Annotated in this window: 44 protein-coding genes, 3 tRNA genes and 4 pseudogenes (2 of these 51 running past the window's edge); 25 read left to right on the top strand and 26 right to left on the bottom strand. The window is 73.6% G+C overall.

Translation table 11 applies throughout. From position 1 onward, the window contains the following. The 4 genes from QQY24_RS21320 to QQY24_RS21335 all read left to right on the top strand — a co-directional run. Positions 1-143, top strand: the 3' portion of a protein-coding gene (locus tag QQY24_RS21320) for a site-specific integrase (RefSeq protein ID WP_301974305.1). The gene continues 541 nt to the left of window position 1, outside the view; only the last 143 of its 684 coding nucleotides appear in the window; its start codon lies off the left edge, out of view; the stop codon is at positions 141-143. Positions 144-336: 193 nt separating this feature from the next. Further along, positions 337-1578, top strand: a complete 1242-nt coding sequence (locus QQY24_RS21325) for an ABC transporter substrate-binding protein (protein WP_301974306.1) — start codon at positions 337-339, stop codon at positions 1576-1578. Then, positions 1575-2495 carry a carbohydrate ABC transporter permease gene (locus QQY24_RS21330; RefSeq protein WP_301974307.1) on the top strand — a complete coding sequence of 307 codons (921 nt, stop codon included), beginning with the start codon at positions 1575-1577 and terminating at the stop codon, positions 2493-2495. The genes QQY24_RS21325 and QQY24_RS21330 overlap by 4 nt, the downstream gene beginning before the upstream one ends. Continuing rightward, a complete protein-coding gene (locus tag QQY24_RS21335) occupies positions 2488-3321 on the top strand; it encodes a carbohydrate ABC transporter permease (protein WP_301974308.1) in 834 nt (277 codons plus the stop codon). Before QQY24_RS21330 ends, QQY24_RS21335 begins: the two co-directional genes overlap by 8 nt. 96 nt (positions 3322-3417) lie before the next feature. On the opposite strand, the gene nirD is transcribed toward QQY24_RS21335, so the two are convergent. The 3 genes from nirD to QQY24_RS21350 are packed head-to-tail and all read right to left on the bottom strand — an operon-like array spanning position 3418 to position 7600. Next, positions 3418-3768: a nitrite reductase small subunit NirD gene (gene nirD, locus QQY24_RS21340; RefSeq protein ID WP_301974309.1), complete on the bottom strand. Its 351-nt coding sequence runs from the start codon at positions 3766-3768 to the stop codon at positions 3418-3420. Continuing rightward, positions 3768-6386: a nitrite reductase large subunit NirB gene (gene nirB, locus QQY24_RS21345; protein ID WP_301974310.1), complete on the bottom strand. Its 2619-nt coding sequence runs from the start codon at positions 6384-6386 to the stop codon at positions 3768-3770. Before nirB ends, nirD begins: the two co-directional genes overlap by 1 nt. After that, complete coding sequence (locus QQY24_RS21350) at positions 6386-7600, bottom strand: NAD(P)/FAD-dependent oxidoreductase (protein WP_301974311.1); 1215 nt, start codon at positions 7598-7600, stop codon at positions 6386-6388. Before QQY24_RS21350 ends, nirB begins: the two co-directional genes overlap by 1 nt. 152 nt (positions 7601-7752) lie before the next feature. Between QQY24_RS21350 and QQY24_RS21355 the strand changes: the two genes are divergently transcribed. Further along, entirely contained in the window at positions 7753-8535 is a 783-nt protein-coding gene (locus tag QQY24_RS21355; RefSeq protein ID WP_301974312.1) for a TSUP family transporter, read from the top strand. 113 nt (positions 8536-8648) lie between these two features. Here the strand turns inward: QQY24_RS21355 and QQY24_RS21360 are convergent, their stop codons facing one another. The 4 genes from QQY24_RS21360 to QQY24_RS21375 all read right to left on the bottom strand — a co-directional run bounded on the left by QQY24_RS21360 (position 8649) and on the right by QQY24_RS21375 (position 13638). Continuing rightward, complete coding sequence (locus QQY24_RS21360) at positions 8649-9269, bottom strand: class F sortase (protein WP_301974313.1); 621 nt, start codon at positions 9267-9269, stop codon at positions 8649-8651. Between the two features lie 192 nt (positions 9270-9461). Next, on the bottom strand, positions 9462-9983 hold the full coding sequence (locus QQY24_RS21365) for a hypothetical protein (protein WP_301974314.1): 522 nt from the start codon (positions 9981-9983) through the stop codon (positions 9462-9464). Between the two features lie 690 nt (positions 9984-10673). Beyond that, complete coding sequence (locus QQY24_RS21370) at positions 10674-12857, bottom strand: molybdopterin oxidoreductase family protein (RefSeq protein ID WP_301974315.1); 2184 nt, start codon at positions 12855-12857, stop codon at positions 10674-10676. A 103-nt stretch (positions 12858-12960) separates the two neighbouring features. Then, positions 12961-13638 carry a vancomycin high temperature exclusion protein gene (locus QQY24_RS21375; RefSeq protein ID WP_301974316.1) on the bottom strand — a complete coding sequence of 226 codons (678 nt, stop codon included), beginning with the start codon at positions 13636-13638 and terminating at the stop codon, positions 12961-12963. A 153-nt stretch (positions 13639-13791) separates the two neighbouring features. Here QQY24_RS21375 and QQY24_RS21380 point away from each other — a divergent pair, with 153 nt between their 5' ends. The 5 genes from QQY24_RS21380 to QQY24_RS21400 all read left to right on the top strand — a co-directional run bounded on the left by QQY24_RS21380 (position 13792) and on the right by QQY24_RS21400 (position 20836). Next, the gene (locus tag QQY24_RS21380; RefSeq protein WP_301974317.1) at positions 13792-14610 is read left to right on the top strand and encodes a sirohydrochlorin chelatase; all 819 of its coding nucleotides are present in this window, start codon (positions 13792-13794) and stop codon (positions 14608-14610) included. A gap of 171 nt (positions 14611-14781) precedes the next feature. Further along, positions 14782-16056, top strand: a complete 1275-nt coding sequence (locus tag QQY24_RS21385; protein WP_301974318.1) for a deoxyguanosinetriphosphate triphosphohydrolase — start codon at positions 14782-14784, stop codon at positions 16054-16056. Between the two features lie 103 nt (positions 16057-16159). Then, positions 16160-17425 (top strand): NAD(P)/FAD-dependent oxidoreductase, encoded by a 1266-nt coding sequence (locus QQY24_RS21390; protein WP_301974319.1) that lies wholly within the window; start codon positions 16160-16162, stop codon positions 17423-17425. A gap of 46 nt (positions 17426-17471) precedes the next feature. Then, complete coding sequence (gene dnaG, locus QQY24_RS21395) at positions 17472-19391, top strand: DNA primase (protein WP_301974320.1); 1920 nt, start codon at positions 17472-17474, stop codon at positions 19389-19391. Between the two features lie 263 nt (positions 19392-19654). After that, positions 19655-20836: an RNA polymerase sigma factor gene (locus tag QQY24_RS21400; RefSeq protein WP_301974321.1), complete on the top strand. Its 1182-nt coding sequence runs from the start codon at positions 19655-19657 to the stop codon at positions 20834-20836. Between the two features lie 35 nt (positions 20837-20871). Here the strand turns inward: QQY24_RS21400 and QQY24_RS21405 are convergent, their stop codons facing one another. From QQY24_RS21405 to QQY24_RS21420, 4 genes are all read right to left on the bottom strand, one after another. After that, positions 20872-22800, bottom strand: coding sequence for an ABC transporter ATP-binding protein (locus QQY24_RS21405; protein ID WP_301974322.1), 1929 nt, complete (start codon positions 22798-22800; stop codon positions 20872-20874). Further along, positions 22800-24533, bottom strand: a complete 1734-nt coding sequence (locus tag QQY24_RS21410; protein ID WP_301974323.1) for an ABC transporter ATP-binding protein — start codon at positions 24531-24533, stop codon at positions 22800-22802. Before QQY24_RS21410 ends, QQY24_RS21405 begins: the two co-directional genes overlap by 1 nt. Positions 24534-24740: 207 nt before the next feature. Next, a complete protein-coding gene (locus tag QQY24_RS21415; RefSeq protein WP_301974324.1) occupies positions 24741-26195 on the bottom strand; it encodes an FGGY-family carbohydrate kinase in 1455 nt (484 codons plus the stop codon). Positions 26196-26292: 97 nt separating this feature from the next. Further along, a complete protein-coding gene (locus QQY24_RS21420; RefSeq protein WP_301974325.1) occupies positions 26293-26598 on the bottom strand; it encodes a YtxH domain-containing protein in 306 nt (101 codons plus the stop codon). Between the two features lie 159 nt (positions 26599-26757). On the opposite strand from QQY24_RS21420, the gene QQY24_RS21425 reads away from it, so the two are divergent. From QQY24_RS21425 to QQY24_RS21450, 6 genes and pseudogenes are all read left to right on the top strand, one after another. Next, positions 26758-26830: transfer RNA gene (locus tag QQY24_RS21425), tRNA-Asn, on the top strand. A 6-nt stretch (positions 26831-26836) separates the two neighbouring features. Beyond that, positions 26837-26909, top strand: a tRNA-Asn gene (locus tag QQY24_RS21430). Between the two features lie 176 nt (positions 26910-27085). After that, positions 27086-27162 (top strand) — tRNA-Ile (locus tag QQY24_RS21435). Between the two features lie 283 nt (positions 27163-27445). Then, a pseudogene (locus tag QQY24_RS21440) lies at positions 27446-27718 on the top strand (type II toxin-antitoxin system VapB family antitoxin); the annotation flags it as partial. Then, positions 27718-28125: a PIN domain-containing protein gene (locus QQY24_RS21445; RefSeq protein WP_301974326.1), complete on the top strand. Its 408-nt coding sequence runs from the start codon at positions 27718-27720 to the stop codon at positions 28123-28125. The pseudogene QQY24_RS21440 and the gene QQY24_RS21445, both read left to right, overlap by 1 nt. 247 nt (positions 28126-28372) lie before the next feature. Continuing rightward, positions 28373-30052, top strand: a complete 1680-nt coding sequence (locus tag QQY24_RS21450; protein WP_301974328.1) for an SWIM zinc finger domain-containing protein — start codon at positions 28373-28375, stop codon at positions 30050-30052. A gap of 916 nt (positions 30053-30968) precedes the next feature. Here QQY24_RS21450 and QQY24_RS21455 read toward each other — a convergent pair. From QQY24_RS21455 to QQY24_RS21470, 4 genes are all read right to left on the bottom strand, one after another. Next, positions 30969-32006, bottom strand: a complete 1038-nt coding sequence (locus QQY24_RS21455; RefSeq protein ID WP_301974329.1) for a rod shape-determining protein — start codon at positions 32004-32006, stop codon at positions 30969-30971. A gap of 234 nt (positions 32007-32240) precedes the next feature. Beyond that, positions 32241-32663, bottom strand: a complete 423-nt coding sequence (locus QQY24_RS21460) for a CU044_2847 family protein (protein WP_301976317.1) — start codon at positions 32661-32663, stop codon at positions 32241-32243. 121 nt (positions 32664-32784) lie between these two features. Further along, the gene (locus QQY24_RS21465; RefSeq protein WP_301974330.1) at positions 32785-34137 is read right to left on the bottom strand and encodes a carboxyl transferase domain-containing protein; all 1353 of its coding nucleotides are present in this window, start codon (positions 34135-34137) and stop codon (positions 32785-32787) included. Continuing rightward, positions 34130-35590 (bottom strand): acyl-CoA synthetase, encoded by a 1461-nt coding sequence (locus QQY24_RS21470; protein WP_301974331.1) that lies wholly within the window; start codon positions 35588-35590, stop codon positions 34130-34132. Before QQY24_RS21470 ends, QQY24_RS21465 begins: the two co-directional genes overlap by 8 nt. Before the next feature lie 229 nt (positions 35591-35819). Here QQY24_RS21470 and QQY24_RS21475 point away from each other — a divergent pair, with 229 nt between their 5' ends. The 3 genes and pseudogenes from QQY24_RS21475 (at position 35820) to QQY24_RS21485 (ending at position 38933) form a co-directional block, all read left to right on the top strand. Next, complete coding sequence (locus tag QQY24_RS21475; protein ID WP_301974332.1) at positions 35820-36698, top strand: RimK family alpha-L-glutamate ligase; 879 nt, start codon at positions 35820-35822, stop codon at positions 36696-36698. Positions 36699-36765: 67 nt separating this feature from the next. After that, positions 36766-37112 (top strand): annotated as a pseudogene (locus tag QQY24_RS21480) (IS5/IS1182 family transposase); the annotation flags it as partial. Between the two features lie 393 nt (positions 37113-37505). Then, on the top strand, positions 37506-38933 hold the full coding sequence (locus tag QQY24_RS21485; protein ID WP_301974333.1) for an NAD(P)/FAD-dependent oxidoreductase: 1428 nt from the start codon (positions 37506-37508) through the stop codon (positions 38931-38933). A gap of 101 nt (positions 38934-39034) precedes the next feature. Here QQY24_RS21485 and QQY24_RS21490 read toward each other — a convergent pair whose 3' ends face one another. Beyond that, entirely contained in the window at positions 39035-39157 is a 123-nt protein-coding gene (locus QQY24_RS21490; RefSeq protein ID WP_301976426.1) for a hypothetical protein, read from the bottom strand. On the opposite strand from QQY24_RS21490, the pseudogene QQY24_RS21495 reads away from it, so the two are divergent. Further along, positions 39104-39644: pseudogene (locus tag QQY24_RS21495) on the top strand (transposase family protein); the annotation flags it as partial. The gene QQY24_RS21490 and the pseudogene QQY24_RS21495 sit on opposite strands and share 54 nt — an antisense overlap. Here QQY24_RS21495 and QQY24_RS21500 read toward each other — a convergent pair. Further along, positions 39620-39988: a hypothetical protein gene (locus QQY24_RS21500; protein WP_301976427.1), complete on the bottom strand. Its 369-nt coding sequence runs from the start codon at positions 39986-39988 to the stop codon at positions 39620-39622. The pseudogene QQY24_RS21495 and the gene QQY24_RS21500 sit on opposite strands and share 25 nt — an antisense overlap. On the opposite strand from QQY24_RS21500, the gene QQY24_RS34805 reads away from it, so the two are divergent. Then, a complete protein-coding gene (locus QQY24_RS34805) occupies positions 39926-40363 on the top strand; it encodes a hypothetical protein (RefSeq protein WP_367658009.1) in 438 nt (145 codons plus the stop codon). The genes QQY24_RS21500 and QQY24_RS34805 overlap by 63 nt on opposite strands. Positions 40364-40831: 468 nt before the next feature. Here the strand turns inward: QQY24_RS34805 and QQY24_RS21505 are convergent, their stop codons facing one another. Next, complete coding sequence (locus tag QQY24_RS21505; RefSeq protein WP_301974334.1) at positions 40832-42175, bottom strand: endonuclease domain-containing protein; 1344 nt, start codon at positions 42173-42175, stop codon at positions 40832-40834. A gap of 231 nt (positions 42176-42406) precedes the next feature. Here QQY24_RS21505 and QQY24_RS21510 point away from each other — a divergent pair. The 3 genes and pseudogenes from QQY24_RS21510 to QQY24_RS21520 form a co-directional block, all read left to right on the top strand. Then, positions 42407-42817: pseudogene (locus QQY24_RS21510) on the top strand (transposase); the annotation flags it as partial. Between the two features lie 322 nt (positions 42818-43139). After that, positions 43140-43913, top strand: a complete 774-nt coding sequence (locus QQY24_RS21515) for an IclR family transcriptional regulator (RefSeq protein WP_301974335.1) — start codon at positions 43140-43142, stop codon at positions 43911-43913. Next, positions 43910-44755, top strand: a complete 846-nt coding sequence (locus QQY24_RS21520; RefSeq protein WP_301976318.1) for an SMP-30/gluconolactonase/LRE family protein — start codon at positions 43910-43912, stop codon at positions 44753-44755. The genes QQY24_RS21515 and QQY24_RS21520 overlap by 4 nt, the downstream gene beginning before the upstream one ends. 77 nt (positions 44756-44832) lie before the next feature. On the opposite strand, the gene QQY24_RS21525 is transcribed toward QQY24_RS21520, so the two are convergent. The 3 genes from QQY24_RS21525 to QQY24_RS21535 all read right to left on the bottom strand — a co-directional run bounded on the left by QQY24_RS21525 (position 44833) and on the right by QQY24_RS21535 (position 49992). Beyond that, complete coding sequence (locus QQY24_RS21525; protein ID WP_301974336.1) at positions 44833-46062, bottom strand: MAB_1171c family putative transporter; 1230 nt, start codon at positions 46060-46062, stop codon at positions 44833-44835. Further along, positions 46059-46664: a toxin-antitoxin system, toxin component family protein gene (locus QQY24_RS21530; protein ID WP_301974337.1), complete on the bottom strand. Its 606-nt coding sequence runs from the start codon at positions 46662-46664 to the stop codon at positions 46059-46061. The genes QQY24_RS21525 and QQY24_RS21530 overlap by 4 nt, the downstream gene beginning before the upstream one ends. 358 nt (positions 46665-47022) lie before the next feature. Continuing rightward, positions 47023-49992, bottom strand: coding sequence for a beta-galactosidase (locus tag QQY24_RS21535; protein ID WP_301974338.1), 2970 nt, complete (start codon positions 49990-49992; stop codon positions 47023-47025). A 73-nt stretch (positions 49993-50065) separates the two neighbouring features. Between QQY24_RS21535 and QQY24_RS21540 the strand changes: the two genes are divergently transcribed. Continuing rightward, positions 50066-50524, top strand: coding sequence for an Rrf2 family transcriptional regulator (locus QQY24_RS21540; protein WP_301974339.1), 459 nt, complete (start codon positions 50066-50068; stop codon positions 50522-50524). Between the two features lie 158 nt (positions 50525-50682). Here QQY24_RS21540 and QQY24_RS21545 read toward each other — a convergent pair whose 3' ends face one another. The 5 genes from QQY24_RS21545 to QQY24_RS21565 all read right to left on the bottom strand — a co-directional run. Further along, entirely contained in the window at positions 50683-52410 is a 1728-nt protein-coding gene (locus QQY24_RS21545; RefSeq protein ID WP_301974340.1) for a histidinol-phosphate transaminase, read from the bottom strand. Between the two features lie 354 nt (positions 52411-52764). Further along, positions 52765-54009: a multiple monosaccharide ABC transporter permease gene (mmsB, locus tag QQY24_RS21550; RefSeq protein ID WP_301974341.1), complete on the bottom strand. Its 1245-nt coding sequence runs from the start codon at positions 54007-54009 to the stop codon at positions 52765-52767. After that, positions 54006-55556 (bottom strand): multiple monosaccharide ABC transporter ATP-binding protein, encoded by a 1551-nt coding sequence (gene mmsA, locus QQY24_RS21555; protein ID WP_301974342.1) that lies wholly within the window; start codon positions 55554-55556, stop codon positions 54006-54008. Before mmsA ends, mmsB begins: the two co-directional genes overlap by 4 nt. Positions 55557-55588: 32 nt before the next feature. Beyond that, on the bottom strand, positions 55589-56698 hold the full coding sequence (gene chvE, locus QQY24_RS21560; RefSeq protein WP_301974343.1) for a multiple monosaccharide ABC transporter substrate-binding protein: 1110 nt from the start codon (positions 56696-56698) through the stop codon (positions 55589-55591). A gap of 142 nt (positions 56699-56840) precedes the next feature. After that, positions 56841-57671, bottom strand: partial view of a hypothetical protein gene (locus QQY24_RS21565; protein ID WP_301974344.1) — the 3' portion only. Its footprint extends 138 nt past the window's final position; only the last 831 of its 969 coding nucleotides appear in the window; the start codon falls outside the window, past its right edge; the stop codon is at positions 56841-56843.

The raw sequence follows: 57671 nt of genomic DNA on the forward strand, positions 1-57671 counted from the left end.
ACGGGGCGACGCCGAAGCAGGTTCAGATGCGTCTCGGCCACGCCAAGCCATCGATCACGCTGAACGTCTACACGCATCTGTGGGAGGCGGAGGCGGACCGGACCGCCGACATGATGGAAGCTGCCCTGAACGATGTGCCCTGAGAGTGCCCTGAAGGCATGAGGAACGGCTGACTTCCCAGGTAGGGGGGTCAGCCGTACACCCTGTGCGGGGGTGCCGCCCCTTCGCGCGCCCGCCGGCGGTGCGGGCCACACACGGCCGCAACACCCCTTTCGTAATCACGGTGCATGGTTGATCGTTGGGCCGTGCATCGATGACGAACGCCAGGGGGTACAGATGACGATCAGCCGCAGGGCGCTGCTGGCGGCCGGCGCGGGCGCCGGGCTGCTCACGGCATGCGGGTCTAACACCGGGCGCGGCGACGGCTCCGGACCCGGGCTGTCGCAGTGGTACCACCAGTACGGCGAGGCCGGCACCGAGCAGGCCGTCGAGCGGTACGCCGCCGCCTACCGCGAGGCGGACGTCGAGGTGCAGTGGCGGCCCGGCAACTACGACCAGCAAACCGCCGCCGCCCTGCTCACCGGCTCCGGGCCGGACGTGTTCGAGGGCAGCCCGACCCTCGACCAGATCCAGGGCGGCCAGGTCGCCGACCTCACCGGCCTGCTGGACGGGGTCAGGGACGACTTCAATCCCGCCGTGCTCACCCCGAAGACGTACGACGGGAGGGTCTGGGGCATCCCGCAGGTCATCGACACGCAGCTGCTGTACTACCGCAAGAGCATGCTGCGGGAGGCGGGGGTCGAACCGCCCACCACCCTGGACGCCCTGGTCGACGCCGCCCGCAGGCTCACCGGCGGCAGGGTCAAGGGGCTCTTCCTCGGCAACGACGGCGGAGCCGGGGCGCTGGGCGGGACCCCCCTCCAGGCGGCCGGACTCCGGCTCGTCACCGACGACAGCAAGGTCGGCTTCGACGACCCCGCCGCCGCCCGCACGCTCGGCAAGCTGCGCCGGCTGTACACCGACGGCTCGCTCCTCCTCGGCGCCCCCGCCGACTGGTCCGACCCGTCCGCCCTCCTGCAGGGCCTGACGGCGATGCAGTGGTCGGGCCTGTGGGCGCTGCCGCGGGTGCGCGAGGAACTCGGGGACGACTTCGGGGTGCTGCCCTTCCCGAAGGACGGGCCCGGCGGCCGGCCCTCGGTCCCCGTGGGCGCCTACGGCGCCGCCGTCAGCGCCCGCAGCAGGCACAAACGGGCCGCCATGGAGTACGTGAAGTGGCTGTGGGTCGAACGCACCGACTACCAGGAGGACTTCGCCCTCTCCTACGGCTTCCACATCCCCGCCCGGATCTCGCTGGCGAAGAAGGCGGCCAAGCTGAAGTCGGGCCCGGCCGCCGACGCCGTCCGCTTCACCACCGATCACGGTTACGCCCAGCCGCTGCTGTGGACCCCGGCGAGCCAGACCGCCTACCAGGACGCGCTCAGCCGGATCATCAGGAGCGGCGCGCACCCGGACGGCGAACTCCGGTCGGTCGTACGGAAGGTGTCGGCCGAACTCGACCGCGTGAAGAAGAAGCCGTGAGCCGCGCGACGGCCAGGACCCGGCGCGACGCCCTGTGGTTCTGGGTCTTCGTCGGGCCCTTCGCCCTCGGACTCGCCGTGTTCACCTACGTTCCGCTGCTGTGGAGCGTGGCGCTCAGCTTCTTCGACGCGCACAACACGGTCACGCCCACGCGCTTCACCGGCCTGGACAACTACGCGGCGATGCTGGGGGACGACGCGTTCGTCGACAGTCTGCGGACCTTCCTCGTCTTCACCGCGTTCATCGTGCCCCTCACCCACCTGTCCTCCCTCGCCCTCGCCCTGATGGTCAACCGCGTCGGGCGCGCCCGGGCCTTCTTCCGGTCGGTGTTCTTCCTGCCCGCCGCGTGCAGTTACGTCGTCGCCGCCCTGATCTGGAAGATGTCCCTCTTCAGCGGCGTGCGGTTCGGGTTGGTGAACACCGTGCTGGGGTGGTTCGGCGGCGATCCCGTCGCCTGGCTGTCCACCACCGACCCGCCCTGGTACTGGCTGGTCGTCGTCACCGTACGGCTGTGGCTCCAGGCGGGCTTCTACATGATCCTGTTCCTCGCCGGGCTCCAGCGGATCGACCCGGTGCTGTACGAGGCGGCCGCCGTGGACGGGGCCCGGCCCGGCTGGAGCGTGCTGCGGCACATCACGCTGCCGCAGCTGCGCGCCACCTCGGTCGCGGTGCTGCTGCTGCTCGTCGTCAACGCCTTCCAGGCCTTCGACGAGTTCTACAACCTGCTGTCGGACGCGCGGGGCTACCCGCCCTACGCCCGGCCACCGCTGGTCTACCTCTACTACACGGCCCTCGGGCAGGGGCAGGACCTCGGCCTCGGCAGTGCGGGCGCGGTGATCCTCGCCCTGGTCATCGCCGCCGTCACGGTGGGCCAGGCCCGCTGGCTGCGCCTGGGAAGGACGGACACCGATGGATGACGCCCTGGTGCGGGCCGGGCGGGCACTGCGGCTGGTGCTGCTGATCGCGCTCGCCCTGCTCTTCCTCGTCCCCTTCTACCTGCTGGTCCGCAACGGCCTGGCCGGCGAGCAGGACATCACCTCGCCCGAGTGGACCTTCTTCCCCCGCCAGGTGCGGTGGGGGAACGTCCGGGAGCTGTTCGACGACCCGTCCGTCCCCTTCGCCCGCTCCCTGCTCAACTCGGCGCTGATCGCCGTCGCGACCACCCTGGGCACCCTGCTGCTGTCCTCCCTGGCCGGCTACGGCCTCGCCCGCATCCCCTACCGGCACGCGGCCAAGGTCTTCTACGGCGTCCTGGGCACCCTGCTGGTCCCGGCCGCCGTCACCTTCGTGCCCAGCTTCGTGCTGGTGTCGTCGCTGGGCTGGATCTCCACGCTGCGCGGGCTGATCGTGCCGACCCTCTTCCCGGCCTTCGCCTGCTTCGTGTTCCGGCAGTACTTCCTCGGTTTCCCCCGGGAGCTGGAGGACGCGGCACAGGTAGACGGGCTCGGCCCCTGGCGGACGTACTGGCGGGTCGTCGTGCCCAACGCGCGGCCGGTGTTCGCGGCCGTCGGCACGATCGTCTTCCTCGGCGCCTGGAACTCCTTCCTGTGGCCGCTGGTCATCGGGCAGGACCGCAGCGCCTGGACCGTGCAGGTGGCGCTGTCCTCCTTCACCACCTCCCAGGTGGTCCGGCTGCACGAACTGTTCGTGGCGGCGGCCGTGTCGATCCTGCCGCTGCTGGTGGTGTTCCTGTGCTTCCAGCGGTGGATCGTGGCGGGGGTGGAGCGCTCGGGGATCGACTAGGGTCCTTCGTCCGGATCCTGCCGGCCCGCGGGCCGGCAGGATCCGGACGAAGGACCCCGGGTCCGGCGCCGGCCGGGCCCGGGGGGCGCGTGCCCGCTACCGCGCGCGCACCCGGTAGGCCGCCACCCGCACCGACGGGTCGTCCAGGCACTGCCCGGTCTCCAGGTCGAAGCGCTGCTTCAGCAGCGGGGACGCCACGAACGGGCGGCCCCGGTGGGTGCCGATCAGACCGCGGGACAGGACCGCCGCACCGCTGAACGGATCGCGGTTGTCGATGCCGTACAGACGGCCCGTCCGGTCGCGGAAGAGCGCCACCTGACGGCCGTCCGGCAGCAGGGCGGCCACCCCGCGGCCCGGCAGCAGCGCGCCGGCCCCGCACACCGGCAGCCAGTCGTCCGCCAGCCGGAGTTCCACCTTCAGGTTGGTCGTCTCAAGGGTCTGGGTCATCACGGGGCGCTTCCTTCCAAAACGTCGTCGGCGGGCCGCGAGCCGAGGGACAGCAGCGGCAGGTCGGGCTTGATCTGGTCGCGCTCGGGGACGAAGGCGACGACCGGGTCGGGGGTGTCCGGGGCGTTGACGAAGGACATGAACCGGGCCAGCCGCTCGGGGTCCTCGACGGTCTGCGCCCACTCGTCCCGGTAGTGGGAGACGTGCGCCCGCATGAGCCGCTCCAGTTCGTCGCAGATGCCGAGCGAGTCGTGCACCACCACGTCCCGCACGTGGTCCAGGCCGCCCGGGATCCGCTCCAGCCACGCCGAGGTGCGCTCCAGGCGGTCGGCGGTGCGGATGTAGAACATCAGGAACCGGTCGATCAGCCGGACCAGTTCCGCGTCGGACAGGTCCTGCGCCAGCAGGTCGGCGTGGCGCGGGGTGGCGCCGCCGTTGCCGCCGACGTACAGGTTCCAGCCCTGGGAGGTGGCGATCACGCCGAAGTCCTTCGACCGGGCCTCCGCGCACTCGCGGGCGCAGCCGGAGACCCCCGACTTGAGCTTGTGCGGGGACCTGAGCCCCCGGTAGCGCAGCTCCAGGTCGATCGCCATGCGCACGGAGTCCTGGACGCCGTAGCGGCACCAGGTCCGCCCCACGCACGACTTCACCGTGCGCAGCGCCTTGCCGTAGGCGTGCCCGGACTCGAAGCCGGCGTCCACCAGCCGCGCCCAGATCAGCGGCAGCTGCTCCACCCGGGCGCCGAACATGTCGATCCGCTGACCGCCGGTGATCTTCGTGTAGAGCCCGAAGTCCCGGGCGATCTCCCCGATGACGATCAGCTTCTCCGGCGCGATCTCCCCGCCGGGGATGCGCGGCACGACCGAGTACGAGCCGTTCCTCTGCAGGTTGGCGAGGAAGTGGTCGTTGGTGTCCTGCAGGGCCGCCTGCTCGCCGTCCAGCACGTAGCCGCTCGCGCCGATCGCCGGGGCGAGGGAGGCGATGATCGAGGCGACGGCCGGCTTGCAGGTCTCGCAGCCGTCGCCGCCCCGGGCGCCCTCGCGGCCGTGGTGGTCCAGCAGTTCCCGGTACGAGGTGACGCGCAGGGCGAGGACGATCTCGTACAGCTCCTCGCGGGTCTGGGAGAAGCAGCCGCACAGGCCCCTGTCGACCTCGACGCCGCCGGCCTCCAGCTCGGCGGTGACGAGCTGTTCCAGCACCTTGACGCAGCTCCCGCAGCCGGTGCCGGCCTTGGTGCACTTCTTCACCTCGGGCACGGTGGTGCACCGGTGCTCCGTCACCGCGCCGCGGACCGTGCCCTTGCTGACGTTGTGGCAGGAGCAGACGACGGCGTCGTCCGGCAGCGCGGCCGGGCCCAGCCGTTCGCCCGGGCCGGCCCCGGCCGGCAGCACCAGCGACTCCGGTGCGACGGGCGGCACCGAGCCGGTGAGCGCGCGCAGGGTGCCGTACTGCTCCGCGTCACCGACCAGGACGCCGCCGAGCAGCGTGCCGTCCCGGGCGATGACCAGCTTCTTGTACAGGCCCGCGCGGGAGTCGGAGTAGACGACGTCCAGGCAGCCCTCGGCGGTGCCGTGCGCGTCGCCGAAGGAGGCCACGTCGACGCCGAGCAGCTTCAGCTTGGTGGAGAGGTCGGCGCCGGTGAAGGACGCCTCGTCGGCGGCGATGGTGGCCGCCGCGGTCTCCGCCTGCTCGTAGCCGGGGGCGACCAGGCCGTACACCCGGCCGTCCGCCGCCAGCGCGCACTCGCCGATCGCGAACACGTGCGGGTCGCCGACGGTGCGGCACTGCTCGTCGACGGTGATGCCGCCGCGCTCGCCGACCGTGAGACCGCAGTCGCGGGCCAACTGGTCGCGCGGGCGGACGCCGGCGCTGAACACCACCATGTCCACCGCGAGTTCGGACCCGTCGGACAGCCTCATGCCGGTGACGGCCCCGTCGGCGCCGGTGACGATCTCCTGCGTTCCCGTACCGGTGTGGACGCGCAGGCCCATGCCCTCCACGGTCCGCAGCAGCGCCGCGCCACCGCCCCCGTCCACCTGCGCCGGCATCAGGCGCGGCGCGAACTCCACGATGTGGGTGGCCAGTCCGAGGCCCTTGAGGGCACCGGCGGCCTCCAGGCCCAGCAGGCCGCCGCCGACGACCGCGCCCACCCGGGCCCGTGACGTCGCGTACTCCTCGATGGCGAGCAGGTCCTCGATGGTCCGGTAGACGAAGCAGCCCTCGGCGTCCCGGCCCGGCACCGGCGGCACGAACGGGTAGGAGCCGGTCGCCAGCACGAGGACGTCGTAGCCGACGGTGAGCCCCGAGCGCGCGGTGACCCGGCGGGCCGCCCGGTCGACGCCCACCGCCGGGTCGCCGAGGTGCAGCTCGATGCCGTGCTCCGCGAGGAACGCGGGGTCCGTCAGGGACAGGTCCCCCGGGGTCCGGCCGGAGAAGTACGAGGTGAGCTGGACGCGGTCGTAGGCCGGACGCGGCTCCTCGCACAGCACGACCACGCGGTGCGTGGCGGTCAGGCCGCGCCGGGCGAGCGCTTCGAGGAAGCGCTGGCCGACCATGCCGTGGCCGACGAGCACGATCGTGGGGCGGGGCCGGTCCCCGGCGGGTGCGGTCGTGGACATCAGGAGCCTCCGTGGTGGGTGAGCAGGTGCAGCGGGGGGCCGTCGCCGGGCAGCGGCTCCGCCCCCTCCCAGGCGCGGGCCAGGGCGCCGACGGTGCCGAGTTCGCCGACGAGGACCCCGCCGACCAGGCGGTCGTCGCGGACGACGACCTTGCGGTAGGTGCCCCGGGTGGCGTCGGCGAGCCGCACGACGTCGTCGCCGGGCCGGGCCTCGGTCTCCCCGAACGCGGCGAGGTCGAAGGGGGAGTCCGGGCCGGCCAGGGTCAGCCGGGTCAGGGAACGGGTGCCGGTGTAGCGGGCGGCGGTGCCGCCGGTGAGCAGCGCGGCGAGGACGTCCGCCTGGTCGAGCGCGGGGGCGGCGAGGCCGTAGACCGTGCCGTTGTGCTCGGCGCAGTCGCCGATGGCGCGGACGTGCGGGTCGCTGGTGCGCAGTGCGTCGTCGACCAGGACGCCCCGGCCGACGGCGAGGCCGGCCCGCTCGGCGAGGCCGGTGCGCGGACGCACCCCGCAGGAGAGGACCACGAGGTCGGCGTCCAGGGCGTAGCCGTCGGCCAGCTCCACCGAGCGGACCGCCCCGCCGGGGCAGCGCACGTCCCGCACCCGGCACTCGGTGTGCACCTCCACGCCGAGCGACGTCAGGTGCCGCAGCACCAGCCGGGAGGCGTCCGGGTCGAGCTGGCGCTCCATGAGCCGCTCGGACTGCTGGGCGAGGACCACCTGCGCGCCGCGCGCGGCCAGCGCGCGGGCCGCGGACACCCCGAGCAGGCCACCGCCGACGACGACCGCCCGCACGCCCGGGCGCACCGCCTTGGACAGGCCCAGGCAGTCGTCCATCGTGCGGAACGCGTGCACGCCCTCGGGGAGCCGGTGCCCGGAGGCGAACAGGCCGCGCAGCGGCGGCAGCACGGGATTGGAGCCGGTGGCCAGGACCAGCGTTCCGTAGCCGATCGGCGGGCCGTCGGCCAGCGTGACGGTCCGCGCGGCCCGGTCGATGCCGGTGACCCGGCCCCGGACCAGCCCGGCGGGCGCCGGCAGGGCGATCACCTCCGGGGCGTACCGCCCGGCCAGCACCTCGGCGAGCAGGACCCGGTTGTACGGCCGGTGCTCCTCCTCGCCGACGAGCAGGGCGGGCGTGCCCAGCTCCGCGAGCCGCCGGGCGAGCCGTATGCCCGCGAGGCCGGCGCCGATCACCACCACACGCGTGTCCAAGGTCATGCGACCGAGCGTGCTGCGTGGACATTACCCGGCCGCATCACCGCTGTTTCCCGCGGGGAACGCTGCCCTCAGCAGGGGAGGGCCGGGGGTGTGAGGGCGCCGCGCGAAGAGGAAGTGGACGGCGCGGGCCTCCCCTCCCTAGGGTCGCGATCATGCCCGACATACCGCTGACCGTCGTAGCCCTGCTGTGCCTGGCCGCCCTCGCGGCCGGGTGGATCGACGCGGTGGTCGGCGGGGGCGGACTGCTGCTCCTGCCGACGCTGCTGCTCGGCCTGCCGTCGGCGACACCGGCCGCGTACGCGCTGGGCACCAACAAGGCGGTCGCCATCGTCGGCACGGCGGGTGCGGCGGTGACGTACACCCGCAGGGCGCCGGTGGACGTCCGCACCGCCGTGCGGATCGGCCTCGCCGCCGTGGCCGGCTCCTCGACGGGCGCCTTCTTCGCGGCCGGCATGAGCACGGACGTCCTCAAGCCGGTGATCATGGTGGTGCTGCTCGCGGTCGCCGCCTTCGTGATCCTGCGCCCCGCCTTCGGCACGGCCCCCGCGACCGGTCCCGCCGGCCGCCGCCGGATCCTCGCCGCGATCGGCCTCGCGGGCCTCGGCATCGGCTTCTACGACGGCCTGGTCGGCCCCGGCACCGGCACCTTCCTCGTCCTGGCCCTCACCGCCGTCCTCCACCTCGACCTGGTCACCGCCTCCGCCACCGCCAAGATCGTCAACTGCTGCACCAACGCGGGCGCCCTCGCGACGTTCGCCTGGCAGGGCACGGTGCTGTGGCGGCTGGCGGCCGTGATGGCCCTCTTCAACCTCGCGGGCGGCACCCTGGGCGCGCGCACCGCGCTGAAGAAGGGCAGCGGCTTCGTCCGGATCGTGCTGCTGACGGTGGTGTTCGCCCTGGTGGCGAACCTGGCGTACGAGCAGTGGGTGGCCTAGGACCCGTCGTCCGGGCGGGAACGGGTGCCGCAACGCCGGGGGCGGCCCGCCGGCCGCCGGGCGGGGAGACGGTCGCGCCGGGCCGCCTCCTTTCCCAGCGGGTGCCGCCCCCTTCAGCGGCTGCCCGTCAGGTGGGCGAACACCACCACGTTGCCCTGGTAGCCGGTCGTCCGGGAGTAGCCGCCTCCGCAGGTGATGACCCGCAGCTCGGGGCGGCGTGCGGCGCCGTACACCTTGTCGTCGGGGAAGTCGCGGGCCGCGTACACCTCCACCGCGTCCACGGTGAACACGGCCACGGTGCCGTCCCGGCGGTCCACCTCGACGCCCGCGCCGCGCTTGAGGGCGCCGAGGCCGTAGAAGACGGCCGGGCCCTCCTCGTTGTCGACGTGGCCCGCGACGATCGCGGTGCCCGTCTCGCCGGGCATGGTGCCGGACTCGTACCAGCCGGCCAGGTTCTTCTGCTCCACGGGCGGCACGTCCAGGCTGCCGGCGGCGGTGAGCGCGAGGCCCATCAGGGGGGCGTCCACCCGGATCGCGGGGATGCGGATGCGGGTGGGCGGTGACGGCGGCAGCGCGGGCAGGGTGCCCCCCCCTCCGCCCGGCTCGGGCCGGCCCTCGGCGGCCGGCGGCTGCGGCGGCGCGTGCGTCCCGGTGCCACCGCCGAGCAGCCACACCCCGGATCCGAGGGCGACGACGGTGACGGCGGCTATCGCGGTGTCCCCGATCCTGCGCATGCGAACCCCTCTCCCGGAGCCGGGCCGCCGGCGCGGCGGGCGTCCTGTGCGGCGGGTCTCCACGACGGCGGCGGCCCCCGTGGGCGGTCCTCCGCAGGGGACGGCCCCTTCCCCCTCCGGGCCACGAGGGGCATCGGACCCGGAGGGGGCGGGACGTGCGGTACCGGCGGGACGGACAGCGGAGGATGCCCGTCAGATCCCGTCGCCTCTCGCCCGGCGATGCAGGAGCCAGGTACCGCCCGCGGCGGCGACGGCCAGTGCCGCCACACCCGCCGCGGTCTGCACGGGGTCGGGGCCGAGTGCGCCGCCGACCCCCGTCTTCAGGCTGCCCCGCGGCTGCACCTGTCCGTGCGCCGCGTTCAGCGCGACCATCAGGTCGCCCTTCAACTGCCGGTCCCCCTCGGCACAGCGGGCGACGATCTCGTACGTCCCCGGCTGCGCGCTCGGCGGCACCCGGAACTGGCCGACCGCCTCGCCCTTGTGCGTGCTGGGCGCCAGCGCGAAGGTCCCGGCGCCGACCGCGCCCGCGTCCCCGAGCGCCGTGCCCCGCTGCCCGCACCCCGCCGTGTTCACGGTGACCTGGCTGCCCGGCACCGCGGTGAACGGGTACACCGACAGGCTCCCGGGGTCGCCGCCGTACGCGGGCGCGGCGGCCAGGGCGGCCGTGACCGCGGTGAACGCGGTTCCGGTCAGCAGGCGGGCGGTGCGGCGCATGATGCTCCCCGGAGCTTGTCCGACTCGTGCATTCGACTCGTCCAGGGGGCGCGCCCCTGCTCTACCGAGATAAGTGGCACTTCGGCCCGGCCGCCTCCTGAGGTGGCGTCAGGAACGCGCCGAACGGGTGGTGTCCACGGCCCCCACACGGCCCAGCGGCCCCGGATTCCGGCAGGTCACGGGCGGGCACCGGGACATGGGAGAGGAAAGTATGAAAAACGCACGAATGGAGCGGCCGATGTCGGTGAACGGGTGACCGCAGAGCGCCCTCCGCCCCGCCGGGCGGAGGGCGCCCCCGTGCCGGAGGGGAACCCGCGTCGCCGCCCGCAGCGCCGCGTGCGTGCGCGGACGTGCCCGGGCACCGGGAAGCCGAGCGCCTCCGGGGTCCGCCGCACCGGCGTGTTGTGCTCGTGGCCGCCGTGGCCGCCGTGCCCGTCGCGCACCGGTTCGGCCGTCGGGCCGGCCGGAGCGGGGAGGGGGCGTGCGGCGCAGGGGGCCGGGGTTCCCGAAGGGGACGCGCTGGGTGTGCGCCAGGCGCACGCCCCGCAGGTCGCGGGGCCGGCCCGCCTGCCGTCCCCGGCCGGTGCGCCGCGGGCGGGCGCCGGGGCCGAACCGTCCGGTGCCGTCGGGCGGGCCGCGAACCCGCGCGGGCCCCGGCGGCACCCGCCGCGTCCCGGGGACGGCGCCGGGCTACTCCCGGGGTCCCAGCGCCTCCACCCGCACCGCGCACACCTTGAACTCGGGCATCCCCGACACCGGGTCGAGCGCCGGGTTGGTGAGGGTGTTGGCGCGGCCCTCGCCCGGCCAGTGGAACGGCATGAAGACCGTGTCCGGGCGGATGGTGCCGGTGATCCGGGCGGGCGCCACCGCCCGGCCCCGCCGGGAGACCACCGCGACCCGGTCGCCCTCGGCCGCCCCGAGCCGGGCCGCGAGCCGCGGGTGCAGCTCCACGAACGGGCCGGGCGCGGCGGCGTTCAGCTCCGCCACCCGCCGGGTCTGCGCACCCGACTGGTACTGCGCCACCACCCGGCCGGTGGTCAGCAGCAGCGGATACTCCGCGTCCGGCTCCTCCGCGCCGGCCCGGTGCGTCACGGCGGCGAACCGGGCCCGCCCGTCCTCGGTGGCGAACCGGTCCAGGAAGAGGCGGGGCGTGCCGGGGTGGACGGTGCCGGCGCCCGCGGGCGGGCCACCGCCCTCGTCCGCCCCGTCCGCCCCGTCCGCCCCGTCCGCCCGGGCCGGTCCGTCCGGCCGGGCGCCGGCGGGGGCGGGCGCGGGGCACGGCCAGAAGACGCCGTTCCCCTCGCGCAGCCGCCGGTAGCTGATCCCGGAGTAGTCCGCCGGGCCGCCCGCGCTCGCCCGGCGCAGCTCCTCGAAGACCTCCTCGGGATCGGTCGGGAAACCCTTGTCCACACCGAGGCGCGCCGCCAGCCCGTGCAGCACCTCCAGGTCGCTGCGGACCCCGGGGGGCGGGTCGACCGCCCGCCGGCGCAGCAGCACCCTGCCCTCCAGGCTGGTCGTCGTGCCCGTCTCCTCCGCCCACTGGGTGACCGGCAGCACCACGTCCGCCAGTTCCGCCGTCTCCGACAGGACGACGTCGGCCACCGCCAGGAAGTCCAGCGAGCGCAGCCGCTGCTCGACGTGCGCGGCGCGCGGCGCGGAGACGACCGGGTTGGAGCCCATCAGCAGCAGCGCCCGGACGTCCCCGCCGAGGGCGTCCAGCAGCTCGTAGGCGCTGCGCCCGGGACCGGGCAGGCTGTCCGGGTCCACCCCCCACACCTCGGCCACGTGCCGTCGCGCCGCCGGGTCGTCCAGCTTGCGGTAGCCGGGCAACTGGTCGGCCTTCTGGCCGTGTTCGCGCCCGCCCTGCCCGTTGCCCTGCCCGGTCAGGCAGCCGTACCCGGACAGCGGGCGGCCCGCGCGGCCCGTCGCCAGGCACAGGTTGATCCACGCGCCCACCGTGTCGGTGCCCTTGGCCTGCTGCTCCGGTCCGCGCGCGGTGAGCACCATCGCGGCCTCGGGCTCGCAGAACATCCGTACCGCTTCCCGCAGCAGGGGGACGGGCACGCCGGTGATCCGCTCCACGTACTCCGGCCAGTGCGCCATCGCGGCGGCCCGCGCCTCCTCCCAGCCGGTGGTCCGCTCGCGGATGTACTCCTCGTCGGTGCGGCCCTCGGCCACCACCAGGTGCAGCAGCCCCAGGGCGAGGGCGAGATCGGTGCCGGGCCGGGGTGCCAGGTGCAGGTCGGCCTGCTCGGCGGTCCTCGTGCGGCGCGGGTCGACCACGACCAGCGTGCCGCCGTTGTCCCGCAGTTCGCCGAAGAACCGCAGCGAGGGGGGCATGGTCTCGGCGAGGTTGGAGCCGACGAGGATCACGCACCCCGTCCTCGGGACGTCCTCCAGCGGGAACGGCAGCCCCCGGTCCAGGCCGAACGCCCTCGTGCCGCCGGCCGCCGCCGACGACATGCAGAAGCGGCCGTTGTAGTCGATCTGCGAGGTGCCGAGCACCACCCGCGCGAACTTGCCGAGCGCGTACGCCTTCTCGTTCGTCAGCCCGCCCCCGCCGAACACCCCCAGCGCGTCGGCGCCGCGCTCGGCGCGGACCGACGACAGCGCCCCGGCGATCCGGTCCAGCGCCTCGTCCCAGCTCGCGGGTTCCAGCGTGCCGCCGGGGGAGCGGACCAGCGGTGAGGTGAGCCGCACCGCCGGGGACAGCACCTCGGCGGCCGTGCGGCCCTTGCCGCACAGCGCGCCCCGGTTCACCGGGAAGCCGGTCCGTCCGCTCACCTCGACGCCTCCCCGCGGCAGGGGCGTGACGTCCATCCCGCACTGCAGGGCGCAGTACGGGCAGTGCGTGGGTGTCGGGGCGGTTTCCATGCGGCCCAGCGTGCGCCGGCCGTGTTACGGCCCGTGCCCGCTCCCGGTTACGCGGTCGGGAAGCCCGCCTCCCCGCGCCGCCCCCGCCACCGTGAGGTCGCGTTCACCGCCCCGCGGCGAGCGCCCGCGCCACCCCCGGCTCCTTCGGGCCGAGGAAGCGCGGATCCGGCCGCAGCACCGCGTCCAGCACCGCCTTGCCCGCCGCGAACACCTCCCGGGCGCCGCCGTAGTACCAGGTCAGGTCGTGTGCGGCGGGAACCCCCACGCCGTACGGGTCCACCCCCGCCGCCTCGCACAGCGCCACCGCCCGCCGGATGTGGAAGCCCTGGCTGATCAGCACCGCCCGGTCCACCCCGAAGATCCGCCTGGCCCGCGCGCAGGAGTCCCAGGTGTCGAAGCCGGCGTAGTCGACGACGATCCGCGCGTCCGGCACGCCCTGCTTCCTCAGGTACGCGCGCATGGCGTCCGGCTCGTCGTAGTCCTCGCGGCTGTTGTCCCCGGTGACCAGCACGACCCTGATCCGGCCCGCCCGGTACAGCCGCGCCGCCGCGTCCAGCCGGTGCGCGAGGTACGGCGACGGCTCCCCGTCCCACAGGCCGGCCCCGAAGACGACGGCCACCTCGGTGCGCGGCACGTCGGCCGGCGTCCGCAGCCGGTCCGCCGTCGACACGAACAGCCAGGTGGCCGGCAGCAGCGCCAGCACGCAGCCGGCCATCACCCCCTGCACCAGCCGCCGCCACCCCCGGCGGGTCCGCGGCAGCCCCGGTCGACGGATCCCCATACGCCCCCCTCGCTCGCTTCCGGCCGGGTGAAGGACGCGCGGGACGGCGCCCCGGTTCACCTCACACCGGACACCGGCACGGGGTGAAGGCGCCGTAAAGACCCGTGACGGCCCGGCAACGGCGGCGCAACGCGGCGCCGTCAGGATCCTGCCATGACGGCGCCGAACCCCTTGCCCGACGAGCCCCGCGTCCACCCCGGCGGCACGGCACCCCTCGCGGACGGCGGCAGCGGCCGGCCCGGGGCCGGACCGCCCGCCCTCGTCCTGGTCGCCCACGGCAGCCGCGACCCGCGCGCGCTGGACACCGTACGGGCGCTGCGGGACCGCGTCCGCGCACTGCGCCCGGCACTCCCCGTCCGCCTGGGCCACATCGAACTGAACGAGCCGCTGCTCCCCGACACCCTCGCCTCCCTCGGCGACCACCCGGCCGTCCTGGTGCCGCTGCTGTTCGGGCGCGGCCACCATGTCAAGCGGGACATCCCCGAGATGGCCGCCGCCGCGTCCGCCCGCACCCGCGTGGCCGCCCCGCTCGGCCCGCACCCGCTGCTCGCGGAGGCCCTGTGCGCCCGCCTCACCGAGTCCGGCTGGCGCACCGCCATGGACGACACGACCCGCCGCGCCAGCGCGGTCGTCCTCGCCGCGGCCGGCTCCCGGGACCCCGACTCGGCCGCGGACACCCGCCGCACGGCCCGTCTCCTGGCCGGCCGCCTGGGCGTCCCGGTCGTCCCCGCCTACGCCTCGGCGGCCGCCCCGACGGTCCGGGCGGCACTGCGGGAACTGGCCGCCCGCGGCCGGCACAGGGTGGCGGTGGCCTCCTGCTTCACGGCACCGGGACGCTTCGCGGCCCAGTGCGCGCAGCAGGCGCCCTGGATCGCCTCGGCTCCCCTGGGCGCCCATCCGGCGATGGTCCGCCTGGTCCTGCACCGCTACGACCGGACGCGGGCGGCGGCACCGCGACCGGCGCCGGCCTAGGACCTCCCGTCCGGATCCCGCCGGGCCCGCGGGGTCCGGCCCGGTCCGAACGGAAGACCCGAACGGAAGACCCGGGCGGCGGGGCAGGGCGGCGGGACCGGGCGGCGGCCGCACGGCCGGGGCCGCCCCCGGCGCCACCCCGCTGTCACAGCCGCCCCGTACTGTCGACCCATGGAAGGCACCGCACCCCACGCGCCCTACGACCCGGCGTCGGTCGACCGCTGGGCACCCGAACCCGACAAGCGCCCGGGCCGCACCGCCTTCCAGCGCGACCGCGCCCGCGTCCTGCACTCCGCGGCCCTGCGGCGCCTGGCCGGCAAGACCCAGGTGGTGACCCCGGGGACGCGCAGCCTGGCCTGGGACGCCAGCCCCCGCACCCGCCTCACCCACTCCCTGGAGTGCGCCCAGGTCGGCCGGGAGCTGGGCGCGGCCCTCGGCTGCGACCCCGACCTGGTCGAAGCGGCCTGCCTCTCCCACGACCTCGGCCACCCGCCCTTCGGGCACAACGGCGAACAGGCCCTGAACGAGTTCGCCGACGACTGCGGCGGCTTCGAGGGCAACGCCCAGTCCCTGCGCCTCCTCACCCGCCTCGAACCCAAGCGCTTCACGCCCGGGGGCTCCGTGGGCCTCAACCTCACCCGCGCCGCCCTCGACGCCGCCACGAAGTACCCCTGGCCGCGCGGCGCCCACCCCGCCGACCCGGCGTCCTCGAAGTTCGGCGTGTACGACGACGACCGCCCGGTGTTCGACTGGGTCCGCGAGGGCGCCCCCGGCACCCGCACCTGCTTCGAGGCCCAGGTCATGGACTGGGCGGACGACGTCGCCTACTCGGTGCACGACGTCGAGGACGCCCTGCACGCCGGCCACGTCGACCCCGGCTGCCTGCACGCCGAGCCCGAGCGGCGGGCGGTGTTCGAGGCGGCCGCCGGCCGGTACGTCCCGGCGGGGACCGACCCGGCCGAACTCGCCGCCGCCCTCGACCGGCTCCAGGCCCAGGAGTGGTGGCCGCACCGCTACGACGGCACCGCGGCCGCCCAGGCCCGTCTGAAGGACGCCACCAGCCAGCTCATCGGCCGCTTCTGCCTGGCCGCCGAGGCCGCCACCCGGGCCGCCCACGGCGGTGGCCGGCTCACCCGCTACGCCGCCGAACTCGTCGTACCCCGCGAGGTCCGCATGGAGTGCGCGGTGCTCAAGGCGGTCGCCCACCGGTACGTGATGCAGCGGGCCGAGCAGGAACTGCTGCGCGCCGAGCAGCGGGTGGTCGTGGCCGGACTGGCGCGGGCGCTCACCGACCGCGCCCCGGACGGCCTCGACCCGCAGTTCCGGGCACTGTTCGACGAGGCGCCCGACGACCACACGCGCAAGCGGGTGATCGTCGACCAGATCGCCTGCCTCACCGACGCCTCCGCGCGCTCGCTGCACGCGAGACTGACGGGACACATGTGAACGGAATGTGACCCAAGTGGCCTGATCGGGTCACTCCCCCTTCCCGCGGCACGCCGCGTGCGGGACGCTCGCATGTGGCGGCAACCTGACGAGGAGGCATCAAGTGGTCGACGCGGATCAGACATTCGTCATCGTCGGAGGCGGTCTCGCCGGTGCGAAGGCGGCCGAGGCGCTCCGGGCGGAGGGCTTCACCGGCCGGGTGATACTGATCTGCGACGAACGGGACCACCCCTACGAGCGCCCGCCGCTGTCCAAGGGCTACCTGCTCGGCAAGGAGGGACGCGACAGCGTCTTCGTGCACGAGCCGGCCTGGTACGCCCGCAACGACGTCGAACTGCACCTCGGCCAGACCGTCGACGCGATCGACCGGACCGCGAGGACCGTCCGCTTCGGCGACGACGGCACCCTCGTCCACTACGACAAGCTCCTGCTCGCCACCGGTGCCGAGCCGCGCCGCCTCGATGTCCCCGGCACCGGCCTGGCGGGCGTCCACCACCTGCGCCGCCTCGCCCACGCCGAGCGCCTCAAGGGCGTCCTCGCCGCCCTCGGCCGCGACAACGGGCACATCGTGATCGCCGGCGCGGGCTGGATCGGCCTGGAGGTCGCGGCGGCGGCCCGCGAGTACGGCGCCGAGGTCACCGTGATCGAGCCCGAGCCGGCCCCGCTGCACGGCGCCCTCGGCCCCGAGCTGGGCAACGTCTTCGCCGAACTGCACCGCGCGCACGGGGTCCGCTTCCACTTCGGGGTCCGGCTCACCGAGATCATCGGCCAGGACGGCGTGGTCCTCGCGGCCCGCACCGACGACGGCGAGGAGCACCCCGCGCACGACGTGCTGGCGGCCATCGGCGCGGTCCCGCGCACGGGCCTGGCCGAGGCGGCCGGGCTGGAGCTGGCCGACCGCGCGCACGGGGGCGGCATCGCGGTGGACGCCCGGCTGCGGACCTCCGACCCGGACATCCACGCGGCCGGTGACGTGGTGTCCTTCCCGCACGCCCTGGCCGGCACCCGGCTGCGGGTGGAGCACTGGGCGAACGCCCTGAACAGCGGCCCGGCGGCGGCCCGCGCGATGCTCGGCAGGGACGTCACCTACGACCGCGTGCCCTACTTCTTCACCGACCAGTACGACCTGGGCATGGAGTACAGCGGATGGGCGCCGCCGGGGTCGTACGACGAGGTGGTGATCCGCGGGGACGCCGGGAAGCGGGAGTTCATCGCCTTCTGGGTGAAGGAGGGACGCGTGCTGGCCGGGATGAACGTGAACGTGTGGGACGTCACAGAGCCGATCCAGCGGCTCATCCGGTCCCGGGCCCACGTCGACACCGAGGCGCTCGCGGACCCGCGCGTACCGCTCGGCAGCCTCGTCCCCTGACGGCGGCGGGCACCGCCGCCGTTCCCCGCCCCCGTAGAATCCACGCGTGGCAGGACGGATCAACGACGACGACGTGAAGGCGGTACGGGACGCGGTCCCGATCGACGCCGTGGTCTCCGAGTACCTCCAGCTGCGCAACGCCGGTGGCGGCAACCTCAAGGGACTGTGCCCCTTCCACGACGAGAAGTCGCCGTCCTTCCAGGTCAGCCCCGGCAAGGGACTCTTCCACTGCTTCGGCTGCCAGGAGGGCGGCGACACCATCACGTTCGTGATGAAGATCGACCACCTCACCTTCTCCGAGGCGGTCGAGCGCCTCGCCGCCCAGGCCGGCATCACCCTGCGCTACGAGGAGGGCGGCTACAACCCCGCCCACCAGCGCGGCGAACGCATCCGCCTGGTCGAGGCGCACAAGATCGCCGCCGAGTGGTACGCCGAACAGCTCGCCACCGGCCCCGAGGCCGAGGCCGGCCGGGTCTTCCTCGCCGAACGCGGCTTCGACCAGGCCGCCGCCCTCCACTTCGGCGTCGGCTACAGCCCCCAGGGCTGGGACCACCTCACCCGCTACCTGCGCGGCAGGGGCTTCACCGACAAGGAGCTGGTCCTCTCTGGCCTGTCCCAGGAGGGCCGCCGCGGCCCCATCGACCGGTTCAGGGGCCGGCTGATGTGGCCCATCCGGGACATCGGCGGCGAGGTCGTCGGCTTCGGCGCCCGCAAGCTGTACGAGGCGGACAACGGCCCCAAGTACCTGAACACGCCCGATACGGCGATCTACAAGAAGTCCCACGTCCTCTACGGCATCGACCTCGCCAAGCAGCACATCGCCAAGACCAGCCGGGCCGTCGTCGTCGAGGGCTACACCGACGTGATGGCCTGTCACCTGGCCGGCGTGACCACGGCCATCGCCACCTGCGGCACCGCCTTCGGCGGCGACCACATCAAGATCCTGCGCCGGCTCCTCATGGACAACGGCTCGGCCCGCGTGATCTTCACCTTCGACGGCGACGCGGCCGGCCAGAAGGCGGCCCTGCGCGCCTTCGAGGACGACCAGAAGTTCGCCGCGGAGACCTACATCGCCATCGCGCCCGACGGCATGGACCCGTGCGACCTCAGGCTCGCCAAGGGCGACGAGGCGGTGGCCGACCTGGTCGAACCCCGCACCCCCCTGTTCGAGTTCGCGCTGCGGCAGGTCGTCGGCCGCTACGACCTCGACACCCCCGCCGGCCGCGCCGCCGCCCTGGACGAGGCCGCCCCCATCGTCGCCCGCATCAAGAACAGCGGTGCCCAGCACGAGGTCGCCGTCGAGCTGGCCGGCATGCTCGGCATCCTCGACACCCAGTTCGTGGTCAAGCGGGTGGCGCAGCTGGCCCGCTGGGCCCGCGAGCGCGGCGGCAGCGGCGGCAGGGGCGGCCCGCAGCAGCGGCCCCCCGGGCCCCGGCAGCAGTGGGACGCCGGTCCCCGCCCGGCCGGCCCCTCCGGCCCCGCCCTCACCCTGCGCAACCCCGTCTACGCCGCCGAACGCGAGCTGCTCAAACTCGCCCTGCAACGGCCCGAACTGGTCTCCCCGGCCTTCGACGCCTACGGCGTGGACGAGTTCACCGCCCCGCCCTACGCCGCCGTGCGCCGGACCATCGCGGAGGCGGGCGGTGCCGAGTACGGCGTCCCCGACCCGCAGGAGTACCTGGTCCGGGTCCGCGAGGCAGCCCCCGACGACGCCGTCCGCGCCATGGTCACCGAGCTGGCCGTCGAGCCGATCCTGCGCCGCACCGTGGACGAGACCTACGCCGGCACGGTCCTGGTGCAGATCCGCCGCCGCGCCGTGGAGCGCCGCATCCACGACATCCAGTCCCAGCTGACCCGCCTGTCCACCGGCGGCGACCCGGCCCAGCTGGCCGCCGTGCAGAACGAGATGTGGGTCCTCCAGCAGTACGACCAGGCACTGCGCGAACGCGGGGCCACCGCCCTCTAGGCCCTGTCGTCCGCCTCCCGCCGTCCCCCCGGAGGGCGGGTCGGGCGGGAGGCCGGCGGCGGAGCCCGGACGCCGTCCCCCGGGACCACCGCGCCGTCACGGTCCGGATGCAAAAAGTCACCGCACGCCCCTCGTGGCAGGGACATGTCGTACTCCACACTGGAGGGCGGTGCCGAGTCCTCGGAGCGCAGGCCGCCGACTCCCCGCTCCGAAGTACCGCTGCGGCCCGTGCCGAGCAGCGATCACCCTGGAGGTCGCCCCCCGTGCAGCCCCGGACCCTCACCCAGACCGACAGCACCACCAGCACCGACAGCACCGGCAGCGCCACCGTGGACGTGCCGGACGCCGAGCGCGACGGCCTGCCGGCCGGGGCCCCGCGCAGCCGCGCCCCCCACCCCGCGCGGACGCTCCCCGCGGCGGACCCCGCGCGGTCCCCGGAACCATCCGCCGAGGCGCCGGCGGAGGAGGCCGACGACCCCGACGCGCCGCAGGAGGCCGACGTCCCGGCGGCGGCCCCGGCCGCCGGCGCCGCCGGCCCCTCCTCGGACCTGTTCCGCCAGTACCTGCGCGAGATCGGCCGCATCCCGCTGCTCACCGCGGCCGAGGAGGTGGAACTGGCCCGCCGGGTCGAGGCCGGGCTGTTCGCCGAGGAGAAACTGAGCACCGCGCCCGACCTGGACGGCCGGCTCGCGCTGGACCTGGACCGGCTCGTCGTCAGGGGCCGGATGGCCAAGCGCCGCCTCATCGAGGCCAACCTGCGGCTCGTCGTGTCCGTGGCCAAGAGGTACGTCGGCCGGGGCCTGACCATGCTCGACCTGGTCCAGGAGGGGAACCTCGGGCTCATCCGGGCCGTGGAGAAGTTCGACTACGCCCGCGGCTACAAGTTCTCCACCTACGCCACCTGGTGGATCCGGCAGGCCATGTCCCGCGCCCTGGCCGACCAGGCCCGCACCATCCGCGTCCCCGTGCACGTCGTGGAACTCATCAACCGCGTCGTCCGCGTCCAGCGGCGCATGCTGCAGGAGCGGGGCTGCGAACCCAGGCCCGAGGAGGTCGCCGCCCACCTGGACCTGCCGCCCGAACGGGTCAGGGAGGTGCTGCGGCTCGCCCAGGAACCGGTGTCCCTGCACGCCCCGGTCGGCGAGGAGGACGACGTGGCCCTCGGCGACCTCATCGAGGACGGCGACGCGGCGAGCCCCGTGGAGTCGGCCGCCTTCCTGTTGCTGCGCGAGCACCTGGAGGCCGTGCTGTCCACGCTCGGCGAACGCGAGCGCAAGGTCGTCCAGCTCCGCTACGGCCTGGCCGACGGCCGCCCCCGCACCCTGGAGGAGATAGGCCGCCTCTTCGGGGTCACGCGGGAACGGATACGGCAGATCGAGTCCAAGACCCTCAGCAGGCTCCGGGACCACGCCTTCGCCGACCAGCTGCGCGGCTACCTCGACTGAGCGGGGCCGCTCACGCGCGTGAGCGGCCCCCGGCCTCAGTCCACCTCGGCCACCGCCTGCGCGAACTGGGCCTGGTACAGCCGGGCGTACGCCCCGCCCGCCGCCAGCAGCTCGGTGTGCGCGCCCTGTTCCACGATCGACCCGTTCTCCATCACCAGGATCGTGTCCGCGTCCCGGATCGTCGACAGCCGGTGCGCGATGACGAACGACGTGCGCCCGTCGGCGAGTTTGGCCATCGCCTTCTGGATCAGCACCTCGGTACGGGTGTCGACGGAACTCGTCGCCTCGTCCAGCACCAGGATCACCGGCTCGGACAGGAACGCCCGCGCGATCGTGATGAGCTGCTTCTCCCCGGCGCTGACCCCCGAGCCCTCGTCGTCGATCACGGTGTCGTAGCCCTCGGGGAGCGTACGGATGAACCGGTCCGCGTGGGCCGCCCGCGCCGCCTCCTCGATCTCGCCCCGGGTGACCTCGCGCGAGGCCCCGTAGGCGATGTTGTCCGCGATGGTGCCGCCGAACAGCCAGGTGTCCTGGAGCACCATGCCGATCGCGGCCCGCAGGTCGTCCCGGGACATCCGCCGGACGTCCACGCCGTCCAGGGTGATCCGCCCGCCGGAGACGTCGTAGAACCGCATCAGCAGGTTGACCAGCGTGGTCTTGCCCGCACCCGTCGGGCCGACGATCGCCACCGTCTGCCCGGGCCGCACCACCAGCGACAGGTCCTCGATCAGCGGCTTGTCCGGGTCGTACCGGAAGGACACGTGCTCCAGCTCCACCCGCCCGCGCAGCTCGGCCGGCCGCTCGCCCGGCACCGGGTCCGCCTCCTGCTCCTCGGCGTCGAGCAGTTCGAAGACCCGCTCGGCCGAGGCGACGCCGGACTGCACCAGGTTGGCCATCGACGCGACCTGCGTGAGCGGCGTCGAGAACTGCCGGGAGTACTGGATGAACGCCTGCACGTCACCGATGGACAGCGCGCCCGAGGCGACCCGCAGCCCGCCGACCACGGCCACCAGCACGTAGTTGAGGTTCGACACGAACATCATCAGCGGCTGCATGACGCCGCTGTTGAACTGCGCCCGGAACGCCGCCTCGTACAGGGCCTCGTTCTGCTCGGCGAACTGCCGCGCCGACTCCTCCTGCCGTCCGAACACCTTCACCAGGGTGTGCCCGGTGTACATCTCCTCGACGTGCGCGTTCAGCTTGCCGGTGGAGCGCCACTGCTGCACGAAGTGCGGCTGCGACCGCTTGCCGACCCGGGTCGCGACCACGAACGACAGCGGCACGGTCACCAGCGCGACCAGCGCCAGGACCCAGGAGACGTAGAACATCATCGCGAGCACGCCGATGATGGTCAGCAGCGAGTTGATCAGCTGGCCCATCGACTGCTGGAGCGTCTGCCCGATGTTGTCGATGTCGTTGGTCGCCCGGGAGAGCACCTCGCCGCGCTGGCGCCGGTCGAAGTACGACAGCGGCAGCCGCGACAGCTTCGACTGCACGTCCTCCCGCAGCCGGTACATCGTGCGGTTCACGGTCCGGTTGACCATCCGCGTCGCCACCGCCATCAGCACACCGGCCACCAGGAACGTGCACAGCGCCAGCAGCAGCACGTGACCGACGGCGCCGAAGTCGATGCCCTCGCCCGGCGTGAAGTCGGTGCCCCTGAGCATGTCCGCGACGGAGCCCTGGCCCCGGGCGCGCAAGGAGTCGAGCACCTGCTCCTTGCTCGCCCCGGCCGGCGTCCGCCGGCCGATGATCCCGGCGAACACCAGGTCGGTGGCCCGGCCGAGGATCTTCGGGCCGATCACGTTCAGCGCCACGCTGAGGACCACGCACAGCAGCAGGGCGCAGATCGTGACCCGTTCGGGGGCGAACCGGGTGACGAGCCGCTTGCCCGACCCCTTGAAGTCCATCGAGCGCTGGTCCGGCCCGCCCCCGGCCATCATGCGTCCCATGGGCCCGGCCATCAGGCGGCCTCCGCTTCCGTCAGCTGGGAGAGCACGATCTCCCGGTAGGTCTCGTTGCCCGCCATGAGCTCGTGGTGCCGGCCGCTGCCGACCACCCGTCCCTCGTCCAGCACGATGATCCGGTCGGCGTCCCGGATGGTCGCCACCCGCTGCGCGACGATGACGACGGTCGCCTCGGCCGTCTCCCGGGCGAGCGCCGCGCGCAGCAGGGCGTCCGTCTTGTAGTCGAGCGCGGAGAAGGAGTCGTCGAAGAGGTAGATCTCCGGGCGCTGCACCAGCGTGCGGGCGATGGCGAGGCGCTGGCGCTGACCGCCGGACACGTTCGTGCCGCCCTGCGCGATCGGCGCGTCCAGGCCGCCCTCCAGCGCCGACACGAAGTCCTTGGCCTGCGCGACCTCCAGGGCGTGCCACAGCTCCTCGTCGGTGGCGTCCGGGTTGCCGTAGCGCAGGTTGGTGGCGACCGTGCCCGCGAACAGGTACGGCTTCTGCGGCACCAGCCCGACCGTTTCGGCCAGCAGCCTCCGGTCGAGCTCCCGGACGTCGACGCCGTCCACCAGCACCTGGCCCTCGGTGGCGTCGAACAGCCGCGGCACCAGACCGAGCAGCGTCGACTTGCCGCTGCCGGTCGAGCCGATCACGGCGGTCGTCTCGCCCGGCCGGGCCACCAGCTCGACGGACTTCAGCACCGGCTCCTCGGCGCCCGGGTAGCGGAAGCCCGCCCCGCGGACCTCCAGGTGCCCGTGCCGGCGCAGCGCGGTGACCGGTGCCACCGGGGGCACCACGCTGGAGTCGGTGTCCAGCACCTCCTCGATGCGCTCGGCGCACACCTCGGCGCGCGGCACCATCATGAACATGAAGGTGGCCATCATCACCGACATGACGATCTGCATCAGGTAGGAGAGGAACGCGGTCAGGTCGCCGATCTGCATCCCGCCGCTGTCGATGCGGTGCGCGCCGAACCAGACCACCGCGATGGAGGACAGGTTCACCACCGTCATGACCATCGGGAACATCAGCGCGAGCATCCGGCCGGTGGCCAGCTGCATCCGGGTCAGGTCACCGTTCGCCCGCCCGAACCGGCCCTGCTCGTAGGCGTCGCGGACGAAGGCGCGGATCACCCGGTTGCCGGTGATCTGCTCGCGCAGCACCCGGTTGACCGTGTCGAGCCGGACCTGCATGGACCGGAACAGCGGCCGCAGCCGGCGCACGATCAGCGTCACGCAGACGGCGAGCACGGGGACCACCGCGACCAGCACCCCGGACAGCGGCACGTCCAGGCCGAGGGCCAGCACGACCCCGCCCACGCACATGATGGGCGCCGACACCATCAGGGTGAACGACATCAGGGCCAGCATCTGGACCTGCTGGACGTCGTTCGTCGTACGGGTGATGAGCGTGGGCGCCCCGAAGTGACCGACCTCGCGGGCGGAGAAGGACTGCACACGGTCGAAGACGGCACCGCGCACGTCTCGCCCGAGCGCGGAGGCGGTCCGGGCGCCGAAGAACACGGCACCGATGTTGCACGCGACCTGGACCAGCGAGATGCCGACCATCAGGGCGCCGGAGGACAGGATGTAACCCGTGTCACCCTTCACCACGCCGTTGTCGATGATGTCCGCGTTGAGCGTGGGCAGGTAGAGGGTGGCGCAGGTCTGCAGGAACTGCAGCAGCACCAGGAGGGCGATGGGTTTCTTGTAGGGCCTGAGATAAGTGCGCAGGAGTCGTATGAGCACGCTGGGTCTCTCGGAGTCGGCGGTGGGGGCGGTCGGTGTGTGCCCCTGGCCCCCATCGTCGGGCACTCCACCCGCGTTACCCCAACCGATTAACCCAACAGGCGGGTTCCCCGAGCCGGGGGCGGAGCGTTCCCGGGAGCGGGGAGCGGGGAGCGGGGAGCGGGGAGCGCCGGCGGGCGACGGCCCGGCCGGCCGCGCGCCGGCGGGTCACGGGCGGAGCGCCCCCGGGTGGGTCTGCTCGCGCACGGACACGAACTGCTGGCGCACCGCCTGACCCACGGCCAGCTCGTCGCCGGGCTCCAGCACCTGCGCCGCCGCCCCCTGCCAGGCCGGCGGGGTGCGCGGGTCGAGCGTGCCCCGCGACACCCCGAGCGCCCAGGCCGCCTGCCGGGCGGCGCCGATCGCCGCGTAGTCGGCGGGCTGCGGCACGACGACCTGCGCGCCGAACAGCGCGGGCGCCGCCGCCTGTACGGCGGGCAGCTCCGCGGCCGGTCCGAGCAGGAAGATCCGCCGCACCTCCACGCCCCGTCCGCGCAGCACGTCGAGGGCGTCGGCTAGTCCGCACAGCATGCCCTCGAAAGCGGCCCGCGCCAGGTGTTCGGGCCGCATCGACTCGCGCCGCAGCCCGGCGAGGGTGCCCGCGGTGTGCGGCAGGTGCGGCGTGCGCTCGCCCTCCAGGTAGGGCAGCAGCACCAGCCCGTGCGCCCCCGGCGTGGACTTCATCGCCAGCTCGGAGAGGGTCTCCAGATCGGGCAGGCCGAGCAGTTCGCAGGTGCCGCGCAGGGTGCGCACGGCGTTGAGGGTGGTGACGACCGGCAGGTGCATCCCGGTGGCGTCGGCCAGCGAGGTGATCATCCCGGACTGGTCGGCGAGCGCCTCCGGGTGCACGGCCATCACCGAGCCCGAGGCCCCGAGCGAGACGACCGCGTCCCCCAGGCCGAGTCCCAGCCCGAACGCGGCGGCCATGGTCTCCCCGCTCCCGGCGGAGATCAGCAGGCCTTCCGGGGTCGTCCCGGCCGCGTCCGACGGGCCGATGACCTCCGGCAGCACCGCCTGGTGACCGAGGGCCAGTTCGATCAGGTCGGGCCGGTAGCCGCCGGTGGCGGCGGACCAGTACCCGGTGCCCGAGGCGCCCCCGCGGTCGGTGGTCCGCCGCACGGGCCGCCCGAGCAACTGCCACACCAGCCAGTCGTGGGCCTGCAGCAGCACGGCCGTGCGCAGCGCGTTCTCGGGTTCGTTCTTCGCGAGCCAGCGCAGCTTGGTGACGGGCTGCGCGGCCTGCGGCACACAGCCGACCGCCTGCGCCCAGGCCTCCCGGCCGCCGAGCGCGTCGACCAGGTCGGCCGCCGCCACCTGCGCCCGCTTGTCGCCGCCGACCAGCGCCGGGCGCACGGTGTTGCCCTGCGCGTCGAGCGGGACCAGCGCGTTCTGCTGGGCGGAGACGCCGATGGCCTGTACGCCCTCCAGCAGGCCGCCCCCGGCGGCCTCGCCGAGGGACAGCAGCCAGGCCTGCGGGTCCACGTCGCTCGGCCGTGAGGTGCCCTCCGGTGCCTCGACCGGATGGGGGGCGTACCCCTGGCGGAGCACCGCCCCGGTGTCCGTGTCACAGACCACGATGCGCGTGAAATCGGGCGAGCTGTCCAACCCGGCGACTATCCCCATGACCGGAATTCTGCCGTACCGCGACGGTTGCTCCGGCCGGGGGAGGCCCGCGCGCGGATCCCCCGTGCCGGCGGGCCCGGCACGGGGGACGCGATCGTCAGGTGGTGCTGGTGCCCCAGTCGTCCCCGCCCGCGCCGTTGACGTCGCGGTCCCGCAGCGAGCGCACCCGCTGGGCCACGGACTCCGGGACGCGGTCGCCCATCCTGTCGCTGACCGTGTGGAGCGCCTTGCCGGCGTACTGGCGGCCCTGCTGGGCGGCCGTCTCCGCGGTGTTCCGGACGGTGGGGTTCTGCGCGATCTGGCGCGCGGACTTCTTCAGCTGTTCGTAGCGCTCGCGACCGGCCCTCGTGCCGAGTACGTAACCGAGGGCCAGTCCGGCGACGAACGTGAGCCGGTAGCGCATGGCTGCCACCCTTTCCCTGTGTAGCTGTCTGGTGCGGCGTCGGCGCCGGGGGGTGCCGATTGGCGAAGCACCCCCCTGCTTGCGCTAATGTATGTGTCGCAGCGAGCGCCCGCCTTCTGGCGAATACCCAGGCGGGTAGGTTCGATGCAGACGAGGCGATCCTCCGTAGCTCAATTGGCAGAGCAGCCGGCTGTTAACCGGCAGGTTACTGGTTCGAGTCCAGTCGGGGGAGCTTCGGTCCTCCGTAGCTCAATTGGCAGAGCAGCCGGCTGTTAACCGGCAGGTTACTGGTTCGAGTCCAGTCGGGGGAGCACGCTGAACGAGGACCCCGAAGGGGTCCTTTTTCATGTGCCGGGGAACCGCGGCCGCGGCGCGCGCGGTCTCAGGTCGGGAAGCGGTGCGGAGGCCGACCAGCCGAAGCAGGAGATCGTATGAGCGGCTATGCTGCGGCAGACGGCGCGCACACATGTACGCGACACGCCGCTATGGGGCGGTAGCTCAGCCGGTTAGAGCAGCGGACTCATAATCCGTCGGCCGTGGGTTCGAGTCCCACCCGCCCCACCACGCGCTACGCGGGGAGAAGCCTTCCGACCAGCAACTTTAGTGGCTGGCGAGTGACCCGAGGGATGCTGGTGGCGCGCCTTCAAGGCATGTCCATGATCGGCAGGACGGAATCGGGACGTCGATTCCGGTCAAGCCGGATACAGGGTTCATGGGGTGTTTTGCGCGAGGTGGGACAGCCCTGCTGTCCGCCCTGGGCCGGGAAGTGGTTCAGATGGAAACGCCTCCGCGTCCTGCACCCCATGGAGTGGCCTGTCTGTGATCGGTGGCCGCTCCAGTGTTGGCGATGTGCCGTGGATGCGTACATCGTGGACACCGGAGGTGCCCGGCGTCCGTCACACGGGTTGATCTCGACGACGAGGCGCCGGCCGAGGCCATGCGGCTCATGGGTGCCACGACGAAGGAGGAGACCGTCCACACGGCTCTTCGGGACTACGTGGCGCGGATCAGGCGGCTTGAGGCCGCGGAGAAGCTGGCCGCGCGAGGTGCGCGTGGCGAGTTCGAGGAGGTCGCAGCGGCGCGTGACGCCGAGAGGCGTGCGCGACGCGAGGCCTTCGAGTGGTCACGTACCTGGTGGACACCTCGGCTCTGTGGCACCTGTTCCGCACCCCGGGTGCGCTGCGCCCCTGGGGGGTGCACATCGCCGCCGGGGTGTTCCACCTCTGCGAGCCGACGCGGACCGAATCCCTCCATTCGGCAACCAGCTCCTCCCACCGGGACGAGCCGGCGGAAGAACTGGACGCGCTCTGCTTGCACTCTCCGGTCCCGGAGAACGCCTGGCGTTGGGTCGACACCGCCCGGTACAAGCTGACCCGGCAGGGTCGGCATCGGGCGGCTGGAGCGATCGGCCTGTTGGCGTGCGCGACAGCCGTGCACCATGGGCACACTGTCCTCCACGTGGACAGTGACTTCGCGACAGTGGCCGGAGTCCTCAAGGAAGTTCAGCAGCGAGACGCGCGAGTCTGATCACCTGCGTGCCCCGGGCCGACTGCTGGGGGAACACCCGCGCGGGGCCCTCTCCGAGCGATCCCCGCGTGCGCGGGGCCGACTCGTAAGCCTTGACCGTGTTCGTCTGCGAGTCGGAGCCATCGCCTCCTGCGCGGGGACAGCTCCGCGACGATGGGCAGTCCGTTCCGGTTGTGCAGGACTCGTACCGGGGGATGGCCGGGACCTCCGGCGCTCCCCGGCCCGCCTTCCGCGGTTGAATACCGGTGTGGCACTGAAAGTGGTGGGGTTCGGCGAGGACGATGTGAGGGCGCTGGCCGGGACCCGGTCCTTCGAGCGAGGGCTGGGGTACCTGGACGCGGTGAGCGGGCTGGAGGTGGGGGAGGGCTCGGTCACCGCCGTGGTGCACGGTACGGACGTCTACGAGGTGGAGCTCACGCTCGGCGACGAGGGGGTCTCGGCGTGGTGCGACTGCCCGTACGGGCAGGAGGGCAACTTCTGCAAGCACTGTGTGGCGGTCGGGCTCACCGTGCTGCGGCGGGTGAAGACGATCCCCCAGCAGCGAGCCGCGGCACGAGCGCGGGCTTCCGGCTTGGAGGCGTGGCTTTCGGCGCTGTCGCGTGACGAGCTCCTGGCGCTGGTGCGGGAGCAGATCGCCGAGGACCGGGAATTGCGAAGGCGTCTGGAGCTGCGGGCAGCCGCTGCTCGTTGCGACCTCGGTACGGTCCGGGACCGGATCGTCGCCCTGACCGATCCGCGGCCGTTCGCCCGGTACGGATGCATCGAGTACGCGGATGCCTCCGGGTATGCGCGACAAGTCGCCGAGGCGGCGAGCGCGCTGCGCGCCCTGACCGCCGATGGGCAGGCGGCGCAGGCGGTCGGACTGGCCGAGGAGGCGATCCGGGTGCTGGGGGAGGCATACGGGGAGATCGACGACTCCGACGGTGTGGTCGGGGAGGCCGCCGCCGCGGTGGCCGAGGCCCATCTGGAGGCTTGCGGGGCCGCACGCCCCGATCCGGCTCGGCTGGCCGACTGGCTGGTCGGCACGGTGCTCGACGGCAGCAACGACGTGACAGACCTGGATCCGCTGGACTACGCCGACGTGCTGGGGCCGAGCGGGCTGGCCCGCATACGGCAGCTGGCGACCGAGGCGCTCGGGCGCAGGCCGTCCGGCTGGGCGGAGCGGTACCTGATGGAGCGTCTGATCAAGGCCGGGGGTGACGTCGACGCGTTGGTCGCCCTGCACGCGCAGGACCTCGGCCCGACCGGTGCGACCCATCTGCTCATCGCCGAGGAGCTGGAGTCGGCGGGGCGTGCGGCCGAGGCGCTTGCCTGGGCGGAGCGCGGACTGCGGGAGTGCGCCGCCCGGACGTACATCGACGACCGTCTGGTCGACTACGTGTGCGCGCGGTACGCGCAGACGGGGCGGACGGCCGACGCGGTCGCGGTGCGCCGGGACCGGTTCCGTGTCGAGCGGTCCCTGGCCGCCTACCGCCAGTTGCGCGCCGTCGCCGACGCGGCGGACTGCTGGGAGGCCGAGCGCGCTGCGGCGCTGGCCACCTTGGAGGAGGGCGCCCGTCGTGAGCGCGGCGGCCGGTACGGCGGGCCCGTGCTGATCGACGCGTTGCTCGACGACGGCGACCTGGACGCCGCCTGGCGGGAGGCCGCCGACCACGCCGACGACCGGCAGTGGGCGCAGCTCGCCGATCTGTCGCGCGAGACGCGCCCGGCCGAGGCGCTCGGCGTGTACCTGCGGCTGATCGAGCGGTCGAAGGAGCCGACGGGTGACCGTGCCTACGCGCACCTGGCACGGCTGCTCCAGGCTGCCCGTGACTGCCATCGCGCGCTGGGGACCGAGGACGCGTTCACCCTCTTTCTGACCGACCTGCGGACGGAACTGAAACGCAGGCGGAAGCTGATGGCCATCCTTGACCGGCACGGGCTGTGAAAGGGCTCCGGCAGAGGCCTTGTGGCGAGGGGGAAGGACAGGGACAGGGGCCGGCTCTCCCCGTGGGGGAGGTGATTCCGCTGCCGGAGGCGGGATGGTGCAAGCCCGGCGTCCCCCATATTCCCCTCACGGCAGGGCTCTGCCGACCGCCAGGGGACATGCAGGGGAGGGGAGGACCCGGGAAGGCCCCGGGAAGGCCCCGGAAGGACCCGGAAGGACCAGGAGGGCCGGCGCGGAGCCAGAACCGCGAAGCTCCTCTGACGTGCGGTTACGGGAAGGCCGGGGCAAGAGCGGGGCCGGAGCGGAAGGTCCGAGGAGGACTCATGATCCGTCGGCCGTGGGTTCGAATCCCACCCGCCCCACCACGCACCGCGCACCACGCGCGCGGAGGGCCGCCGACCAGCGCTCCCGTGGGAAGCCGGAACCGGCGGGCGCGGCGGCCGACTTCGAGTGGACCGGGACCGCCGGGGCCGTCCGCGCCCCCGCGGCGACCGGCTCACGGTGACGGTCCGGCTCCGGGACGGCACCGCGTACGACCGCGGGCCGGACGACCGCGGGCCGGCCCGGCTCACCGGACGGCCGGACCGCGCCCCGCGACGGTACCCGCCCGCCGGCCGGCCGGCCCGCCGAGCCGCGGGCAAGGCGGGTCCGGGTCAAACGAGTTGAGCCCGTGGGGGCTTGGACCTGCCCTGTTCTGGGCACGGTCCTCCTACCGGCGTCCACCGCCGGGCCGTTTCGGCAGGAGGAGGGCGTCATGGACCGTCGGATCCGGGTGCGTGTCAGTCGGCGGCCCGCCCCGCGCGAGCAGGAGATCGACCGCAGGACGCCCTCGGGGCGCATACTCCCCTACTGATACCGACCACGCCGGCCGGCGGCCCGCGGCCGGCGCGCCCCGCCGGCGGACGCCCCGGCCGGGTCAGCCGGCCAGCGGGCTCAGCGTCAGCGGCTGGATCCGGCCCTCCAGCATGGCGCCGAGCCCGTGGACGGCGCACACGTCGGGCCGCTCCGCGATGCGCACCGGGACGCCGGTGGCCTGGTGGAGCATCCGGTCCAGGCCGGGCAGCAGGGCGGAGCCGCCGACCATCATGATCCCGCGGTCGGCGAGGTCGGCCACCAGGTCCGGCGGGCAGTCGCGCAGCACCTTGCCGATGCCGTCCAGGACGGCCGTCAGCGGGGTCTGGATGGCGTTGCGCACGGCGGCGGTGTCGACCCGCACGGTGCGGATCCGCCCGGTGGCCACGTCCCGCCCGTGGATCTCGGTGGACGTCGGCCCTCGCGGGGTGAGCCCGTTGTCGGACAGCGCCAACTGCAGCGGCCGGACCGACTGGCTGGGCAGCACCAGCTCGTGCGCGTGCCGCAGGTGCTGCACGATCGCGCGGTCCACGGCCTCGCCGCCCACCGGGACCCGCTCGGCCGTCACGATGGACCCGAGGGAGAGCACGGCCACCTGGGTCGCCGCCGCCCCGCACACCATGATCATGCTGGCCTCGGGCCGCTCCACGGGCAGTCCGCAGCCGACGGCCGCCGCGATCAGCGTGTCCACCAGCTCCACCCGGCGCGCCCCGAGCCCGACCAGCGTCTCGGTCGTCGCCCGCCGGGCCAGCGGGTCGGCGTCGTGCGGGGTGCAGGCCGCCGCGCGCAGCCGGGGCCTGCGACGCAGGGCGCGGCGCACCTTGTCGCCGAGCAGGTGCCGCAGCATGCGCTGCGCCATCTCGATGTCGACCACCGTGCCACCGGACACGGGCCGCGCGACCCTGATGTAGCCCGGTGTCCGCCCGGTCATCCTCTCCGCGAACTCGCCCACCGCGATCAGTGCGCCGGTCCGGGTGTTCACGGCGACGACGGAGGGCTGGTCGACGACGAGTCCGGCACCCTTGACGTACACCCGGGTGCGGGCCGCTCCCAGGTCGACGGCGAAGTGACAGCGGCGCAAATGCTCCAGACTGACGGTCACGGCAGGTCCTCCCGAGTACGCAGGCCGAGCGGTGCCGCCGGCGCGGCGGGCCTCACCGCTCCATCCTGCGCGGCGCGCCGGCGCGGGCGCCTTCTGGAGGGGGCCGGGCGGGGCGCGGCCGAACGGGGGTCCGGGGGCGGGAGTCCCGACCGGACGGGCCCGGGCGGTGACGGGCGGGGCCAGGCGGCGACGGGCGGGGCACGCTCGAAGGACGCCCGGGCGTCCCGGGGGCCCTCAGGACCGGGGGGCCGGCTCCGGCGCGGCCGCCGGCACCGGGGGCGGACCCGCCGCAGCCGGTGTCCCGGGCTGCGCAGGCCCCTCGCGCTCCTCCCGCGCCGCGGTCCGCGACGTCCACCCCAGCCGCACCACCAGCTGGCCCTCCGCCGCCCCCTTGGCGATGACCGCGCCGGCCTCCGCCGTGAGCCGCACCCCGAACTCCAGCTCCACGGAGTCGGGCCGCAGGGCGCCGTCGCGGAAGACCCGCAGCGCGGACTGGGCCGCCGCGCGCACGCCGTCCAGGGCGCCCTCGAAGGCCTGGGCGGCCTGGGCGGCCGGGCCGTCGCCGCGCGCGACGAGCCGGGTGCCGCTCCCGGGGTCGTTCGTCTCCACGACGACGACGGCACCGTCCTCGGTCCGGAACTCCACCAGCCTGCCCATGACGCCGCTCGCCCCCGTGTCCCCGGTCGGTCCCTCCACCCATTGTCGTGGAAGGCGGTCCGCGCCGTCCGCCGTTCCGGTGCGCACGGCCGCACCGCCGCCAGCGGGAAGCGGCCCCGGTTCAGGCCCGGTTGCCGTCAGCGGGACCGACGACGCCCCGGACCACGCCCAGTTCCACCAGGTCCTGCGGGCGGATGCGGAGCTGGTCCGCGGTCGCCTCCACCTCCTCGGGCGGGCGCTTGAGGATCGCCGCGGCCAGTTCCGGGGCGATCACCGAGAAGTAACTGTCCGGTGTGGCCCAGGTGTTGCCGGGCGCGGCCAGGGCGAGCGCCCCGCCCGAGCCGCCCTCGCCGATGACCAGCGTGGTGACCGGGACCCGGGCGGCGGCCACCGCGCCGAACACCTCGGCGATCGCGGCTCCGGCCCCCTGCCGCTCCGCGTCGGCGTCATTGGCGGCACCCGGCGTGTCCACCAGGGTCAGCACGGGGATGCCGAGCCGGTCCGCGAGCCGGATCAGCCGGGCCGCGGTCCGGTACCCGGCGGGCCGGGTCGCCGTGCCGGTCTGCGCCGCGAACGCCACGGTACGGCCGTCGCGCTCGCCGAACCCGCACAGCATCCCGTCGGGATCGCTCCCGCCGCACCGGTCGCCGCTGAGGGCGGCCCGACGGGTGAAGCAGGCGTCCAGGTAGGCGCGGGCGCGGGGGCGCTCGGGCGCGCGGGCCCGGGTCACGGCCTGCCACCCGGTGGCCGGGAGCCCGCCGGCCCCCAGGGCGGGCGGTAGTGCCGCCTCGGCGGCCGGAGTGGTCAGCAGCCGCAGCCACAGCCCCAGCGTGTCCCGGAGCTCCGCCTCGGGGACCACCGCGTCCGCCGAACCCGCCGCCACCTGCGCCTCCGCCGTGTACGCGGCCGGGTCGGCACCGGCCGGACGGACGCGGGAACCGGCGAAGCCGACCTGGGCGCCCGGGAGGGCCAGGACCACGTCGGCTCCGGCGCCCAGGGTGGCCCAGCCGCCACCGGTCGTCGGGTCCCGCAGGACCGCGATCTGCGGCAGCCCCGCCTCCCGGGTGAGCACGGACTGCCGTGCCACGCGCTGGAGCTGGGTCAGCGCGAGCATGCCCTCCTGCATCCGGCTGCCGCCGGTGGCGACCAGCGGTACGACCGGCAGCCGGTGTTCGCGGGCGTGGGTGTAGGCCGCCACCAGCCGGTCGCCGGTGCGCTCGCCCAGGGAGCCGCCGAGGAAGCCGAACTCGAACGCGATCAGCACGGCCCGGGTGCCCCCCACGCTCGCGGTGCCGCAGACGACCGACTCCCGCTCCTCGGTGCGCTCGGCGGCACGGGCGCGGGCGGCGTCGTAACCCTGCCAGCCGAGCGGGCCGTCCACCGCCGTCCGCCGTGCCGGGCCGGGCAGTTCGCTGAAGTCCGCCCCGTCGGTGACCAGTGCCAGGATCTCCCGGGCCGAGAGCCGCTCAGGCATCCGTGTCCGCCGTCAGCGCCCGCTTCATGACCTTCCCCATGTCGTTGCGGGGCAGGACGTCCAGGTGGCGGACCACGCGGGGACGCTTGTGCGGGGCCAGGCGCCGGGCCACGTGGTCGGCCAGCTCCCGCGCGGAGGGCGGTGCCTGCGGGTCGGCCGGGACGATCCAGGCCACGATCCGCTCGCCCAGGTCCGCGTCCGGCTCGCCGGTGACCGCCGCCTCCCGCACCCCGGGGTGCTCCAGCAGCGCGTTCTCGATCTCGCCCGCCCCGATCTTGTAACCGCCGCTCTTGATCAGGTCGGTGGCCTTGCGGCCGACGATGCGCACGTAGCCGTCGGGCTCGCGCACCGCCACGTCCCCGGTGCGGAACCAGCCGTCGGCGGTGAAGGCGGCGGCGGTCGCGTCGGGCCGGTTGAGGTACTCGGTGAACAGGTTCGGGCCGCGCACCTGGATCTCCCCGACGGTCTCCCCGTCGTACGCGGCCACCTCCGTGCCGTCCTCCTCCACCAGCCGCAGCTCCACCCCCGGCAGCGGCACCCCGACCGTGCCCGCGCGGGCCTCGCCGTCGGCGCGCACGCTGGTGTTCATCAGCGTCTCGGTCATGCCGTACCGCTCGATCACCCGCCGTCCGGTCGCCGCCGCGATCCGCTCGTGGTCGTGCACGGGCAGCGCCGCCGAACCGGAGACCAGCAGCCGGGCCCGGCCCAGGGCCCCGGCCAGTCCGGGGTCGTCCGGCAGGGCCTCGGCGATGCGGTGGTACATGGTCGGCACCCCGAACAGCATGGTCGCGCCGGAGTCCAGCTCGCGCGCCACGCCCTCGGTGGTGAACCGGCCCAGGTGCCGCACCGAGCCGCCGCGTCGCAGCGGGCCCAGGGTGCCGAGGACGAGTCCGTGCACGTGGAACAGGGGCAGACCGTGCACCAGGACGTCGTCCGCGGTCCACTGCCAGGCGTCGGCGAGTGCGTCCAGGGTGGCGGCCAGGGCCCGGCGCGGGACGACGGCGCCCTTGGGTGGACCGGTGGTGCCGGAGGTGTAGACGATCAGCGCCGGGTCACCGTCGCCGGCCCGCTCCCCGGGGAGGCCGCCGGCCGCCGCCGCGTCGACGTCGATCCGCTCCACGCCCCGCAGCACGTCGGGGAGTTCGGCGCCGGGCGCGGCGAGCAGCAGGGCGGGCGCGCTGTCGGAGAGGATGTGCGCCAGCTCCTTCTCGCCCGACTTGGGGTTCAGTGGCACCACGGCCACCCCGGCGAGCAGCGCGCCCGTCACGGCGACGGCCGTCTCCAGCTCGGGGGCGGCCCACACGGCCACCCGGCCGGCGCCGGCGTCCCGCACCCGCGCGGCGAGGGCGCCCGCCGCGGAGGCGAGCCCCGCGTACGTCAACGACCGTTCGCCGAAGCGCAGGGCGACCCGCTCGCCGGGGCCGTCCGTCAGGGCGGGGAAGAGGGAGGACACGCGGCGCACTCCTTGACTGCCGGGGAAACCGTCACGATCTCCGGGAACGATATGCGCCGGTGCCCCCGTTCGTCATGGGTCACCCCGTCCCGCCGCCCCCGCACCACCCCCGCGTCCGCCACCCGCGCCGGGACCCCACCGCGGGGGAAGGCCGAAATGCCTGTCCCCGCCCGCCGCGCGCTTGTTAGCCTCACGGCCGACCGGACCGCCGTACGACAGGGAGCCCGCCGTGCCCCGCATCGCACTCGCCACCTACGACCCCGGGACCGGGCCGAGCCTGGACGGCGACCTGCCGGTGCTGGTGCGGGCGCTGATCCGCGCCGGTGCCGAGGCCGAGTCCCGGTACTGGGACGACCCGGCGGCCGACTGGGCCGGCTACGACCTCGTCGTCATCCGCTCCACCTGGGACTACAGCTGGCGTGCCGCCGAGTTCGCGGCGTGGGTGGAGCGGGTCGGCGCCGTGACGCGGCTCGCCAATCCGGCCGCCGTGGTGCGCTGGAACTCCGACAAGCGCTACCTCGGGGAGCTGGCCGCGGCCGGGGTGCCCACGGTGCCCACCCGCTACGTCGCCCCCGGCGAACCGGCCGGACTGCCCACCGACCACGAGTACGTGATCAAGCCGACCTCCGGCGCGGGTGCCCGCTTCGCCGCCCGCTACACGCCCGCCGGGCGGGAGGCGGCGCTGCGGCAGCTGGCGCGGATGCACGCGGAGGGCCTCACCGCGATGGTGCAGCCGTACCTGCGCCGCGTCGACGTCAGCGGGGAGCGGGCGCTGCAGTTCTTCGGCGGACGCCTGCTGCACGCCAGCCGCAAGGGCGCCGTCCTCGCGCCCGGCACGCCCTACGACGCCGACAAGGTGGCCCACCCCGACCTGGTGCCCTGGCAGCCGACGGACGCCGAACTCGCAGTCGCTGAGAAGGCGTTGGCGGCTGTTCCCGCCGAGTCCGGGCTGCTGTACGCGCGCGTGGACCTGGTCGACGGGGAGGACGGCGAACCCCGGCTGATGGAACTGGAGCTGGTGGAGCCCAACCTGTTCCTGTGGCTGCACCCGCAGTCGCTGCCGCACGTGACGGAGGCCGTGCTGGCGGCGGCCGGGGGCACCGCCTGAAACCCAAGATCTTCATCGGTCCTCTAGTCGCCGGCGCCGGGGCCCGTCAAAGGCGGCCCCGGCCGGCGAGCCGGACGACCATGCCCTCGGCCGCTCCCGCGGTGGACCGACCACCAAGGTCCCTCTCGCCACCGACGGCCGGTGCCGTCCCCTGGCGTTCCACCCCATCCCGGCCAGGCCGGCGGCGCTGCCGCCTTCGAACAGGTCGTGGCCCGCATCCGAGTCCCACGACGGACCGGCGGACCACGCACCACATCGGACCTGGTCCTGGCGGACGAGGCCTACCCCTCCCGTGTGATCCGCTCCCGTGTGATCCGCCGGCACCCACGGCGACGAGGGACCCCAGCGGTGATCCCGCAACCGGCCGACCAAGTCGCCAACCGCAAACGGCGAAGCCGACACGGCGGCGGGCCGAGCAGGCCCGCCGTACCGGTGGACTGCTCGCCCCGGTCCCTGACGTGTGCGTCGCCCACCCCCTGCCCCCGCCGCTGACCGGGCGGGGACCGGCCCTGCTCCCGGTCCGATGCCGTCGCCCGGCGGACGTATCCGTCCACGGCCGGTTTCGGCCGCGTGCCGGCGCACTGGTCGCCGGCGCTCTCCCCTCCCACTCGCTTGCAGCATCATCTGCTTGCGACGACTTCGAGCGTCGTTCCGAAATGATCAGTTATATCGGGAAGCGGATGGTCGCACCGACCGAACCGGTCATCGAAATGCGGTCCCCGAACAGCCGAAACCCAATCATCCACCCCTCGCGAAACGCGATACTGGTGCTTTTCTCACGATGTACCAACCAGGGGAGCGGATTCGATGCACGCTGCGCGGGAGAACGTGGAGTCGGGCACCACCTGGGGCGGACGCCATGCGGTGGTTGTCGGCGGCAGCCTGGCGGGCCTGCTCGCGGCCCACGTCCTCGCCGCCCACGTGGACCGGGTGACCGTCGTCGAACGCGACCGGTTCCCCGAGGCGCCGCAGCCACGTCCGGGCGTGCCGCAGAGCCGGCACATCCACGTCCTGCTGGAAGGCGGGCAGACGGCTCTGGAAACGTTGCTACCGGGATTTCTGCACGAATTGCAGGAGGCGGGAGCACCCCGGGTGGGCATTCCCGCGGACATGGTGCAGTGGCAGAACGGGCGCTGGTTCCGCCGACTGCCCGCATCGGCGTACTACCATACCGGTCCCCGCCCGCAGCTCGAGCACCTCGTACGGCGACGGGTTCTCGCCAACCCGCTGATCAACGTGGTGGAGGGCACGGATGCCGTCGGTCTCCTGGGGGACGCCTCACGTGTGCGTGGCGTGCTGCTGCGCGAACGCGGCGACGCGGCGCGTGCGGAGTCACGGCCGGTCGAGGCCGACCTGGTCGTGGACGCCTCCGGCCGGAGCACGAAGGCCCCGCAGTGGCTCACGGCGCTCGGAGCGCAGGCCCCGCACGAGGAGACCATCGACACGGGCCTCGCGTACGCCACTCGTGTCTACCGTGACAAGGACGGCATCCTCGGCACCGACGCGCTCGGCTACTACATCGTCCCCAACCCGTCCCAGACCTACGGCGCCGTCGTCCTGCCTCTGGGAGACGGCACCCATCTCGTCACCTTGTCCGGCCTGCGCGGCGACGAACCGCCCACGGACGAGGAACAGTTCGCGGCCTATGCCAAGAAGCTGCCGCACCCGCTCGTGTTCCGGTGGCTGAGCACGGCCGAACCCTTGTCACCGGTCTCCGGCTTCCGCCGCACCGCGAACGTGCGGCGCCGCTACGATCTGCCCGGTCGGCGTCCGGCCGGATTCCTGGCAGTCGGCGACGCCCTGTGCACGTTCAACCCGATCTACGGGCAGGGCATGACCGTCGCCGCCCTGAACGCGGTCGCGCTCCGCGACGTGCTGGCCGGCCCGCGTCGTACGCCCACGACGCGCCGCGTCCAACGGGCGCTGCTGTCTTCGTCCCGGCAGGCGTGGGACATCTCGGCCGGAGCGGACAAGCGCATGCCCGGCGCGACCGGCAACGCGGTCGCCGTCCGTGCCGCGGACCACGCGGCCCACTGGTACCTGAGCCGGGTCCAGGACCGCTACCCCGGCGACCCCGTGGTCGGCGCCGCCTTCCGATCCGTACTCAGCCTGTCCGCACCGCTGACCGCCGTGTTCACCCCCTCGGTGGCCCGGGCCGTTCTGTTCGGCCCGCCCACCGCGACCCCCACCGAGCCCCCGATGACCCGCGAGGACCCGCGAGGAACCTTGACCTGACGTGTACGTCGGACAGAGGACGACGGGATCGTGTGCGTCAGTGACCGGAACCCGTCAGGACCCCGTCGGCTGACGACCCGGGCCGTTACTGGTGGTGGCAGTCAGTGACGTGGCAGGGCTTTTGTCGTTGCGGTGGTGATCTCACTCGTCAACGTCCCGACAAGGAAACCCTGTTGATCCCATACCGTGTCGTGCTCGACGTCCCGCAGGAGGTCGTCGAGCACGTTTCCTGTCTCATCCACGCCCGAAGGTGGAAGCTGAACTCCCGTTGGCGCAGGCTGAGCTGCTTCCCGGCAGGCCCTGCTCGTCCTGGTCCACCTGCGCAAAAACGAGGCCCCGGGCCAGGGCGCCGCGGGGTTCGGCGTCTCCGCTGCCACCGCCGGCCGGTACGTGGGCGAGACGATCGAAGTCCTCGCCGAGCCCGCAGGAGGCCCTGCGCGAGCCGCCGCCGGAGGGATTCGCCATCCTCGACGGCACCCTGATCGCCACCGACCGCATCACGGTGCGCGAGCCGTACTACTCGGTGAAACACCGCCGTTACGGGATGAACGTGCAGGCCGTCGCCGCACCGGCCGGCAGGCCGCTGTGGTTCTCCCGGGCACTGCCCGGCCTGACCGCGGCCCGCGGACACGGGGAGGGATCCAAGCCTGTCCCTCCCGTCAGTTTCTCGTCCTGGCCGCCCCGTCCTACCGTGGAGCCGGATCCACGTTGACGCCACCGCGCAGGCTTCTTTCGCACCGGGGCAGCCGGGGCGTGGCGCGTGCTGATCGGGTCTGGGCGATGCAAGCGAGCGCGCCGCAGGTGAGGGCGACAGCGGTGGTGATGTCGATGGACGTGCCTTGCAGGAACCGGGCCGCAACTACGGCGGCTGCGGGGATCAAAGCGAACAGGATCGACGCTTCTCTGGCCCCCGTGCGCCGGACGCAGGCTGCGTAGCAGACCATGGTTACCCGGACCGGTCCGTCCGGCTGCAGTTCCGCCGCAGCGCGCGCGTGCGGGAATCCGTTCACGACCACTCGGCAGATGTCGCGCTCGGGATCGGCGACCTCGGCCACGGCACCCGCCACATCGCCGACCTCCCCCTGACCTGGGTCGGCCCCACCGACCGGGCGCCGGAGACGGGTAAGCTCATCGTCTTCACCGCCCCCTGTGCTATCCGGGAACGCGTTCTCGCCTCCGAGGCAGCATCAGGCAGGCACCCGGCCCGCGAATGCGTCGACCTCATCAGTCTCCTTGCCGCAGTCAGGACCACCGGCGGCATCACCGCCCTCCCCCGGACCCGGGACCGGGAGCCAGGCCTGCGACCGCTCGCAACCCTCCCGCCCCTTCCTGCGATTCCTTTGAGCCTGGCCATCAGTCGTCGGCTCGCCGCCAGAACCCGGGACGACATCACCTCCGCGATCCACGAAACGTGGTGCACCCACCGGTGAACCACTCCGCAAGATTCGCAGCACCTTGCGATCGTGCGGCGAGAAAGCGCTTCCGGGTTACGTTCCGCTGCACAGCGCAGCAGGGTGATGGTCACCGCCACTGGTGCTGCCGGCGGGCTTCGTTCTCACTCGCCGTCGACGGAATCCGGGTTCGTGGGGGCCGCAGTCCAGCGGGCGGGTCTGGGAGCTGGAAGGAGTACCGGCCGAGCACGTTGATGTGGTGCCGCACGAACGGCGAGAGACGGGTCAGGTGTCACCTCATCCTGCAGCAGTCCCAGATGACCTCGACCGGGTACCTGTGCCCCTTGTACGACGGCGACGCATCCTCCACGAGCGACGCCCTCCTGCAGCACCCCTTTTGGGCGGAGGCTGGACTCTGCTGCGCGTTTCGCCGGGGCGTGCAGGGTGACCGCGCCGGGGGCAGCGGCTGCGAGGTGACGGTGGGGTGTCAGGTCTCCCGGTGCCCGCTCAAAACAGTTCCAGGTCCTCGCCGCTGGTGTCCGCGATGACTGGCCGGAACTGGGCAGGGAGGCCGTCCAGGCGGTCAGGACCGGCTGCGGCGGCCACGGCGGGGGCCGTCTCGGCCAACCAGGCACGAAACCGCTCGGCGGCTTCGCGGTAGGGGACTCGCGCCAGGACACGGTGCTCGCCGGAGGGGCAGAAGTCGACGGCGACAGTGAGCAGGCAGGAACGGGGCGCGTTCTGACTGCCCGTCCAGGACACGCGCAGGACACCGCAGGGCTTGCGCCCGCGGGAGGCCCGGTGGGTCGGGCGCAACGACCGGCAGGCTATGTGGGCGGTCCATGCGGCGAGGTGCGGCAGGGGCAGGGTGGTGCGTGCGCGGCAGCCGGGGCAGCGGTGCCAGTGGCGGAGCCAGTCCTCGGTGTCGGTGTGGAAGAGGCGTGTGTAGCGGTTCGCCACGCGGATGTCGTTGCTGTACAGGTGGTCGGGGCGTTCCCGTGTGTTGCAGGACTGGCAGACGGGGGCGCGGACGTAGCCGTGTTCGTGGCAGTGGTCGAGTACGGTGGCGGGCACAGTGCGGCAGACGGCGCACGCCCAGCTGGCCACCCTGCGGGAGGTACCGGGCTTCCTGCTGAGCACCGAGTACAGCTGGCCTTCCAGTTCTTTGTCGTACGGGCGCAGTGAGGCGGTGGGGCCCTCGGGGTCCGTCGTCTGCCGGCCGCCGGTGTCCCGGGCCCGCCGGGGGTGGGAGGGCGGCTCGGTGACGGCTGCGCTTGCCCGGCAGGTCCGCGCGGCTTGCACCCACTGTGTTTCGGCGTGCTCGGCCGCGTCCAGCAGCCTGACCACAGCGCGCGGCAGCCACCACGTGCGCTGCGTCCCGTCGCGGGTCCGCTCCACGAGTACCTGTCGCCAGTCGATCCCCGCCAGGGGGCACGGCCGGCCGACTTCACGTCGTGCTGCCCGCTCGCGGCCGCCCGGCTCCTGCAGTTCCCCCGTGATGCGCTGGCGCCAACGCAGCGGCGTTCCCTCGTTGCCCTCCTGCTTCGGGGCCCCACGAAACGGACCGATGCGGACCAGGTCCTGCCGATCCATCCCCACCGCGTTCAATTCCGCGGCCGCCCGGCGCACCTCGATCTCCGGAACACTCCACTGACCGCCGTTCGCCCTCACCGTCGCCACCACATGGCCACCGAGCAGGACGTACCCCATCCGAGCACGGGCAGGGGAGCAGGTGAACGCCCCGGCAGCCGTCGGCACGGCACCGTCGGCCGTCAGATCGACCCACAGAGCGTCTGCGGCAACCAGGGTGATCAGGCCGTCCGTGCGGCCGGGCATGACACGCTCCGACATAGCCACAGGCTAACGGCGCCGACACGGCGACGGGTATCCGAGCGCCTCGGTCAGCCGGGCCGCCGTCCGCAACTCCCTGTTCCTGAGCATCTGGTTCGTCAGCACCTCCCGTGCGGGTGGCGTCACCACCAGAACGCCAAGAACCGGGCAAGTCGCCCTCGCGCACCAGCGGTCTCCGGGCCCGGGAATGTCTCATCAACGGCGGATCCGATGAGCGGGAAGACGCGTCCGATGACGGGGACCGCCGTGGAGAACGAGCAGGTTGAGCGGGTGGTTCGGGCACCGTCGAGTGCGGTGTCGGACGAGCAGCCCGTTGCGGTGTCGGTTGTCCGGGCCCGGAACGACGGGCTGCAGCTGACCGGCGGGGGCGGGTCGTCGCAGCTGCTGACCAAGCGGGTGCTCGAGTCCGCCCCGGAAGGCGAGATCACCGACCACGTCGGCTACGAGAAGCACGACCCGGCCGGGAGGAACAACGGCAACAGCCGCAACGGCACCCGGGCGAAGACCGTGCCGACCGACGCCGGCCCGGTGGAAGTGAGGGTGCCCCGCGACACCGCCGGCACGTTCGAGCCGCAGATCGCCAAAAAGCGGCGGCGCCGCTTGACCGGCGTCGACGAGAGGGTGCTCTCCTTGTCCGCGAAGGACCCCACCGGGTCCAACACACCTGGAGAGTCGGCGACGAGCGCTACACCCACGGTCCGAGTACGGACGATCCCGGCAACTCCGAACACCTCATCGGCAACCCGTCCGGCGACTACCAGCGTTTCACCGCCACCGTCGGCGTCGAAGGCGACGCCCCGGTCAGCCAGGACGCGGACTTCGAGGTGTACATGGTGCCGCCCGTGCGCCGCGGTCGGCCCCCGGCCATTGCCCGCGCACCCCCGCGTGGCTAGCCTGTGTTCGCCATGCCGATCGTCTGTTGAAATATCGAACGGACGCTTAACCCACAAGGAGGGGACCGGACGTGGGACGCCTCGTGCCCGCCGTGACCCGGGCTCTCGACATCCTGGAGCTCTTCCTCGACGGGGACGGGACGCTCTCCGCCCCCGACATCGTGCGCAGGCTGCGGCTGCCGCGCACCACCGTGCACGAGCTGGTCACCACGCTCGCCGCGCGGTCGTACCTCGTGCCCGTGCCCGGACAGCCCGGACGCTACCGGCTCGGCGTGCGCCCGTACCAGCTCGGCAGCCGCTACGCCGAGCAGCTCGACCTCGCCGCGGAGGGCCAGCAGGTGGCCCGTTCGGTCGCCGAGACCTGCGACGAGACGGTGCACGTGGCCATCCTCGAGGGCACCGACGTCATCTACATCGCCAAGGTCGACTCCACGCACGCCGTGCGCATGGTGTCCGCGGCCGGCCGCCGGCTGCCCGCGCACTGCACCTCCGTCGGCAAGATGCTGCTGGCCTCGCTGCCCGAGCCGGAGCTGGCCGCGCGGATCCCGGACGGCGCCGAGCTGGCCGCGATGACCCCGAACAGCATCACCGAGCCGGGCGCGCTGCGCGAGGCGCTGGCGGAGATCCGGCGGCGGGGCGTCGCGGTGGAGAGCCGCGAGTCCAACCCGGACGTGAGCTGCGTGGCGGCGCCGGTGCGCGACCGCACCGGGAAGGTCGTCGCCGCCCTGTCCATCTCCGTGCCTATGATCCGCTGGGGCGAGGAGCGGCTGACGGAGCTGGAGCAGCTGGCCGCCAAGGGCGCGGCGGAACTGTCGGAACGGCTGGGGCACAGGAGCGTGGCATGACCGGGTACGAAGTCGCGGTACGGGCGCAGGCGGCGCTGGGCGAGGGTCCCACCTGGGACCCGGCGGCCGGGCGCCTGATCTGGCTGGACATCCTGGGGATGCGGGTCTGCACGTACGACCCCGCCACCGGCCGGCGCACGGTGCGCACCACGGAGCAGCACGTCGGGGCGGCGAAACCGCGGGCGGGCGGGGGCCTGGTGCTGAACCTCCGGGACGGCGTCGGCCTGCTCGACCCGGACGGCGCCTTCCGCTGGCTGCACCACGAGCCGGTGCCCGGCCGGCGCGGCAACGACGCCGCCGTGGCCCCGGACGGCTCGCTGTGGGCGGGCACGATGCGCTACGACGAGGCGGCCGGGGGCGGCACGCTGACCCGGCTGACCGGCGACGGGACCGCGCGGACCGTCCTGTCGGACGTCACCGTCAGCAACGGCACCGGGTGGAGCCCGGACGGCCGCCTGATGTACCACGCCGACACCCCGACCCGGCGGGTGGACGTCTACGACCACGACGCCGACGGCATCCGCAACCGGCGCACGTTCGTCGGGATCGAGGAGGGCGCGGGCTTCCCCGACGGCCTCACGGTGGACGCGGACGGCTGCGTGTGGGTGGCGCTGTGGGACGGGGGAGCGGTGCGCCGCTACACCCCCTCCGGCGTCCTCGACCGGGTCGTCACCCTGCCCACACCGCGCACCACGGCCTGCGCGTTCGGCGGCCCCGGCCTGACGGACCTGTACGTCACGACGGCCCGGGTGGGCCTGAGCGCGCCGCACCCCACGGCGGGCTCGCTCCTGGTCGTGCCCGACGCGGGCAGGGGCGTCGCCCAGCCCGCCTTCGAGGGCTGACCGGCACCGGTCCCGGCCGGGCGTGCCGGACCCGGCGGCGCCGGGCCCGTGTTCGCCCGGCGCCGTGCGCCCTCGCGTCACTCGGGCACGGTGACGCCCGGCGCCGCGGCGCCCGCCCGCGCGCGGACCGCCTCGATGGCCTCGGGGTGGCGCAGGGCCCGGGAGACGGCCCCGATCTCCTGGAGCAGGTGCGTGGTGTCGGGCCCGGTGGCCGTCCCGTGCGGCTCCGGGGCACGGGCCCCGGCCCCGATCGCGTCGAGGACGACCACCGCGGCCGCCAGCGCCCGGGCCCGCTCCGGCGGGTGGCCGAGATCGAGCGCGGCCCGGTGGGACCGCCGGCCGAGACCGGTGTCGACGTGCCGGGTCAGCGGCAGCAGCACGTCCCGGATGAACGTCTCGCGCCGGGTCAGCCGCAGTTCGGGCGCGGCGCGCAGCACGAACGGCACGCCTCCGCCGTTCACCGACCGCATCAGCCGGTACAGGGGCCGCAGTTCCCGGTGGGCGAGCCGGACCCGCCAGCGGTCGTGGAGGTACTGGCCGGCGTGCGGGAGGATGAAGCCGACGGCGATCAGGATGGCGGACACCGCGGCGACGGGCGGCGCGAGGTCGGTGCTCAGCCAGTCCAGGTCCCGCCCGCACCAGCGGGCGGCGACGGCGGTCAGTTTCGCCGCGTCGAAGGCCAGGTTCATCACGTAGCCGGCGCCCAGCAGCTTCAGCGCCGAGCGCAGCCAGGCGTCCAGGCCCTCGGTGCGCACCCAGTTCCAGATCAGCCGGGAGGTGATCAGGCAGGCCACCGTGTGCGCGCCGAGGTAGAGCACGATCTCCTCGCGCATGAACGGCGTCGTCGCGTAGTAGGTGTCCAGGTCCCGCACCCGTTCCCGCGGCGCGTCGGCCAGCAGGAACAGCACCCACAGGGTGACGATCACCGAGGAGTAGACCCGGACGACCCGGCGCATCGCGCGGCGGGTGCCCGCCGAGCGGTCGGACAGGCCGTTGCGCCAGGCGATGATCAGCAGCAGGCAGGACCCGCAGAACGCGGTGATGAGCGAGTAGCACCAGGGCGCCGAGACGTTGGGCACGCCGGTGAGCCGGTTGACGGCGGCGATCGTGGACGGGGTGCAGAACACGAACACCGCGCAGGCCAGCAGCAGCAGTCCGCCGACGGCGCGCAGCAGCGGGTCCCGCCACAGCCGGATGATCGTGGGCAGCTTGATCAGCAGGGCGGCGGTGAGGACCGCGGTCGGGATCCGGAACGAGATGTAGAACTCGGTGAGGAAGTCCGAGGGGTCGAGCGCCGGCCGGATCACCGTGCGGCCCCGCCGCGTCCGCGGTAGCCCAGGGAGCGCTGCACCGGGCCCAGGGGCGCACCGGGGCGGGATCCGGTGAGGTGGGACCGGAACCGGGTGGCCAGCCGGTGGCCGAAGTCGTCCGCCTCGGCCTCGTCGGCCTGCCGGGAGCCGTTGCGGGCGGCCACCGTGAGCGCCCGGTCGCGCCAGCCGGGCTCGTCGGCGAGCGCGCGGGCCGCCGCCGCGCCGGCCAGGCGGTGGTGCCGGTGGCCGGCGTGCAGGTGCCACAACTCGTGTCCCAGGATGACCAGTTGCTGCACGGCCTCGGCACGCTCCTCCACGATGACCAGGTCGAAGTCCTGGAACTCCACCCACAGGCCGGTGACCTCGATCTCGTCCGGGAAGCGCTCGAAGCGCAGCTCGACCGGCCGTCCGCCGCGGCGCGCGCTCATCTCCTCGCACAGCGCCCGGCACAACTCCCCTACGTCCTCCGGTGCCTGCGGCCGGGCCTGGACGGCGTCGGCGAGGCCGGCGGCCAGGGAGCGCATCGCCGAGCCCGGACGGGAGCGGCACAGCCGCGCGGCCAGACGTGCCGCCCGCCGGCGCGCGCCCGCGATGACCATCCCTCCCCCTTCCCGCGCGAGTGGTCGCAGCGTACGCGCCCGGGCGCGTACCCGTCATGCCGTCCCGCGACCGCGGTGCGGTGGCGGGACGGCCGTGGAGTCCGTCCGACCCGTCGACGCGCAAGCCCTCCGATCCTACGGTCCCGTTCGAAGTCACGGGCGCCCCTCGACATCTCGAGCACCCGGTACGCCGGCCCGGCGATCCCGGACAGTGAGGGTGAGGAGACGCCGCAACACCCTCGGGACCCCGAGCGGGGCACCCCGCACCCGGTCGGGGGCACCGTCCTGCGGGACGGCACCCTCACCGCCGTACTGGAGCCGCTGTCCTGTGAACGTGATCCGGCTCGGCTGCCCCCGCTCAGCGGCCGGGGGAGGCCACCGGGGTCACCGGCACCCCTCCGGCCGCCCTGCCGAGCAGGGTCAGGCCCACCCTCCCCGGACCGGACAGCGTCGTGAACTCCGACAGGACCGCCAGCGCCAGGGTGTTGGCGCCCCGGGTGCGCAGGATGCCGTTCGGCAGCACGAAGGTGTGCTGCGGGCCGACGTCGTTGACGTACTGGCCCAGGTTCCAGCCGTTGAGGAAGACCTGCGCCCGGTAGGCCCGGTGCGGGTCGTCCTCCAGGGTCAGGCCCACCGAGGCGTCCACGTCGGCCGGCACCGACAGCCGGAACGCCGTCCGGTACCAGGTCACGCCCTGGCGCCGTTCGGCCCGCGGGAAGGTCACCGCCTCCCAGTCCCGGTCCGGGAAGCCGGGCAGGTGCCAGCCCTCCCGCTCGCCGTACAGGCCGCCGTTGTTCAGCGGTCCGCGCACCGGGTCCGGCGCCGCCGCGCCCTGGATGCGCCACGTCACCTCCGGCGCCCCGCCCCGGAAGGAGACCGCCGTCAGCCCGCGCGCCGCCTTGTGGGTGTCGAGCGCCCCGCCGTCCTGGTCGTGCTGCATGCGCCGGACGAGCACCGACAGCACGTGCCGGCCGGGCGTGCGCAGCCGCTCGCGCACCGGCAGGACGGCCGTGGCGTCCCAGCTGCCCCTGCGGACGGTGGTCCTGTCCGGCACGGGCATCCGGTGGGTGCCCAGCGGCTCCCCGTCCAGCCACGCCATCAGCAGCCCCTGCGTACCGGTGGTGTAGGCGAGCGAGACCTCCTCGATGCCCAGGGCGCCGGTGAACGCGCCCCGGTACCAGACGTCCCCGTAGTGGAAGCCGTAGTCGTCCGCGAACAGCACCGGCTGCCCCTTCGGGACGGGGGTGACGCTGTACGAGGACGTCTTGTCGGCGAGGGGCCAGGAGGAGTCGTCGAAGGCCGGGCCGGCCTCCGGGTTCTCCGTCCGCGTCCGCCAGCCGCCCAGCTCGGGCAGCCGCACCTCGGGCGCGCCCGGCAGCGGCCCGGTCGTCATCACGCTCCCGGCCAGGGTGGTCCGGGACGGCGTCCGCCGCCCGTTCCACACCAGGGCGGAGATCCCGCGCGGCCCCCACACCTCCACGCCGCCGTCCTGGACGAGGTCCCCCGTCAGGCGCACCTCGGAGCCGCGCACCTCGGCGTGGCGCAGCAGCGCCGGGCCGTACACGAGCAGGGTGCCGGACGGGGTGTCGTACGGGAACAGGCGCACGGCGGTGGCGTCGTCGGCGAACAGCAGCAGCAGCGGGGTGCCGCTCCCGCCCCGCTCCACCAGCAGCCGGGTGAGGCCGCCCTGCCCGAGCGGCACGTCCACCCGCAGCTCGCCCTGGTCGTACGTCCAGGCGGCCTCCTGGTCGAGCCGGGTGACGAACGGCTCCTGCGGGCACTCCAGCACCAGCTCCGCCATGTCGTCCCGGCGCCCGCAGAACACGGCGACGTCCAGCCGCCCGGTGGTCACGAAGGTCATGGGCTGGGCGGTGGAGTGCTTCAGCGTCCGCTCGCCGAGGCGGAGCCCGGTGGCCAGCATGCGGGCGTCCCGCGGCGGCACGGTGATCCGCAGCCTTCCGGCCCGCGTCGGCAGGTCGGAGGTGACCGCCCGGGTGCCGTCGTTGCGGACCACGTACACGTGGGCGCCGGTGTCCGGGTTGGCCAGGTGGTAGACCCTCAGCCCCTCGGCCTCCACGTCCGCCGCCCGGTCCAGCCGGGCGAAGTCGGGCACGCGCTGGAGCAGGTGCCCGAGCTGGTGCATCGGGGCGATCTTGTCGGTGACGTTGCGCGCCTCGTCGATCGCCGCCCCGTAGTCGTACGACGTGTAGACCACCGGGGCCGGCAGCCATCCCCAGGACGTCCCCCCGAACGTCATGTACACGTTGTGCAGGGTGAGCCCGTTGGCGAGGTTGGTGAGGTAGAACCGGCGCTCGTAGGCCGCGTCCCGGGTGCGCCGCGCCTCGGCGTAGCCCTTGCCGTCGAACCAGGCCCCGCCCCACGGGTCGAACCAGCCGCCCCCGAACTCCGGCACGAAACCGGGCGTGCGCGGCGAGGCGGTGGCCCCGCCGGTGGGTCCGCCGGTCCCGTAGCGGCCCCAGTCGGGCGGCGTCTGCGCGGGCGACGGGTACCCGTCGAACCCGTACAGCCAGCCGCCCTCCTCTCCGCCGGTGTCGAAGGAGCCCGGGACCCAGTGGCCGTTGCGCCCCTTGTCGTTGTGGAAGAGGGGCACGTCGATGCCGTCCGCCCGCACCTTCCGGTACAGGTGGGACATGTAGTCGCGGCCGGTCGCCTCGGTGACGTGGGCGTCGTACTCGTTCTCGATCTGGTAGAGCAGGACCGTGCCCGTGCCCCGGGTGAACAGGTGCCGGCGGGCGATCCGGTTCACCCGGGTCAGCCACTCGTCGACGTGCGCCAGGTAGACCGGGTCGTCGGTGCGCGCGGTCCCCTCCGTCGCGGTGAGCCAGCCGGGGAAGCCGCCGCCGTCGACCTCGGCGTTGATGTACGGACCGGGCCGCAGGATGACGTACAGGCCGGTCTCGGCGGCCGTGCGCAGGAACAGGTCCAGGTCCCGCACGCCCGTGAAGTCGTACTCGCCGGGTGCGGGGGAGTGGTAGTTCCACGCGACGTAGATGCTGACGGTGTTGAACCCGTGCGCCCGCATCTTCTGCAGCACGTCCCGCCACAGGGAGGGGCTGGGCAGCCGGAAGGGGTGCATCTCACCGGACCACACGACCAGCCGCCGGCCGTCCACGAGCAGCGAGTGCCGGTCGTGGCCGACGGTGTGCCGCCTGCCGTCCGCGCGCGGCGGGGCGGGCGGCAGGCCGGTCGGCACACCGCGCGCCGCGTACGCCGGGGGCGCCCCGGGGCCGCCGCTGCCGCCCAGGGCGAAGGAGCCGACCGCGGCCGAGCCGGCCAGGGCACTGAAGGTACGTCTGCTGAGCGCCAAGGGAGCCTCCCGGGCGATCTTACGGGGCGCGGATGCGGCCATTGTCCACGCAGGCACGCCCCACAATGGACCCATGAGGATCTCGGCGCGGGCGGATTACGCGGTACGGGCGGTACTGGAGCTGGCCGTACGGCAGGGCGACGGCCCGGTGAAGGCCGAGGAAATCGCCGTCGTACAGGACATCCCGCACAAGTTCCTGGAGGGCATCCTGGGCGACCTGCGGCGCGCCGGGATCGTGGACAGCCGGCGCGGCGGGGGCGGCGGCTACCGGCTGGCCCGGGACGCGGCGGCCGTCACGGTGGCGGACGTCGTCCGGGCGGTGGACGGCCCGATCGTCTCGGTGCGCGGGGAACGGCCCACCGGCCTGGCCTACACGGGCACGGCCCGGCCGCTCCTGCCCCTGTGGATCGCCCTGCGCGCCAACGTCCGCCGCGTCCTGGAGGGCGTCACGGTCGCCGACCTGGCGGCGGACACGCTGCCGGAACCGGTACGGACGCTGGCGGCGGACCCGGCGGCGTGGGAGAACCCGTGACCGCGTGACCGCTCGACCGCGTGCGCGGGGGACCGGCGGGACGGCGTCCGGGCGGGGGCTGCGCGGACCGTTGAAAGCGCAAGGCGTTCGATTCCACGGTCCGCCCGAACGGTCGAGCGCCGCCCGAAATCCCGCACGCCGCCGGGGCCCGGGCGCCGCTAGCCCGCCTGCCCCATCCCGGCGGCGTCCGGCCGGCTCCGGGCGTCGGGCCAGCCCGTCACCGGGGCCGGGGTCAGGCCGCCCGCCGGGGCGGGGAGCGGGGCGCCCGGGGCCGTCATGCCGCGCACCTGCGCGGCCGTGAGCCCCCCGCGGGCCGGGACCCCCGGCGGGGTGGGGCCGGCGAAGGGCGCCGTCGCGGGCGGGGGAGCGGGCGCGTACACCGGCACCGGGGCGGGAGCTGGAGCTGCGGCCGGGACCGGGGCCGGGGCGGGCACCGGGGTGAGCACGGGGCCGGGCGTCCCCGGGAGCGGTGCCGGTCCCGGAGGCGCCGGCCGCGTCCCCGGGACCGGCCGGGCTGCCGCCGGCACCGGCACCGGCACCGGCATCGGCACCGGCATCGGGAGCGGTCCCGGCAGCGGCGTCCCGCCGCCGGTGAGCGGGGCGGCGGCGGGCAGCGGCAGGCCGGGGACGGCGGCCCGGGGCGGGACGGACGCGGCCCGGGCGGCCGGGCCGTGGATGCCCGATCCGTTCGTCTCGTTCATCAGCCGGTCCACCGCCGCCGTACCCGAGCTGTAGCCGGTCCCGGTGCCCGGCCCGGGTGCGGCGGCCTGCCTCCCGGACCCGTGGAGCACCTGCTCCAGGCCGGACACCAGGCGGCGCACGTCGACCTGGGGGCGCACCACGAGTCTCAGGAAGCGGCTGGACGAACCGATCTTGTTGCCGCACTCGCGGACCAGGACCCGGTGCTCGGTGAGCATCCGGTCCCGGACCACCGTGCCCTCGGCGCCGACGGGCAGGCGCACGAAGAGGAAGTTGCCCTGGGAGGGGTAGACCGTCAGGCCGGGGAGGGCGGCGAGCCGGCCGGCCATGTCGAGGCGGTCCCGGCGCACCTGTGCGAGGCTCCGCGCGTACTCCGGCCCGTGCTCCCGCAGCATGAACACCACGTGCTCGGCGAAGGAGTTGAGGTTCCACTTCGGCAGCATGGACCGGACGCGGCCCGCCAGGGCGGGGTTCGCCACGAGGTAGCCGAAGCGGATGCCGTGCAGCCCGAAGTTCTTGCCGAGGCTGCGCAGGACGATGACGTTGGGGCGCAGCATCGCCTCCTGGACGACGCTCGGTTCGTCCTGCGCGTCGGCGAACTCCAGGAACGACTCGTCCACGACCACCAGGTCCAGGTGAGCCATGTCGTCCAGGAACCGCACCACCGACTGCTTGTCCGGACAACCGCCGTCCGGGTTGTTGGGGGTGCAGACGACGGCGACGCGCGTGCCGCGGGCGCGGACGAACCCGGCGTACCGGTCGAGGTCCAGGGCGAAGCCGTCGGCCTCCTGGAGCGGGAACATGTCGACCCGCTTGCCGGTCTCCATCGGCTGGTTGGTCCAGCGGCCGAAGGTGGGGACGGGGACGGCCAGCGACTCGCGCACCAGCAGGTGGTCGATCCAGGTGATCAGTTCCGTGGAGCCGTTGCCCATCGCCACGCACTGCGGCGGCAGGTTCAGCAGGCCGCACAGCTCGGCCGTGATGGTGTCGGCGCCGCTGGGGTAGTACGTGACGATCTCGCGCAACCGGGCCGCCATCTCCTCGAACATGGCGGGGGTGGGGAAGTAGGGGTTGCACGGGATGCAGAAGTCCACCGGGCCCGTCCCGTCGCCCTCCCGCGCCAGTGCCGCCATCGACGGGCTGTGTGCGGCGGCGCCGCGGAACAGCGAGGTGACGTTGCCGGCCAAGGGGACCTCCGTTCGGGAACGGCCCGTGCGGGGGAGCACGGGCCAACCCCGGATACGGAGGCGGACGGGCCGCCGTTCACCCCGGGCGGGGAAACCACGGCCCATGCGCGGGACGAGTGCGCCGTCGTCGAACGAGTGCGCCGTCGCCGTCCGGTGCGTCCGGCGGGGCCGCAGCCCGGCCGAGGGGGATGCCGGGCGGTCCGGCGGGTCCGGGAAGTGCCGGGCCCGCGGGCACGGGCCGTCGCCCTGCCGTCGGTGCCGCCCGCGCGTCCGCGCCGGTGGCGGCGGTGTCCGCCGCCGCGGTCCTGCACGCGGGAAGGGCCCCGCCGCGGGTGCGGCGGGGCCCGGTCCGGCTCACGAACCGGACTTGCGCTTGTTCCACACGTCGAAGCCGACCGCCACCAGCAGGGCCAGTCCCTTGATGACCTGCTGCCAGTCGGTGCCGACGCTCAGGAGGTTCATGCCGTTGTTCAGCACGCCGAGGACGAGACCGCCGATGATCGCGCCGAGGACGGTGCCGACACCGCCGCTCATGGACGCGCCGCCGATGAACGACGAGGCGATGGCCTCCAGTTCGAAGTTGACACCCGCCTTCGGGGAGGCCGCGTTCAGCCGGGCGGCGACCACCAGGCCCGCGAGGGCCGCGAGCACGCCCATGTTCAGGAAGACGTAGAAGGTGACCTTCTTGTCCTTCACGCCGGACAGCTTGGCCGCCGGCAGGTTGCCGCCGATGGCGTAGATGTGCCGGCCGAACACCGCGTTGCGCATCACGTAGCCGTAGCCGACCACCAGGGCGCCGAGGATGATCAGCACGATCGGGGCGCCCTTGTAGCTGGCCAGCAGCATCGTCAGGACGAGGACCGCGGCGACCAGCGCGACCAGCTTGAGCAGGAAGAGGCGGACGGGCAGCACGTCCAGGGAGAACTCCTGCTGGCGGCGGCGGTCGCGGACCTCCTGCCACACCACGGCCGCGATCAGCACGAGCCCGAGCAGCAGGGTGAGGTTGTGGTAGTTGGTGTCCGGGCCGACCGCGGGCATGAAGCCGTTGCCGAGCTTCTGCAGCCCGTCCGGGAAGGGGCCGAGGGTCTGGCCCTTGAGCAGGATCTCCGTCAGGCCCCGGAAGAGCAGCATTCCGGCGAGGGTGACGATGAACGACGGTATGCCGAGGTAGGCGATCAGATAGCCCTGAACGGAACCCGCGACCGCGCCCACCAGCAGGCACAGCACCAGCGCCACGGGCCAGGCCACCCCGTGCTGCACGGTCAGGACGGCGGCGAAGGCGCCGACGAACGCCGTGAGCGAGCCGACCGACAGGTCGATGTGCCCGGCGATGATCACCAGCATCATGCCGATCGCGAGGACCAGGATGTAGCTGTTCTGCAGCACCAGGTTGGAGACGTTGCGCGGCAGCAGCAGGTCCCCGTCGGTCCAGACCGCGAACAGGACCACGATCAGGCCGAGCGCGATCAGCATGCCGTACTGGCGCATGTTGCGCCGCAGCCCGTCCAGCACCAGCCGGAGCAGTCCCGTGCCGGCGGCCGGTCCGCTCCTGCCCGGCGGCGCGGGGACCGGGCTCTTGGCGGTCACATCCGTGCTCATCGCGTTACCTCTTTGTCCTTCGTCATATGGCGCATCAGCACTTCCTGCGTGGCCTCGGCCCGCGGCACCTCACCGGTCAGCCGTCCCGCGGCCATCGTGTAGATGCGGTCGCACATGCCGAGCAGTTCGGGCAGCTCGGAGGAGATGAAGACGACCGCCTTGCCCTGGGCGGCGAGCTGGTCGATGACCGTGTAGATCTCGTACTTGGCGCCCACGTCGATGCCGCGCGTGGGCTCGTCCAGGATCAGCACGTCGGGTCCGGCGAAGATCCACTTGCTGAGGACGACCTTCTGCTGGTTGCCGCCCGACAGCTTGCCCACCGGTTCGAACACGGTCGGTGCCTTGATGTTCATGGACGTGCGGAAACCCTCGGCGACCTGCCGTTCCCCGTGCTCGTCCACGATGCCCCGCCTGGCGACCTTGTCCAGCGCGGTCAGCGAGATGTTGCGGTTGATGTCGTCGATGAGGTTGAGGCCGTAGCGCTTGCGGTCCTCGGTGACGTACGCGATGCCGTGCCGGACCGCCTCCGCCACGGTCCTCGTGCGGATCTCGGTGCCGTCCTTGAGGACGGTGCCGCCCGCGTACCGGCCGTAGGCGCGGCCGAACACGCTCATCGCGAGTTCGGTGCGGCCGGCGCCCATCAGGCCCGCGATGCCGACGATCTCCCCGCGGCGCACGTGGATCGACACGTCGTCCACGACCTTGCGCTGCTGGTCGATCGGGTGGAGCACGGTCCAGTCCCGGATCTCCAGGGCGGGGGCCGCGCCCTCCTCCGGCCGGTGCGGGGTGCGCTCCGGGAAGCGGTGGTCGAGGTCGCGGCCCACCATGCCGGCGATGATCCGCTCCTCGGTCGTCCCCGGCGCCTTCACGTCCAGCGTCTCGACGGACCGGCCGTCCCGGATGATCGTCACCGAGTCGGCGACCCGGCGGATCTCGTTGAGCTTGTGGGAGATGATGATCGAGGTGATGCCCTGGTTCCTCAGCTCCAGGATGAGGCCGAGGAGCTTGCCGCTGTCCTCGTCGTTCAGGGCCGCCGTCGGCTCGTCCAGGATCAGCAGCTTCACCTGCTTCGACAGCGCCTTGGCGATCTCCACGAGCTGCTGCTTGCCCACGCCGATGTCGGCGACGCGGGTCTCGGGGTGCTCCTCCAGGCCCACCCGGCGCAGCAGTTCGGTGGCGTGCCGCAGGGTCTCGTTCCAGTTGATGAGCCCGCGCCGGGCGTGCTCGTTGCCGAGGAACAGGTTCTCCGCGATGGAGAGGTACGGCACCAGCGCCAGCTCCTGGTGGATGATGACGATGCCGTGCTGCTCACTGGCCCGGATGTCCCTGAAGCGGCAGACCTCTCCCTCGAAGAGGACGTCGCCCTCGTAACTGCCGTACGGGTGGACGCCGGAGAGCACCTTCATCAGGGTCGACTTGCCGGCGCCGTTCTCCCCGCAGATGGCGTGGACCTCGCCCTGCCGGACGGTCAGCGTGACGTCCGACAGCGCCTTGACGCCGGGAAAGGTCTTGACGATCGAGCGCATTTCCAGGACGGGTCCCGCCATGGTCGTGCCTTCCAATCCTTGGGTTCGGCCGGTTACTTGAGCTCGGACTCGGTGTAGTAACCGCCGTCGACCAGCACCTTCCGGTAGTTGCTCTTGTCGACGCTGACCGGCTGCAGCAGGTAGGCGGGGACGACCTTGGCACCGTTGTCGTAGGTCTTGGTGTCGTTGGTCTGCGGCTTCTTGCCCTTGAGGACGTCGTCGACCATGGTCGCGGCGACCTCGGCGAGCTGACGGGTGTCCTTGTAGACGGTCTGCGTCTGCTCACCGGCGATGATCGACTTCACCGAGGCCAGCTCGGCGTCCTGACCGGAGACGACCGGCAGCGGCTTGCTGCCCGAGCCGTAGCCGTCCGACTTCAGCGCGGACAGGATGCCGATGGAGATGCCGTCGTAGGGCGAGAGCACCGCGTCGACCCGGCCGCTCTTGTAGGCGGAGGTGAGGACGTCCTCCATGCGCTTCTGCGCCGTGGTGCCGTCCCAGCGCAGGGTGGTGACCTGGTTGAGCTTGGTCTGCCCGGACTTGACCACCAGCTGCTTCTTGTCGATGTAGGGCTGGAGCACCTTCATCGCGCCGCCGAAGAAGTACTTGGTGTTGTTGTCGTCGTTCGAGCCGGCGAACAGCTCGATGTTGAACGGGCCCTTCTTGCCGCTGTCCAGCCCCAGCTTGTGCACGAGGTAGGTGCCCTGCAGCACGCCGACCTTCTCGTTGTCGAACGAGGCGTAGTAGTCGACGTTCTTGGTGCCGAGGATCAGGCGGTCGTAGGCGATGACCGGGATGTGCGCGTCCGCGGCCTCCTGGAGCACGTTGTTCAGCGACTTGTTGTCGATGGCCGCGATGATCAGGCCCTTCACGCCCTGCGTGATGAGGTTCTCGATCTGCGAGACCTGGGTGTCGGGGTCGTCCTCGCCGTAGACCAGCTTGGTCTTGTAGCCCTTGGCCCGGAGGTTCTTCTCGACGTTCCTGCCGTCGGCGATCCAGCGCTCGGAGGACTTGGTCGGCATCGCGATGCCGATGGTGCCGCCCTTGGTGTCGTCCGTCTTCTCCTTGCTGCCGCCCTCGCTGTCCTGACCGCAGGCGGTCAGGGTGAGGGCGAGCGAGGCGGCCGCGGCTATGGCGGCGAGTGCGGCTCTGCGAGTGCGCATGGCGATCAGTCCTTGGTGTGGGTGCGGGATCGGTCCGGCGGACGGAAGGACGTTCCGGGAGCGGCGCGGTGGTGGACCGAGGAGAGGTGTGCGGGATTCTGCGCGAGTCTGTCGGCTCCTGTGAAGCCGAGTTTCCGGAACGTTATGACGGGATGTCGAACCGGTTGAGCGGGCCCGGCAGCCGCGAACCGAGCGGCGCCATGGCGCCGTCCGCCCCGTGGCGGGCGAGCAGGTCCAGGGCGAGCCGGCCGCGCCGCACCCGTTCCCGGGCGGTGGCCAGGGTCAGCTCCCTCAGGTGGTGCCCGTACGGGTAGATCCCGGCAGCCTTGGACAGGCCGAACTTGAGGTAGAGCGGTGCGCCGCGCCGGATCAGCTCGGCGACCTCGTACATCCGGACGTAGCCGCCGAGGTCGTCGGGGGCCTCGATGTACATGTCCATGGGAGCGGCGGAGACCCGGCGGATCTCGGTGAGGTGGTCCAGCGTCAGGTTGCTGGGCACGTTGACGGAGTCGGCGCCGAGACCCTCGTACACGGCGAACGCGGCCGGGTTGACGGGCCCGATGAGCGCCGAGACCTTCAGGGTGGTGTCGGCCGGCAGGAGGCCCCGCCGCCGGGCCCGGTGCAGGGTCCACAGCACGCCCTCGTCGGCGACCAGCAGGCACTTGACGCCCAGTTCGGTGGCGCGGACGGCATCCTCCACGCAGCCGGCCACGGCGTCGTGGCCGCGGGCGCGCAGTCCGGCCCCCCGCGAGTCCGAGCGCACCGAGCCGCCGATGTCCCAGGTGCCGCGCGGGCCGGTGAACAGGCAGAGTTCGATGCCGCGCGCGGCGCTGGCCCCCACCATCTCGGTGATCTCGGCGTCGGTGAGCATCCACACGCCGCTGCCCTGGCTGATCCGGTGGATCGGCACGTCGAGGCGCGAGGCCTCCTCGAGGACGGCCGCCAGCGCCTCGGGACCCTCGCACGAGGGGAT

The organism is Streptomyces sp. TG1A-8 (assembly GCF_030499535.1).
In the GTDB taxonomy this organism is placed as follows: domain Bacteria; phylum Actinomycetota; class Actinomycetes; order Streptomycetales; family Streptomycetaceae; genus Streptomyces.

What these genes read in the sequence shown, in the direction of transcription:
- QQY24_RS21325 (WP_301974306.1), top strand. Translation starts at nt 337, where the DNA reads ATGACGATCAGCCGCAGGGCGCTGCTGGCGGCCGGCGCGGGCGCCGGG.
- QQY24_RS21335 (WP_301974308.1), top strand. Translation starts at nt 2,488, where the DNA reads ATGGATGACGCCCTGGTGCGGGCCGGGCGGGCACTGCGGCTGGTGCTG.
- nirD (WP_301974309.1), bottom strand. Translation starts at nt 3,768, where the DNA reads ATGACCCAGACCCTTGAGACGACCAACCTGAAGGTGGAACTCCGGCTG.
- nirB (WP_301974310.1), bottom strand. Translation starts at nt 6,386, where the DNA reads ATGTCCACGACCGCACCCGCCGGGGACCGGCCCCGCCCCACGATCGTG.
- QQY24_RS21350 (WP_301974311.1), bottom strand. Translation starts at nt 7,600, where the DNA reads ATGACCTTGGACACGCGTGTGGTGGTGATCGGCGCCGGCCTCGCGGGC.
- QQY24_RS21355 (WP_301974312.1), top strand. Translation starts at nt 7,753, where the DNA reads ATGCCCGACATACCGCTGACCGTCGTAGCCCTGCTGTGCCTGGCCGCC.
- QQY24_RS21360 (WP_301974313.1), bottom strand. Translation starts at nt 9,269, where the DNA reads ATGCGCAGGATCGGGGACACCGCGATAGCCGCCGTCACCGTCGTCGCC.
- QQY24_RS21365 (WP_301974314.1), bottom strand. Translation starts at nt 9,983, where the DNA reads ATGCGCCGCACCGCCCGCCTGCTGACCGGAACCGCGTTCACCGCGGTC.
- QQY24_RS21370 (WP_301974315.1), bottom strand. Translation starts at nt 12,857, where the DNA reads ATGGAAACCGCCCCGACACCCACGCACTGCCCGTACTGCGCCCTGCAG.
- QQY24_RS21375 (WP_301974316.1), bottom strand. Translation starts at nt 13,638, where the DNA reads ATGGGGATCCGTCGACCGGGGCTGCCGCGGACCCGCCGGGGGTGGCGG.
- QQY24_RS21380 (WP_301974317.1), top strand. Translation starts at nt 13,792, where the DNA reads ATGACGGCGCCGAACCCCTTGCCCGACGAGCCCCGCGTCCACCCCGGC.
- QQY24_RS21385 (WP_301974318.1), top strand. Translation starts at nt 14,782, where the DNA reads ATGGAAGGCACCGCACCCCACGCGCCCTACGACCCGGCGTCGGTCGAC.
- QQY24_RS21405 (WP_301974322.1), bottom strand. Translation starts at nt 22,800, where the DNA reads ATGGCCGGGCCCATGGGACGCATGATGGCCGGGGGCGGGCCGGACCAG.
- QQY24_RS21415 (WP_301974324.1), bottom strand. Translation starts at nt 26,195, where the DNA reads ATGGGGATAGTCGCCGGGTTGGACAGCTCGCCCGATTTCACGCGCATC.
- QQY24_RS21420 (WP_301974325.1), bottom strand. Translation starts at nt 26,598, where the DNA reads ATGCGCTACCGGCTCACGTTCGTCGCCGGACTGGCCCTCGGTTACGTA.
- QQY24_RS21460 (WP_301976317.1), bottom strand. Translation starts at nt 32,663, where the DNA reads ATGGGCAGGCTGGTGGAGTTCCGGACCGAGGACGGTGCCGTCGTCGTC.
- QQY24_RS21465 (WP_301974330.1), bottom strand. Translation starts at nt 34,137, where the DNA reads ATGCCTGAGCGGCTCTCGGCCCGGGAGATCCTGGCACTGGTCACCGAC.
- QQY24_RS21485 (WP_301974333.1), top strand. Translation starts at nt 37,506, where the DNA reads ATGCACGCTGCGCGGGAGAACGTGGAGTCGGGCACCACCTGGGGCGGA.
- QQY24_RS21505 (WP_301974334.1), bottom strand. Translation starts at nt 42,175, where the DNA reads ATGTCGGAGCGTGTCATGCCCGGCCGCACGGACGGCCTGATCACCCTG.
- QQY24_RS21520 (WP_301976318.1), top strand. Translation starts at nt 43,910, where the DNA reads ATGACCGGGTACGAAGTCGCGGTACGGGCGCAGGCGGCGCTGGGCGAG.
- QQY24_RS21530 (WP_301974337.1), bottom strand. Translation starts at nt 46,664, where the DNA reads ATGGTCATCGCGGGCGCGCGCCGGCGGGCGGCACGTCTGGCCGCGCGG.
- QQY24_RS21540 (WP_301974339.1), top strand. Translation starts at nt 50,066, where the DNA reads ATGAGGATCTCGGCGCGGGCGGATTACGCGGTACGGGCGGTACTGGAG.
- mmsB (WP_301974341.1), bottom strand. Translation starts at nt 54,009, where the DNA reads ATGAGCACGGATGTGACCGCCAAGAGCCCGGTCCCCGCGCCGCCGGGC.
- mmsA (WP_301974342.1), bottom strand. Translation starts at nt 55,556, where the DNA reads ATGGCGGGACCCGTCCTGGAAATGCGCTCGATCGTCAAGACCTTTCCC.
- chvE (WP_301974343.1), bottom strand. Translation starts at nt 56,698, where the DNA reads ATGCGCACTCGCAGAGCCGCACTCGCCGCCATAGCCGCGGCCGCCTCG.